Raw genomic sequence first — 56,182 nt, 5'->3', positions numbered from 1 at the left:
TATCCCCTGGGCTTGAACGGCATGTATCACGGGGGCATTCACTTTGACGCGGGTACGGGCGGCACGCTGAAGCAGGGCGATGGAGTCAGGGCCATTGCCGATGGCGAGGTGGTGGCCTACCGGCTGGATTCGGCGTATCCCGAACTGACCTATCCGACCACGCCACCGCGCTATGCGCTGTATTCGACAGGCTTTGTCCTGGTGCGTCACAGGCTGGTGCTGCCGCCAGAACCGAAGCCAGCCGGAACAACGTCTGGCGCGTCCGGGGCCTCGGTACCAGCCGCAGCCGCAACACCTGGTGGCGCGAGCGGCACGGATGCTCCGCAGACCTGGCAGCCGCCCGCTGACGAGGTACTGGAGTTCTATAGCCTTTACATGCACCAGCTTGACTGGAAGGGCTATCAGGACACCGCGCAGTCGGACGATGGCGGCACGCAGACCGCGCCACCGGTTCACCCGCTGCCTTTCTGGCAGGGTGACAGGCGTTACCGGGTCGGCGCGAAGGCAACGGATCGCCAGGCGCTGCCGCCGCAACTCAATACGCCGTTTCGCTTCGACATGGCGTCCGCCGTGGCCAGCGCGCCGACCCTGGCCGACGGTGCGCAGCTTGGGAGCATCGCGGCTGGTCCGTCGCCCGACAGCCTCGGCGCGCTCGCCCCGCAAGCCGACAGCAGGCTACGGTATGGTTTGCCGCACGACGCTCCAAGCGCGTCAGACGCGCCGCAGCGCGCGCAAGGCGTTCGTATTCTCGACCGGGCCAACGGGTCGGTAATCGGCTTGCTGCCGCGTGGCGGTGAACTCAGGGTCGTCGGCAACGTCACGAAAGGCTGGGCGCTGATCGCGACGATCACGAAAGGTACGCCGGTTGCCGCCATCGCTGGCGGGACACCGGACCCGCGCGCCATCACAGGCTGGGTGAATCTTGGTGAACTGGATGCGGTTGTTGATCCGAAGCCCCTGGATGCGGTAGTCGTGCTCGACAAGCCGTATCCCGTCAAGGCCGGTGATGTCGTCGGCTACCTCGGCGAGTACCAGAACTCCAGCGAGGCAAGCATCCTGCCGCCCAGGCTTACCCGCCCGCTGCTTCACGTCGAGGTCTTTACCGGAGCGCAGATCAACGACTTCATCAGCAAGAGCAAGGCACGGGCGACGAAGCTGCCGGACAGTGGGAAAACGCTGCTGGTGATCCAGCCGGGGGCGAAACTCGTCAAGCCTGCTGATGTGCAACGGAATACCGAACTGGCGGGGCTTACGCTGGCGCTTGTCAAGGGCGACAGGGGTGACCCTGGCAAGGGACGCTGGGCAAAGGTGCAGCCGACCCGCGTTGCCGCGCAGTCCGGCGCACACGGTCATGGCCACGGGCACGGCCATTCCCAGCAGGCAAGCGGCACGCCCGTAGGCAGTCCGTTTTGGGTCGAGCGCAGGTACGCGGGCAAGGTTGCGAGCGCAGTGGTGCAAGCATGGACGGATTTTCCGTTGCAGCTTGCCAATGTAAAGGACTCGGCAGTCGACTTCCAGCAAGTGCGCTCGCGCGCCCAGCTTGACCAGCTATCCGAAACGAGCAAGGCGACGGACGAACGGGGCGCGCAATGGTGGGAGATCGAAGCAGGCGATAGCGATGGCCGGACCATCATTGGCTGGGTGCGCGAGAAGGGCTGCCCGGATACACAATGGCAAAGCCCCTGGGCATGGCCGGGTTTCGATACGGTCGATACGACCGATATCCCGCTGATCGACATGTACCGCCGCAACCTGTTCGAAGCCAAACAGTTGTTCGACGGCGAGGAAAAGGAATTCAGCCCCGTAGCGGCGACGGTCAATGCCGGAGCATTCATCGGCAAGCTGGGGCGGGCGGCCAAACGTCAGGGTAACGGCAAGGGGAATGTGAAGCCCACTGACCTGCGCGCGGCGCTCATGACCTCCTGGCTTGCCGGGGCCATCTCGCGCCTGATCTTCCGCTACGAAAGCGAATGGGGCGGCGACATGGGCAAGTGGGGAGCCTTGTCGCGGTTGATGGGCAACGGAAAGATGGTCTGGCAGACCGAGCTGGAGCGCATCAGGATGCTGCAATGGTGGGACAGCGTGAAGGCTGTCAAGGGCTTTCCCGCCAGCGCGGACGTTTGGCATATTCACCCCATTGGGCTGGTGGGTAATTTTTTCAATTCGGGAAGCAGTCTTGATGAATTGATTCGAAAGATCGGAGATATTATCTCCGGCGGGGAAGGTGGCTACGAATCGTATAATTCCGGCACTAAGGACGTTCCAGGTGGAAGGGTTGGTTATTCGCCGAGACATCCGTTGCCAGGTACGGTTACCGGAAGAACGATTAACGAAATAATTGGTACTGAGTCCCTGTCTGGCACTGACCATAGCCGGCTCTTTGCAACTGGAAAATATCAAACGATCATTCCTACCCTGAACAAGGCAAAAGCTGCAATGAATCTGACTGGCGATGAAAAGTACGATGCTGATATGCAGGAGCGCGTCTTCAGAGAGTATCTGATAAACAAAGCCGGAGGGGGCGCGCTTGCAGCATTTGTGAAAAACGGCGCTGGTACAGTGGATGATGCGCAATATGCCGCGGCCAAAGAGTGGGCGTCAATTGCCGCGCCACATGGACGTGCAATTCAAGGTGGAAGAGTATCGGATGGAACGCAATCGTATTACGATTCTTCGGCTAATCGCGCTTATATGCCGTCAACAAATCAACTCCGGGATATATTGCTTTCCATAAAAAGTGGGAATTAATGATATATGAAAAAATTAAAGATACTCTGCATTATTCTAATGTTGCTATCTCCCGTCGCTAATGCCGGCGAGCGAAATTATTCGCAACAATTCGCGCGATGCAGTAAAGTGGCATCCAATGGTGATGCGCAAGCTGATTGCGTCACTGCGGAGATCGCGGCACAAAAGAATCGACTAAATAAGGCTTATGAGAATGTAGTGAAAAAACTCGCGCCCGAGGATAAAGTATATTTGGACAAGGTACAGCGCGAATGGATAACGTGGCGGGATGATAACTATAATTTTCTCGCCGAACACGTGTCAGGTTCCTTCGGTACTACGCGGGGAACGAGCCTCGATTTCATGTTGCGGTCTGTGTTCGATAGGGCAAGCGAACTTGAGATGATTTCAGATGAAATGGGCGGACACTAGATGTTATGGTTTTTAATCGTGGTCGGTTGCGTTAGCAGCTAATCAATAGTTCACGATTTGCGCCGCCCATGCCCTTATCATCGGGCGGCGCAGTTCCATCAAATCAGTTCTTTGACAAGCACATTCAACTTTGTTCGCGATGACGTTGGCGGTCGCGATGCGACAACGACTCCGATGTTCCGCCCTTAGCATGCCAGCACACGAAATGCGCCGCCCGGCTCCAACGCCGATACCTTTGAAATTCTCGATTGTGGCTTATAGGCAGAAAGGAGGAGGGTTCGCGTTGCGATTCAAGTGTCACGTGTAGGTCACTCGTCCGGGTTCGCGTTTTGCGCACGATCGCCGCTTGCACTGGCGCCGGTGGCGTCCGGCCGTCCGCGCGTGACGGACGAAACGGCTACGCGCTGCTGGATCCCAGCCTTGGTGAGCATATGCGCGCTGATGGGCGCGGTGAGAAACAGAAACGCAGGAATCAGCACTTCATGCAGACTCGCGAAATTATTGTGCGTGCTGAAGTACACGACCGAAGCGAGCACGACGCCGCCCACGCCCAGCGTGGTCGACTTGGTCGGCCCGTGCAGGCGCATATAGAAGTCGGGCAGGCGCGCGAGGCCTATTGCGCCGATCAGCGTAAACGCGCTGCCAAGCAGAAGCAGCACGCAGACAATCGCTTCGATGACGGTTTGCATAACGCACTCGCCCTAGTTCAGTTCGATGATGTCGCCGCGCTGCAGATATTTCGTGAACGCAACGGTCGCCACGAACCCCATCACCGCGATGAGCAGCGCGATTTCGAAGAAGACCGTCGAGCGCAGCATGATGCCGTAGACGACGATCAGCGCGATCGCGTTGATATTGAGCGTGTCGAGCGCGACGAGCCGGTCGGGCAGCGAAGGCCCGCGCACGAGCCGCACGAGCGTGAGCAGAAACGCGAGCCCGAGGATCGCGAACGACACCGGAATGACGATGGCTAGCATGCGAAGATCTCCATGAGCGGGGCTTCGTAACGGGACTTGATCAAGGCGACGAGCGCGGCTTCGTCTTCGAGATCGAGCACGTGCACGGTGAGGCGCGTGCGGTCGTCGGAGAGTTCGGCGCATAGCGTGCCGGGGCTCAGCGAGACGATGCTGATGAGCGCCGAAAGCGCGATTTCGTGGGTGCTGTCGAGCGGCACCTGGATGAAGGCAGGCCGAAGGCGTTTCGTTGGGCCGAGCACGAGCAGCGCGACTTCGAGATTCGCCACGAGGATGTCGTAGAGCACGTGCCCGAACAGGCGCACGAGCAGCCACGGTTTGCCGAAGCGCACGGGCGCGAGCCACAGCCCTTCGCCCACGGCGAAGGCAATGGCGGTGCCAAGCACGAAGCCGAGCAGCAGGTTGCCCGGCGACACATCGTTCATCAGCAATACCCAGCACACGAGCAGCACGACCGTGAGCCAGGGGTGCGGAAAGAGCCTCTTGAGCATGTCAGCTTCCTCCGCCCTGTGGCGTCTGCGACGCCTGCGCGGGCAGGATCGCGTGAACGTAGGCTTCGCGGTCGAGCAACTGCGCGGCGGTGGCGTCGAGATATTGCTTGAGCGGGCCCGCGAACAGCGTTGCGGCCACGACGCCCGTGAGCAGTAGCGCGCACGCGGCGAGCTTCGCGCGGGTGCCGCGCGGCGCGGCGGCGGGTGCGCCGTCGTAGGCGCGCGCGGCGGGAATCGCCCACAGCAGGCGCGTGCCTGTGCGGCTCAACGCGACGATCGAGAGCAGGCCCGCGATCAGCACGGCGGGCCAGAGCACGACAGCCTGCGAAAGCGGCGTGGCGGCGAGCACCATGGCCTTGCCGAGAAAGCCCGAGAGCGGCGGCAAGCCAACCGCGCCAACGGCCGCCGCGAGATAGAGCGTGCCAGCGAGGTTCGAGGGCCAGGGCGCGGGAGTCTTTTTCGGGTCCGCTGCCTTCGGAAGCGTTGCGACCGGCTCGCCATCCGCTTCGGGCGTGATGGCGGGTGCGGTAGCGTCGTCGAGCGATTCGAGCGAGGCGGGCTCGCGCTTTTCGGTTGCGGCGGCCACGACCGCGGATTCGGTTGATTCGGACTCCAGTGTATCGGCGAGCATGAACAGCGCGCCCGTGCACAGCGTCGTGCTGATGAGGTAGTACAGCAGCGCGCTCCACGCGAGCACGGTTTGCAGTGTGACGGCGGCAATCAGCAGGCCGACCGAGACCAGCACGAGAAAGCCGGTCGTGGTCTTGAGGCTCGAGACCGCGAGCGCGCCGAGTGCGCCGTAGATAATCGTCGCGATGGCGAGCCACCACGCCCATTGATGCAGGAACGCATCGAGCACGCCGCCCGCCGCGCCGAACACGAGCGCGTCGCAGCGAAGCATCGCGTAGATGCCCACCTTGGTCATGATCGCGAACAGCGCGGCCACTGGCCCGATTGCGCTGCGATACGCCTGCGGCAACCAGAACGACATCGGGAACACGGCCGCCTTGAGGCCAAACACGAGCATGAGCGTCGCGCCCGCGAACTGCGCGAGGGGCAGCGACGCGGCGTCCAGATGCGCGAGGCGCTCGCCCATGTCGGCCATGTTGAGCGTGCCTGTGAGGCCATAGAGCACGCCCAGCGCAATCAGGAAGAACGACGAGCCCACGAGGTTCAGCAGCATGTAGTGCAGGCCGTTGCGCACACGCCGGCGCCCGCCGCCATGCAGGAGCAGCGCGTATGAGGCGATCAGCAGCAGTTCGAAGAACACGAACAGGTTGAAGAGATCGCCCGCGAGAAAGGCGCCGTTCAAACCCATCAACTCGAACTGCACGAGCGCGCGATAGTAGCGCCCGCGCCGCGCATCGGCGCTCGTCGTACCGAGCAGGCAGCAGCACGCAAGCAGCGCGGTCAGCACGAGCATGAGCGCGCCGAGGCGGTCGATCTGCAGCACGATGCCGAACGGCGCGGGCCACGCGCCGAGCGCGTAGCTGGCAATCTGCCCCTGCGCCGCGAATTCGGCGAGCGCGACGGCTATGGGCAGCAACGCGAGTGTGGCGAGCACATTGATGGCGCGCTGCAAGCGCTTCGCGCGCAGCGGCAGCGCAACGATCGCGCCGGCGGCGAAAAGCGGAATCAGGATGGGGAGGATGAGAGCGTGGTTCATTCGCCGCGCGTCTCCAGGCCGTTGCGGTGCGGCTTGTCGCCGTCTACATGATCGGTGCCGTCGATCGCGAGCGCGCGCAGCGAGAGCACGACCGTGAAGGCCGTCATGGCGAATCCAATCACGATGGCGGTGAGCACGAGCGCCTGCGGCACGGGGTCGGCATATTGCGCGCCCGGCGCGATCACGGGCGGCTTGCCGGTGGAAAGACGGCCCATGCCGAGCAGGAACAGATTGATCGCATACGAGAACAGCGTGATGCCGAGGATCACCGGCAGCACGCGCGCGCGCAGCAACAGGTAGATGCCGCTGGCGCAGAGCACGCCGAGTGTGATGGCGAAGGCGGCTTCCATCAGCTTTTCTCCACGGATTGCATGTCTTTGTCGCGCACGCCGAGGTGCGAAACGATCGTGAGCGTCGTGCCGACCACTGCACCGAGCACGCCGAGGTCGAACAGCATGGCCGTGCTCAGTTCGATTTCGCCGATCAGCGGCACATGCAGATGGCCGAACGCGCTGGTGAGGAACGACTGGCCGAATACGATCGCGCCCACACCCGTTGCGGCCGCAACGAGAATGCCGAGGCCCGCGAGCGCGCGATAGTTGATGCGGATGCGCGACTCCGTCCACAGCACGCCGCTCGCCACGTATTGCAGCAGCAGCGCAATGGAGATCACGAGCGAAGCGATGAAACCGCCGCCGGGCAGACTGTGGCCGCGCAGAAAGATGAACACGGCGACGAGTATGGTGAGCGGCAGCATGAGGCGCGCGAGAATGGCGAGCAGCAGCGGATGCGACTGCGACGACCACGGCAAGCCGCCCGGCCCCGTGTCGGACGACTTCAGGCGCAGGCCGCGCAGCAGCGCCTTCACGGCGAGCCCTGCCACCACCAGCACACTGATCTCGACCATCGTGTCGAAGCCGCGGAAATCCACGAGGATCACGTTCACGACGTTGTGGCCGCCGCTGCCCGGCAGTGCGTTCGCGAGAAAGAACTGGCCGACGCCATCGATGGGCGCACGCGTCATCACCGCATACGCCACGCCGCCGATCAGCGCGCCGCCCGCAAGTGCGAGCACGGCGTTGCGAGCACGCGCGGAAGGTGGCTGTTCTGCAAGCTGCACGACCGGCAGAAAGTAGATGGCAAGCACGAGCAGCAGCACCGTGACCACTTCCACGGAGATCTGCGTGAGCGCGAGGTCCGGCGCGGAGAAACGCACGAACGCCAGCGTCACGAGCAACCCGCAAGTGCTCAGCATCACGAGCGCATAGAGCGTATTGGCGCGCACGAGCACGACGCCCACCGCCATCAACGCCATCAGCACGAGGCCGACGAGCGTCATCGTGTCGAGCGGCGCCGAGCGGTATGCGCCGTCGAGCGAGGGCAGTGCGAGCAGCGCGGCGCCTGGCACGATCAGCATGGCCGCGATCATCCACGAGAGATACGCTGGCAGCGAACGCGTTTCGAAGAGATTGACCACTACGGCAGCCGCTTTTTCGAGCTGCTGCACGAAACGGTCGAAGCCTTCGCTCGCATTCATTTCGGACAGCACCGAACGATGATGGCGGAACGCGTTACGGCGATAGAAGAACAGCAGGGCGCCGCCGGCGAACGACGCGCAACTCATCAAGAGCGGCAGATTGATGCCGTGCCACACACTCAGGCTGTACGTGGGCACGACCCCGCCTAGCGCGAACCACGCGGCGGATTCGAGCATCTTGCCGATGGTCTGCTCCGGCACGAGCCCCACGAGCAGACAGATCACGACGAGAATCTCGACGGGCAGCTTCATGAAGCGCGGCGGTTCGTGCGGCGGGTAGTGCGGAAGGTCGTGCGGCGTTTCGCCGTCGAAGAAGACGCCCCACACGAAGCGCAGCGAGTACGCCACCGAGAGTCCCGCGGCAATGAGGGCGAGCGCGGGAATGATCCAGTTGAAATCGCCGAGCAGTCCTTGCGCAAGCGTTTCGCCGAAGAACATCTCTTTCGAGAGGAAGCCGTTGAGCAGCGGCACGCCTGCCATGGCGAGCGAGGCTACGGCAGCTAGCACGGCGGTATGCGGCATGAAGCGGCGCAGGCCGCGCAGGCGGCCCAGGTCGCGTGTGCCCGTTTCATGGTCGATGATGCCCGCGGCCATGAAAAGCGAGGCCTTGAATACGGCGTGATTGAAGGTGTGAAAGAGCGCGGCAACGGTGGAGAGCTGCGTGTCGAGGCCGAACAGCAGCACGATGAGCCCGAGATGGCTGATGGTGGAATACGCGAGCAGCCCCTTGAGATCGCGTTGCACGAGCGCCATGGCCGCGCCGCCCGTGAGCGTGACGAGGCCGATCAGGCTCGTCACGTAGAAGAACCAGTCGGTGCCTTCGAGCACGGGGTAAAAGCGTGCGATGAGGAAGATGCCGGCCTTCACCATCGTCGCCGAATGCAGATACGCGGAAACGGGCGTAGGCGCCGACATCGCATGCGGGAGCCAGAAGTGGAACGGGAACTGCGCCGACTTCGTGCAGGCCGCGAAAAGAATGAGAAGGAGAATGGCGGGATACAGCGGATTGCGCTGCACCAGGCCCGCATGCGCGAGCACGACGTCGAGGTCGTAGCTGCCGCACACGTGGCCAAGCAGCAGCACCGCGGCCAGCAGCGCGAGGCCCCCCGCGCCCGTGATGGTGAGCGCCATGCGCGCGCCGCGGCGCGCTTCGGGGCGCGAAGGCCAGAAGCCGATCAACAGGAACGACACGATGCTCGTGAGCTCCCAGAAGATCACGAGCAGCAGCAGGTTGTCCGACAGCACGACGCCGAGCATTGCGCCCATGAAGAGCAGCAGCAGCGCGTAAAGGCGCGGCAGCGATTCGCTGCCGGCGAGGTAGTAGCGCGCGTAGACGAAAACGAGCAGGCCGATCGCGAGCACGAGCAGCGCGAACATGAACGAGAGGCCGTCCAGACGCAGGGCGAATGAGAGGCCGAGTTGCGGGATCCAGTCGGCCTGCCAGTACAGCACGCCATGGGTGGCCATGCCCACGCGTTCGCTGCCCAGCAGCCCGAGCCCTATGAGCGCTGCCGCGAAGGCGACCCAGGTGGCGGAGGCGGGCGAGTGACGCCGCGCGAACGCAACGAGCGCCGCGGCGACGAACGGTAAGACGACGAGCCACCCCATTGCCATTCGACACTCCCCGTGAATCCGACAGGGCGCCGAGTCGCCGCGCCGCAGTTCACGATCATAGCCGCAAACGGGGACGGAGTTCATTCATGTGGCATGAAGGCTGCCACGGCGTGTCATACGAAAGAAACGTGCGACAGGTCCTCTGGCTTGGGGGGGCTCGTCAATGCGTGTGCGTCGTCACATCGGCCAGACGAAGGTTTCGTGAGCGCGTGTCGTTTTGCCGATGTCCACCGTGCGTCGCTCCGTGTTGCCGCCATGGCTCGCGGTGACGACATAGCGGCCGTCCGGAATCGAAACGAGCATGAACGGGCCGCGCGTGCGGGTGGAAAGGAGCGGCGTGCCGTGCATGTCGGCGATCTTCACGGGCACGTTCGCGAGATACTCGTTGCCGCCCGCAGATTGCCGCGCGAATTCGAGCGAGAGCGGGTATTGATGCATGGCCGACTTGAACGCCGCCGACTGGTCGCTGCCGATGCCGCCGGAAAGATACGCAATATCGCCCTTGTGCTGGGCGGGCGGCAGGACGCCTGCCGTCGCGGTCGTGACGCTTGCATTGTCTGCTGCCGGGGTTGCCGCCCACGCGCCCGGCGCGCCGAACACCACGGCGAGCGCGAGCGCTGCGCCGATCCACGGAGTTGAGCGTGCTTTCATTTTCCACCTCCATCGATACGTTGACCGGATGCCTGCACGCGTCTCGCGTTGCCGCGTGCGGACGCGTGCCGGACGAATTGAGCCTAGGCAGTACGGCTTAAAAGTCCCTTAAAAGCAGAGCATTGTGCTCATTCATCGCTCGCAAAAAAAAAGGCCGTTGCCCGCACGCGGCGGGAAACGGCCTTCGTCACTTCATTACTGCACGTTGCAACTGCGGCTACGCCATCACTGCGGAATCATGCCGGTCAGCACATAAGCCTGAATCAGCGTCACGACACCAACGACCGCCGCGAAGAACAGGCTGTGACGCAACGTGAAGCGGAACAGCGACGACTCCTTGCCGACGAGACCGGTTGCCGCGCAGGCCACCGCGATCGACTGCGGCGAGATCATCTTGCCGCTCACGCCGCCCGAGGTGTTCGCCGCGACGAGCAGTGTGTCCGACACGTTGATCTGGTGCGCCGTGGTGTGCTGCAGCGAGCAGAACAGGGCGTTCGACGACGTATCGGAGCCCGTGAGAAACACGCCCAGCCAGCCAAGGAACGGCGAGAAGAACGGGAACGCGGCGCCGGTGCCCGCAAGCGCGAGAGCGAGCGTGGACGACATGCCCGAGTAGTTCGCGACGAACGCGAAGGCGAGCACGAGGCCGATCGACAGCACGGGGCGGCGCAGTTCGCCGAGCGTCTCGAAGAACGCGGCCACGGCGGCGCGCGGCTTCATGCGCAGGAGGATCGCAGAGAGGATTGCCGTGATCATGATCGCGGTGCCCACGGCGGAGAGCCAGTCGAGCTTGAACACGGCCTCATAGGGCTTGGGCGAGGCGACGATCGGCGCCGTGCGCACCACGAGCTGATCGAGGCCCGGCACGTGCAGGCTCAGAATCGTGCCCGCGAGCGGCCCCTTCGCTGCGAAGAGCGCCTTGAACGGCTTGACGCTCCACACGGTCACGATGGCCGTGAGCAGAATGAACGGCGACCACGCGCGCACGGTTTGCGCGATGCTGTACGGCGAGGCCTTGCGGCTCGAAGCCGCTGCGCGCGAACCACCTGCGCCGCCGCCGAAACCGCCCAGCGCGGCCGCACCGCCACTCACCTTCACGCTCGTGCCTTGCGTTGCCCGACGCGGCTGCCACACGTTGAGGAACGCGGCGAGCGCGACGAGGCTCACGAGCGCCGAGGTGATGTCCGGCAGTTCGGGCCCGATGTGGTTCGACGTGAAATACTGCGTCACAGCGAAGCTGCCGCCTGCCACGAGCGCGGCGGGCCACGTTTCCTTCACGCCGCGCTTGCCGTCCATGATGAAGACGAGCCAGAACGGCACGAAGAGCGAGAGCAGCGGCAACTGGCGGCCCGCCATCGCACCGATCAGGAACGGATCGATGCCCGTCACCTGGCCCGCGACGATGATGGGAATACCCATCGCGCCGAACGCGACCGGCGCGGTGTTGGCGATAAGGCACAGGCCCGCGGCGTAGAGCGGCTCGAAACCGAGGCCGACTAGCAGCGCCGAAGTGATCGCCACCGGTGCGCCGAAGCCCGCCGCGCCTTCGAGAAACGCGCCGAACGAGAAGCCGATCAGCAGCAGTTGCAGGCGCTGGTCATCGGTGATCGAGAGCACGGAGGCGCGGATGATTTCGAACTGCCCCGTCTTCACGACGATCTTGTAGAGGAACACCGCGGTGACGATGATCCACGCGATCGGCCAGATGCCGTAGGCAAAGCCGAAGCCCGCGGAAACGAGCGCCTGGCGCACGGGCATGCCGTACTCGAAGATCGCCACGGCGAGCGCGAGCAGCAGGGTGATCGCCGCCGCGACGTGGCCCTTCATGCGCAAGCCGGCGAGCGCGACGAAGAAGAACAGAATGGGAATGGCGGCCACGAGCGCGGATAGCCACAAACTGCCGAGCGGTGTGTAGATCTGGTACCAGGGTTGCACTACGGTCTCCTCCGATGATGCGGGTCGAAAATTTATGTGAGATCGCCAGGCTTGCTTTGAAATTTATTTCGCATGCCTGACGACTGAAACGCTATTGCGGCTGGTCGCGTTCGCGAAGCAGGTCGTGCAGGCTGCGCGGCGCGGGTTTGAGCGGCGTGCGATGCAGCGTCCAGCCCATTTGTTGCGAGGGCGCGAGGCCGCGCAGGCGCGTCACGGCCCAGCGCAGCGCGCGATATGCGCGCGGGTGCGCAAACGCGCCACTCCAGAAGCGCCAGATGAACTGCTCGCTCCTGCTGTGATTCGCGCCCTGGCCGCGCAGCGGGTGCGCGACGTTTTCCTCGGGATCGCGGTTCGCTTCGGTGCGCAGGCGCACGAGCAGTTGCGGAATCGGAATGCGCACCGGGCAGACTTCGCCGCACGCGCCGCACAGGCTCGAAGCCGTGGGCAACTCGGCGGTCGCGTCGAGCCCGAGCAGATGCGGCGAAATGATCTTGCCGATCGGCCCCGGGTACGTCGTGCCATAGGCATGTCCGCCGATGCGCGTGTACACCGGGCAGTGGTTCATGCACGCGCCGCAGCGGATGCATTGCAGCGTCGCGCGCAATTGCTCGTCGGCGTAGGCCTGGCTGCGGCCGTTGTCGAGCAGCACGAGGTGCACTTCGCGCGGGCCGTCTTTCTCGCCTTCGCGGCGCGGGCTGCTGATCAGGTTGAAATACGTCGTGATCGGCTGGCCCGTAGCCGAGCGCGTGAGCAGGCTCGAAAGCGGCACGATGTGCTCGAGCTTCGCCACCACCTTTTCCATGCCCATGATCGCGATATGCACGTCGGGCACCGTGGTGGAAAGGCGGCCGTTGCCTTCGTTTTCCACGAGCCAGAGCGTGCCCGTGTCGGCGGCGGCGAAATTCACGCCCGAGAGGCCGATCTGCGCATCCACGAAGGCGCGGCGCAGCGCGCGGCGGCCCGTTTGAATGAGCGTGTCCACGTCCTCCGTAAAGGGCGTATCGGGGATGTGCTCCTCGAACAGGTGGCCGATGTCGCCCTTCGTTTTGTGGATCGCGGGCATCACGATGTGCGAGGGCTTCTCGCCCGCGAGCTGCACGATGTACTCGCCCATGTCCGACTCGATGCAGTCGACGCCGCGTTCCGCGAGGTAATGGTTGAGCTCGATTTCCTCGCTCGCCATCGACTTGCCCTTGATCACGCGCGTGGCCGCGTGCTGCTGCGCGATGGCGTGGACGATGCGGTTCGCTTCGTCGGCGGTCTCGGCCCAATGCACCTGAATGCCGTTCGCGCGCAGCTTCGTTTCCAGATGCTCGAGCAGTTCGGGCAGGCGCGCGAGCGCGTGCTGGCGCACCGCTTCGCCGAGATCGCGCAGGGCTTCGAGTTCGTCCGCCTCGGGAAATTGCGCGGCGCGCTTGCCTTGCAGGAAGTCCATCGCGCCGCGAAAGCTCTTGCGCAACTGCGGGTCGTCGAGCGCCGTGCGTGCGCGTTGGCGGAATTCGGCAGTGGGGACGAAATGGAGCGTGTTTTCTTGAGACGTTTGCGTGGTCGTGCTCATTGGGCTGCTCCTTCCTGCGCGCACGTTTCGTCATCCCCATCAGTCACGACGACGACCCACAACGCGCGGGGGCCGTGCGCGCCGTAAGCGGTGGTCTGCTGGATATCCGAGGTCTTGGAGGGTCCTGAGATCATCACGAGATTGGTGGGCATGCCGTCGCGCCAGCGCTCCGCCGCCACGGCGGCGTGGAGGTCGGCGTGCAGTGTGCGCGCATGGATCAGCGCGACGTGCAGCGGCGGCACGAGTGAGACCGTGCGCGGCGCGTTCGCGTCGGGCACGACCACGAGCGTGCCGGTTGCCGCGAGGCCGGAGCGTGCGACCGTGAAGCCCGCGTCGACGGTGTCGAAGAGTTCGGCCTTCCAGTGCTCGATTGGCTGCGCGTAGCTGCGTGCCTGCACGGCGGCCGGAAGCGCTGCCTTGAGCGCCTGGCCTTCTGCGCAGGCGGTGTCGAGCAGCAGGCTGCGCACACCCGCCTCTGCGAGTCGCTCGGCGAGACCGGCGGCCCACGTTGCGGCGCTCGCGAGGATCACTTCGGCGTGCGCGGCTTCGAGCATGCGCTGGAACTGCGCGATGCGTTCGTTCAGCGCAAACGGCGCATGGGTGCGGCGTTCGGTGAAATGCGCATCGATACGCGCATCGAGCGCTTCAATCGCCGTGGCGGGCGCGGCTGGCGCATGGCCGCGCAGGCGTTGCAGCATGCGCGCACGCGCGCTCATCGAATCGACGCTCATGCGGCCTCCCCGCCGGTGCGGCGCCAGAGGAACGACGCGAGGTGCTCCACGGAGAGCGGCGCGCCCTTGTGCGCGGCAGCGTGGCCGATGTTGAGCAGACACCCGCAGTCGGCGGAAACGAGGCGCTCACAGCCTGTGGCGCAGGCGGAGGCGATCTTGTCGGCGACCATGGCGCCGGAGATGTCGGGGTGCTTGAGCGAGAACGTGCCGCCGAAGCCGCAGCATTCCGACTCGCGTTCGTGCTCGATACGCGTGACGCCCGGCAGCGCATCGACGACTTCGACGCCATGCACACGCGTGCCCATTTCTCGTCGCGCGCCGCATGAGGTGTGCAGTACGACGCGCTCTTCGGGTTCCGTTTGCGCGCCATACGCATTGAAGTCGACGTTGAGCACGCGCACGAGGAACTCCGTGAGTTCGTACACGCGTTCCGAGAGGTCCCCGGCACGCGCAGCGTTTGCGGCATCGTCGTCGAAGAGTGCCGGCCAGTGGTGGCGCATCATGCCCGCGCACGAGCCCGAAGGCACGATCACGGGCCACGGTTTTTCGAAGAGGCCAAGCTGCGCAAGCGCGACCTCGCGCGCCTGGCGCGGGTTGCCGCTGCTGTACGCGGGCTGGCCGCAGCAACTCTGGCTGCGCGGGAAATGGACCGTGAGGCCTTCGCGTTCGAGCAGCTTCACCGCGTCGAGGCCGGCTTGCGGCACGAACAGGTCGACGAGGCAGGTGGCGAACAGATAGACGTCGGTGGGGCGCTCGGTGGGGTATTGCCGTGGCTTCATGTCTCGCTCGGTGTCTATGCGCGCTTTGGCGATCCGCCCCCGCGGGCGGGGCCGCGGAGGTTGAAGACAAGCGCTGGTTTGGGCGCATAATTCCTGCTTCGGGCGAGCGGTTCAAACTGGTTGGACCACTCGCAGCAAATCAGAACGAAACTCGGGGATGGCACGGGTATGGCAATCGGGGACAGGGCAGGCTCGCGCGGGCGCGTGGAAACCGTGATGCGTCAGATGGAGACGTCGCTGCTCGACGGGACCTGGCGCGCGGGAGCGAAGCTGCCTTCCGAACGCGTGCTCGCGCTCGAGTACGACGTGGCGCGCAACACGGTGCGCGAGGCGATCCAGCGTCTGGCCGCGCGCGGCCTCGTGCAGAGCCGGCCGGGCGCGGGCGTGTTCGTCACCGACCAGCTGCGCACGGGCTTTGCGTCGCCGTGGGGGCAACTCGTGGCCGATCATCCGGCGTTGCGCGAAGACATCCTCGAATTTCGCCGTGTGCTCGAAGGCGCGACCGCGTATTTTGCGGCGCTGCGCGCCAGCGACGAGGACATCGCGCGCATCCGCGTGCTGATGCAGGAACTGGAGCGCACGCGCGAAGTGGACGACAAGGCCGCCGAGGCCGACACCGACGCGAAGCTGCACGAAGTGATCGCTCAGGCCTCTCACAATGCGATGTTCCTGCATCTGCACACGAGCGTGCTGGGGGTGCTGCGCGAGCACATCACGATCAACGGCACGGGGCTGCGCGTGCAGAACGAGGACGCGCCGGACCAGTTGCTTTTACAGCACCGCACGCTTTGCGACGCGATCGTCGCGCGCCGTCCCGAGGAGGCGCGCACGGCGATGCAGACGCACATCGACTTCGTGCGCACGCGGGTGGGCGAGGAGATCGGCTGGCCCGAAAGTGGTCCAACCAGTGACGACGCGCCGCGCGCCGCGCCAGCGGGTACGACACGGCGCAAAACCGCGCGCAAGGCGCCGGGCAGCGTCGAGAAAAAGCCAGCGACCCGCGCCAGGCGCGCAAACGCTGCTAAAGTCGGCTGAGCGGGCCGGCGGGCCTCATTCCGGGCCACACGCGGTGGCTAGCCGCACGAGCAGGAGGAACAGATGAACAATCGCGCCGCGCAAATCGTGGCGTTGAGCGCCGTGACGCTGACCGTCAGCGATATCGCGCGGTCGGTGCCGTTCTACGAGTCGCTCGGCTTCGTGCAGAAAGCCGGGCCCGCGGTGCCGGGCTTCGCATCGTTCGAACTGGGCGGCGCGGCCGGCGCGGTGGGAATTTGCTATCTGAACCTGCTGGAGGGGCCGCACGGCGCGGTGAACGGCTGGGGCCGCGTGATCCTCTACGTTGCGGACGTGGATGCGTTCTACGCCCACGCGCTCGCGGCGGGCGCTACGCCCGAATTCGCGCCGCGCGACGCGCCGTGGGGCGAGCGTTATTTCCATCTCGTCGATCCGGACGGCCACGAGCTGAGCTTCGCCCGGCCGCTCATCTGAGCCGCCGCAATGCATTTGAAATATTCGTGACACTCGCTGCGCCGATAGTGGCGCGAGTTGCCAGCCTATCGACCAAGGAGAGAGTCGCCATGAATGAATTGGACCGCACGATGGACGCCGAACAGCACGATGCGGAACAGCAGGAAGCCGAACTGCATCGTCGCCGGCGTCTGGATGAAGAGCTCATCGACGCCTACGACGAAGAGCTCGAAATGGAGGTCGACGACCGGCTGCAGGAAAGCGGCCTCCATATCAGCGACGAGGCGCGTGCGCTGCGCCGCGTCTATTTCCGCGAGCTGATCCGCCTGCAGGGCGAACTCGTCAAGCTGCAGGACTGGATCGTGAGCACGGGGCACCGGCTCGTCGTGATCTTCGAAGGGCGCGACGCGGCGGGCAAGGGCGGTGTCATCAAGCGCATCACGCAGCGCCTGAACCCGCGCATGTGCCGCGTGGCCGCGCTGCCCGCGCCGAACAACCGCGAGCGCACGCAGTGGTATTTCCAGCGCTACGTGCAGCATCTGCCGGCGGGCGGCGAAATGGTGCTGTTCGACCGCAGCTGGTACAACCGCGCGGGCGTGGAGCGCGTGATGAACTTCTGCACCGACGACGAATACGAAGAATTTTTCCGCTCGGTGCCCGAGTTCGAAAAGATGCTCGTGAGAAGCGGCATCCAGATCGTCAAGTACTGGTTCTCGATCACTGATGACGAGCAGGAAGTGCGTTTCCAGAGCCGCATCGACGATCCGCTCAAGCAGTGGAAGCTCTCGCCGATGGACCTCGAAAGCCGCCGCCGCTGGGAGGCGTACACGCACGTGAAGGAAGCGATGCTGCAGCGCTCGCATATTCCTGAGGCGCCGTGGTGGGTCGTGCAGGGCGTGGACAAGAAGCGCGCGCGCCTGAACTGCATTCACCATTTGCTGAGCCAGGTGCCGTATCACGAGATCGAGCACCCGCACGTCACGCTGCCGGCGCGTGTGCATCATCCCGACTACATTCGCCAGCCGGTGCCGGAGAACATGTTCATTCCGGACGTTTATTGAGGGGTTGGTTGCCTTTGAGCTGATCGAAGGCAACCGCGACGATTTCGGGATGCCCATGGCGTAGTAACATATTTGTTACTATAATAGCCATGGGATACCGGATCGATTTCTACAGTGCTCGTGTTGAGAGCAGCGTGCACGAACTGCCGAAGACTTTGCGTGCGCGCTTCTTCGCATTGGTTGACCGCATGGAAACGTACGGGCCAAATCTCGGTGAGCCGCATACCAAGGCGATGGGGGACGGCCTGTTCGAGATGCGCTTAAAGGGCGCCGAAGGTATCGCCAGAGTGTTTTACTGCGCGGTGATTGGACGGCGCATCGTCCTTCTTCACTGTATTGTGAAGAAGGACGCGAAGACACCGCTCGACGAACTGGACACGGCGCGCCGCAGGTTGAAGGAGGTGCGAAATGGCAACGTATAAGGAACTGCGCGAGCGTATGCTCGCCGATCCCGAGGTGCGTGCGGAATATGAAAGACTCAATCGGGAAGAATTTGCCTTGCTGGATCAGATGCTCGCGGCGCGCCGGGAAGCAGGCCTAAGCCAGGCGGATGTCGCCGAGCGCATGGGTACGAAAGCGCCGGCCGTTACGCGTCTCGAACGCGCGCTTGCCTCAGGCGAACATTCGCCTTCTATCGACACATTGCGCAAATACGCGCAGGCGTGTGGCAAGACGCTGAAAATTTCGTTCGTTTGAATCCGGACACTCAGTGCAAAAAAAGCCGCGCCCCCCTCAGGGGAGCGCGGCTTTTTCTTCGCCGATAAAGCTCAAAACAGGTGCTTGAACACCCAATAAAGCGCTCCCGCCAGCACGATCGAAGCGGGCAGCGTGAGCACCCATGCCATCACGAGGCTGCGCACGGTATTCCACTGCAGGCCCGAGCCGTTCGCGGCCATCGTGCCCGCCACGCCCGAGGAGAGCACGTGCGTGGTCGAGACCGGCAGGCCGTACACATCCGCCGCGCCGATCGTCACCATCGCCACGACCTCGGCGCAGCCGCCCTGGCCGTAGCTCAGGTGCTGCTTGCCGATGCGCTCGCCCACCGTCACCACGATGCGCTTCCAGCCCACCATCGTGCCGAGTCCCAGTGCGATCGCCACGGCCACCTTCACCCACGTCGGAATGAATTTCGTCGCGTGGTCGATCTGGCTGCGGAAGTTGTCGATCGACTTCTGGTCGTCGGCTGAGAAGGGCACGGCTTTCTGCTTGTCGAGCAGGCGGATCGCCTCGGAAATCACATACATGTTGTTGCGCACGTTATCGACGACCGATTGCGGCACCGCCGCGAGCGAGCCGTAGCCGTGCACCTGGTCGGCCACCTGGTTCGACAGCGCGGCGAGTGCGGGCACCGTCGTGTTCGACATCGTGCGGCTGCCGATGAAGCGCTCCACTTCGCCGCGCGGCTCGGCGGGCGCGGCTACGCCGTTCGTGTAGCGCTCGAGCGCGCGTGTGGCGTCGTGCGCGACGGCGACGAAGGTCTGCGTCTGCTCCGCCGTCACGGCGCGGTTCAGCGCGTAGGCCGTGGGCACCGTGCCGATCAGGATCAGCATGATGAGGCCCATGCCCTTCTGACCGTCGTTGGAGCCGTGCGCGAACGACACGCCCGTGCAGGTGAGAATGAGCAGCGAGCGGATCCAGAACGGCGGCGGCTCCTTGCCCTTCGGCTCCGAGTAGAGCGCGGGCACGCGCACGACGGCCTTGAGGATGAGCAGCAGGAGGCCAGCCAGCAAAAAGCCGACGATCGGCGAAAAGAGCAGCGACTTGCCCACGCCGAGCGCCTGGCTCCAGTCCACGCCGCTCGTGCCGTTGGTGCCGTGCATGAGCTGGTTCATGAGGCCCACGCCGATGATCGAGCCGATCAGCGTATGCGAACTGGACGAAGGCAGGCCGAAGTACCACGTACCCAGGTTCCAGATGATCGCGGCGATGAGCAGTGCGAACACCATCGCGAAGCCCGCGCTGCTGCCCACCTGCAGGATCAGCTCCACGGGCAGCAGCTGCAGGATGCCGAAAGCCACCGCGCCCGTGGACATGAGCACGCCGAGGAAATTCCAGGCGCCCGACCACATCACGGCGACGTTGGGCGAAAGCGAGTGCGTATAGATGACGGTCGCGACCGCATTCGCGGTATCGTGGAAGCCGTTCACGAACTCGAAGCCGAGCGCGATGATGAGCGCGATGCCGAGCAGGATCCACGGCATGGCCGAGCTTTCGCGCACCGGCGAGAGGTCGTCGGCGAGATGCATTCCCACGTACACGGCGCCTGCGGCGATGACGACGAGGAAGGCGAGCAGACTGACATTGCGCCCGCGCGCCGGGGCGGTGCCCGGTTGCGGTGACAGGGAAAATTCTGGCATGGCAGGCGGGCTCCTGGGGGAGGGAGTAGGCAGAGGTTTCGCCTTCGATCCTGAACCGGCCAGGTTTCGGTTTGATGACGGATCCGTGCCAGTCATGCTCGATGCATATCCGACAGATCGGCGCACCATCGGCGTGCGTCGTCAGTTAGAGGATTGCGCAGATGCCAAAACGGGTTCTTTCGCTGCGTCTTCTGGTGCACCGCTGGGCTATCGCGCGCGCGAAGGCGGCGACGCACCTGATCGGCAACTATCCCTTTTTCGCAGGGCTTTCCGGCACGCTCGTCGCGACGGCCATGGCGATCCTGACCTATGCGGCGCTCTATGAGGGCCGCGCCGAAGAGTTGCGCCACGCGCAGGAGAATTCGCGCAACCTCGTGCAGCTCATCAGCAACGACATTGCCCGCAACGTCGAGATTAACGATCTGTCGCTGCAGGCCGTGGTCATGGCGGCGCAGCAGCCGCAAACCTGGGAATTGCCCGAGGCGCTGCGCCAGCGCGTGCTGTTCGACCGGGCGACGACGGCGTCGAGGCTCGGTGGGGCTTATGTGATCGACGCCACAGGCCATGTGAAAGCGGCGCGCAGCAACGCCTTCGACGTCTCGACCGCCGGCGTTTCGTTCGCCGACCGCGACTACTTCATCGCGCAGCAGCGCGACCCGCAAGCGGGTCTCTTCTTCTCGAAGCCGTACCATTCACGCCTGCGCGGCGGCGTGCTCTCCATTGGGCTCACGCGCCGCATCAATGCACCCGACGGCACGTTCGCGGGCGTCGCGCTGCTCGGCGTGCGTCTCGACTACTTTCAGCACCTGCTGGAGCGCATCGATCTCGGGCGCGGCAGCCATCTCTTCATCTTGATGCGCGATGGCACGATGCTCGCCAGCCAGCCGCCTTCGCTGAGCCGCGCCGGATCGAACTATGCGGACCTGCCGAATTACACGTTCCTGTCCGGCCGGGCTGACGGCAGCTATACGCTGAAGTCGGCGTTCGACGGCGTGGAGCGCATCTACACGTTTGCGCGCGTGGCCAACTCGCCGTTCATCGTCGTCGTGGCGCCTGCCGTCGATGATGTGCTCGCCGGCTGGCGGCGGCGCAGCTATATCGCGCTCGTGATGACCACTGTGTTCGGCGGCGCGTGGGTCGTGGTGTCGTGGGTGCTCGCGTTCGCGCTGCGCGACAAGGTGGTGGCCGAGGGCGAACTCATGCGCCTCGCTGTGACCGACCCGCTCACGGGGCTCGCGAACCGCCGCGCGCTCGACAGCCGTCTCGCCGAGGAGTGGCATCGCGCGGTGCGCGAGCGCACGCCGCTTTCCGTGCTGTTTTTCGACATCGACCACTTCAAGCTCTTCAACGACACCTACGGCCATGCCGCCGGCGACGAGGTGCTGGCCTTCGTGGCCGGGCGAATCGCGTCAGGATCGCGGCGCGCAACCGATCTCGCCGCGCGCTTTGGCGGCGAAGAGTTCGCGGTGGTGCTGCCGGGCACGGCGCTCGACGCCGCGACGCGCATGGCGGAGAAGATCCGCAAGCGCATCGAGTCGGCCAATCTCACGCTAAGTGGTACGCACCATGGGCGCGTGACGGTGAGCGCGGGGTGTGCGAGCTGCAATCCGCCGGTGGGCGGCAGCGCGGCCAGGCTGCTGGCCGCCGCCGACCGCCTGCTGTATGAGGCCAAGGATGCGGGCCGCAATCAGGTCCGGTCGCAGCTATGGACGGGCGAAGGGGCGCAGCCGCTGGTGGATTCCGAAGCCGGAACCCGAGGCCGCGATGCGCCCGCAACCCGGGGCTGACGCGCGCCGGTTTTCATGCGGCGCGCGACGCCCCCCCATGCCGGTCAACGCGCGGATTTCGAAAGCCGGTGGCCGAGGCCGAGGTTCGAGACGATCTGCCAGGTGTAGACGCGCGAATAGTGCACGCCGAACTGCCTGCCGATCAGCTCGCGCACGCGGCTGTTGGTCCACGCATCGCTCGCAAAGCCGTGCTCTCGAGCGGAGCCGTGCAGGGCGCTCGCGATCCAGCCTAGCGCGGCCTGATCGAGCACCGAAGGACGGCCGCCCACGCTCATCTGCTGGAGCGCAGCAAGCCCGCCGTCCTCGACGATGGACTTGTAGCGCCTCACCGTCTGGGCGGAAAGGTGGAGTGAGTCGGCGACGCTATTCACGGTCGCGCCTTCCATCAACATCTGGCCGGCGGCCATTCTTCTCGCGACGCTCGGCAGGTTCTCGGTTCGGGTAAGCATGTGTTCACTCGTCGACGAAAGATTCCGGACACGCGGCATTGCGGATGTGCCGCTCCTGTAACCCTTCCTGCAAGCGGGTCTTGTCGCTTGCCATGGATCGCGCGCCGGTGCGGTGACGCGAGAGGCATGACGGACGGCGAAATCGACGCCCGGTGAAGGGCGCTTGTTGCGAAACGCCTCGGTGTTCCGCAGCGGATATTAATAATTGTTTTTGTAGGGAATGTGTATAGCTAGCGGAAAAATAGTCTGCTTGACTTGTGGATAATCCTGAACTAACGGGAAAAACAACCGGTTCGCATCGGTCAACAATGGGCGTTGCTATTTCGCGTCGATCCCGCAATGCGAAGTTTGCTCCCATTGCGGCAAGATAACCTGACTTATTTGCTCAAATATAGAAAAGCAACGCTATGCATTGTTTTGTATGACCAATTCAGTCTTCAGCGGATATTGAGTTGGAGCGGCTCTATCCATTATGAATTAAATGGCGTCGGACGCGCCGCATGATGTTTGTTATCGTTTTTTGCACCTGACAACGACTATGGTGCAATTTCAGGGAGTGATTTGATTTTTTTGGGCAGAATGTTTTTCGCAAACATTTCGAATCGATTCGAATGCGGATTGGATTCGAATGAACGAATGCAGAATGCCGGATTCGCCGCGCGGCGTATCGCGCAGCGAAACGGGTCCCTGAATCCTGTCGGGCCGCCCAATGCATCGCGCTTTACGTCACACGACGCGCGGCATAGGCGCCGGCCCGCTTTCTGGCCGCTGCGGATGAATCAAGAACTCGATGAAAAGGTAGGTCGTTTGTTGCGCCGCGCCGCGAGCCGGCGCTCGCTCGTGCCGTACGGCGCGTTTCATGCCCTGTTCGCGGGCGACGTGCCGCTACGGGTGCGTTACGAAAAGCTCGAGGCGGCCGCGGCCGCGTTGTGCGAGCCGGGGGAGGCCGACTATGCGTCGCTGCTCTCGACCGATTCCGGCCTGCCGGGCCCGGACTTCTATACGCGCTTCAAGCGCCTGCATGCCGAGCGCTACTACGCGACGCTTGGCGCGGATCGGCATCGCATGCTGCGGCTTGCCGAAAAGCGTCAGCTCGCGAACGAGGAGCGCGAGCGTGTGTATGCCCACTATCTGCGTTGTGCGGCCGAAGAGACTTGCATGAACAACGCTTGATGTGTGCGAGCGGTGCAATGCCGCTCTCTTGCCATTGATGATCCACAGAAGGAGTTCCCACATGTCCACGCGCTATCGTTCTACCGCGCCGCTCGTCGGCGCCCTACTCGTGCTTGCCCTCGGCGTGTCGCCGCACGTGCCGCTACGTGCGCAGACGGCGTCCGATGCCGCGCCTGAAAGCGCGCCTAACGCCCAGTTGCAGATCGGCGAGGTGCAGACCACGGCCACGGTCGTGAGCATCGACGCGGCCACCAATTCGGTCACGCTGCGCGGCGCGCGGCGCAACCTGGTGACGGTCGCGGTCGATCCCGCCGTCGGCGACGTGAGCAAGCTCAAGCCCGGCGATCATGTGAACATCCTCTACAAGGAGGCATTGCTGCTGCGCGCCGAAAAGGTGGCCACGAGAGGCATCCGCTCGCGCATCGACACGACCGCTACCATGCCCGCTTCCGGTGGCGTGGCGGCGACGGCGCATAGCGTTCAGGTGATTGCGACGGTGGAGAAGATCGACCGCAAGAGCCGCAAGGTCGCATTGCGTGGACCGAACCGCACGGTCGTCGTGGTGGCGCCGCCGGACGTGCCGCTCGAAAAGATCAAGGTGGGCGACAGCATTCGCGCCGACTACGTGGGCGCGACGGCCGTTCAGGTCACGCGCGGCGGTCAGAACCTGCAGTGACGCCGCAATGACGCATTAACGCCATGGCGGCGTGGCCTAGTCGACGCGATTGCGGTCGCGCACGAGGATCGAGACGTAGATCGCCGTGCAGACGATGATGACGGCCACGCCGGCGATCACCTTCTGGTGGTCGAAGTTGAGGAGACCGATCACCGCGATGGCAATGCCGGCGGCAGAGCCGAGCGTGCCCATTGCCGCCACGAAAATGCGCATCTTGCTCCAGACGCGATGGCGCCGCTCGGGACCTGCGCCTTCGATAAACCGATGCAGTCGATCAAACATGGCGGCTCTTCCGGGTTGGGTAGAAGTCGGTCATGCGGGCGCGAAAGTATGGCGGCCCGAACGAGATCAAGTATAGCCAGCCCATTATTACGCGTTCTTTCATTTGCCTGCGCGCTATCGCGCCGGAATTCCCGATCGTTTTTTTGTGCGCGTTTAAGTTTGTCTTAATTTTGGCTCGCCATGATGGAGCGGTCGGGTCGATTCGATAGTTCGATTCGCGGTTGTTCTTCACGTCCCCTGTTGGCCGCCGATTAGTTCGGCGGCCTTTTTTTTGTCCATTTTCGATGTTTGCTAGCGTCGAGCCTCGCGCATTCAAGTCTTATTTGTGATTCGTCGCGAGGGCGCCCGCGCTGTTTGCGCCGCCGAAGAGCTGCGTCAGATATTGCTGGTTCTTGTTCATCGTCGTCATGAGGTTATTGAGCGCGGTGAACTGGCGGCTGAATTGCGTGGTGAGTTCGGCTGAACGGACATCGAGCATCGTCGCCTGCTTCTTGATGTCCTCGAGCTCCTTGCTGATGGCGTCGGTACGCCGCTCGATGATGCCGCTCGACTTGACGTAGGGCGCGATGGCGTCGTTGAGATGGTCGGCCATGCCGCCGCTGCCGAACAGCGCGGCAATCGCGCGATTGTCGGGCCGCAGCGCGTTCGTGAATGCCTTGTCGTCGATTTCCAGCTTGCCGGTCTTGCTCAGCGTGATGCCGATCTCGCCGAGCGAATGACGTATGCCGTCGCTGCCTTTCGCGCCCGCCGAAAGGGCGGAGGGCAGCGACGCTGCGAGCGTGCGCGCGATGGAGTCGCCCAGCAGCGCGCCCGCATGCGCGCTGGTCGAATCGGTGCCGGGCGTGTAGGCCGTCAGCGTGCCCAGCGCGTCGATATAGCTGTTGTACGCCTTGGCGAAATTGCGGATGGCCGTGCCGGTCGCTTCGGTGTCGGGTGCGATGGTGAGCGTCTGCTTCGTGCCCGCCGCGGCGTTTTCGAGCTTGATCGTGATGTCGCTCACCACGCCCTCGAGCGTGTTGCTCGCGCTCGTGACGTGCGTGCCGTCGATGTGCAACTCGGCGTCGCTGGCCGCTTCGACCTCGCGCATCTGCGAGGAGGCGAGGCGCGTGTCGACCCCAGCGCCCGCCTGCACGTCGATCGTGTTGGCCGCGCCCGTCTTGTTGGCGCTCAGCACGAGGTGCTGTCCATCCGAGCCGGTGATGATCGACGCCGTGACGCCCGGATTGTCGCTCGCGCGATTGATCGCCGCGACGACATCCGTGAGCTTGTTGCTGCCCGCGGCGATCGTAAGGTGCATGGACTTGCCGCCCATCGAGATGTCGAGGCTGCCCTCGCCGAGCGTCGCGCCGGCGTCGAAATTTTCCGAGGCGAGCTTGTGCGCCGTTGCCAGATGATCGACTTCGATCGTGAAGCTGCCCGGCACCGCGTTCTTCCCGGCCACGGCGCTTAGGCCTTTGTCCTTCTCGCTGGTCGTGGCGGTGAAGCGATGCAGCGCGGCGCCGTCCTTGAACGGCTCGAGTGCGGTTTGCAGTGAGGCGAGCGCCGACTTCAGCGTGCCGAACGCGGAGAGCGTCGTGTTGCTGGCGGACTGCTTCGCGGTGAGCATGGCGCTCGGCCCCGCGATCTTCGCGTTGACGAGCGCCTTGACGAGCTGGTTGACGTCGAGCGAGGAGTTGGTCGCGCCGCTGATGATCGACTGGGCGGCGTCGCTCAGCGCGCTATTCGGGCTGGCGGTGGTGTTCGTGATCGTGCTTGCCATGAAAGAAGTCCGTTCGTTCTGGTGCGTCGAGTCGACGGAACGCGCGAATGCGCGGCCATGCTTTCATTACGGCAAGCTTTCATGAAACTTAATGAAAGAATTGAAAAGAATTTGAAAAGTTAGAGGCTTGCACGGGGGCGGCTGTGGGCCGCCCGCAGCCGGTCGCCCGCAGCCGGTCGCCCGCTTCAGACGTGCTCGGGGAAGCCCGCGCGGCCTTGCGTGAGGTCGGTCAGCGCGTTGCGCGCGGCGTCCACGGCGGTCGCGGGCAACTGGATCGTAAGGCGGACCGTCATCGTGTACTGGCTTTCCACGAGCGTGAACTGCTCCTGGTCGATCCAGTGGCGCACGCGAGTTTCTTCGGGATAGCCGAGCTCGACCGTGAGGCGCGCCTGCGCGATGCGCTCGACGCGCTCCGCCCCCTGCAAGGCGCTGGCGATGGCGTCGGTGTAGGCGCGCACGAGGCCGCCCGCGCCGAGCTTCACACCGCCGTAATAGCGCACCACGGCCGCGAGCACGCCGTCCAGGTCGTGATGACGAAGTACTTCGAGGATCGGGCGCCCGGCCGTGCCGGAGGGTTCGCCGTCGTCGGACATGCCGGACTGGCCGCCCGCGAGCAGCGCCCAGCAAACGTGCGTGGCGGCGGGATGCTCTTCGCGCAGACGGCGGATTTCAGCCATGGCGGCTTCGCGGTCGGCAACGGGAATGGCGTGCGCGATGAAGCGGCTCTTGCGGATCTCGAGTTCCGCGGTGACGGGATGGGCAAGCGTGAAAGTGGGCACAGGCGGGTGGGAACAGCAGGCGAAACCACAATGTTAGCCGATGCGCACGGGCCGGATTTCGACGTCCGTCCCCATATCTTGCCAGTTTATGTAATGGTTCTTTGCGCGAGATGCTAGTGACGCCCCGGCCTTCAGCCCGGATAATGCACGGCATGACGGATCTAGCTCTGGCTGGAGCGAATCCGAACTCCTCATTCGGTGATCCGTCATAGTCCTTTCTCTCGCGGCGCCGTTGCGGCAGACGCGATTCCCCCAAAGCACAGACGCCAAAAAAATCCCCGGTCGGACCGTGTCGCAACCGGGGGCACAAGGCTCGCCTGTTCTCAAGAGGCAATCCCACCTTACGTCCGCAAAATTGCGTCCGCAATCGGAAAATAAACCTGGTGCGTGTGCTGCTCGAAGCGCGCTAGTGTTCTCATGATTGCGCAAAAAAAATCCCGGCCATCTCTGGCCGGGCAATGAGAATACACCGTGCGCTCCGGGGAACGAAACGCCCGTCAACGTTACCCGCCGGGCGTGCGGCCGGCAACACTTCCGAATTACCTGCAATTACTGACGTATGCCTTTCTGGCTGCGCCTGGCGCGTAGCATGGCTGGCGCGGATGCACCGTGTGGCGGGCATTGCACTCACATTGATTCGCATGCCGAATTATATTTTTCGCAGGCATGCACGCATGGCGAAGTAAGGAGCCGAAATGCGCCGAGGCCGGTCTCCCCTGGGGAAGACCGGCCTCGGTGTGCCGCTTCAGGCGCCGCCTGCGAAGGCGGCCCTTCGATCACGCGTACGTCGTGCGGATCAGTAACGCGGCGGGGGCGGCGGACGATGGTCGTCGTCGCGGTAGCGCGGGGGACCCGGATCGTGCGGGTGATGGTGCATCCACTCGTCGTGCTCCCAATAACGGTGGCCGTCGTAGTAACGGTTGTCGTGCCAGCCGATCGACACGCGCGCGTCCACCGGCATCATGTGCGGTTGGCCGTATTGCGGCGCCGATTCGGCACGCAGCCCATACGGTGCGGATTGAGCGAAGGCGCTCGATGCGCCCATCAATGCGCCGCCGGCGATCAGTGCCGCGGCGATGGCGCGGGCGGGGGTCTTCCAGCTCTTCGTATTCATGAGTTACCTCCTCTTTGGTTGCGTCGTCAGTCACGCGGCATCGGGATGCCTTTGTGTTGCGACCACGGTTCAAAGCTTATCGGCCCGAAGCGGAGGAAAACGTGACCACTTGTAAGCTTTCGTTTCATACGATTCTTCATGCAAGAAAGGCCGATCTAACAGTCGGCCCTTGATGCAGAAAGGATTAAGCGCCGCATCTGACAATCGGGAACACGCGCTCGGGGGGCGGGTTGTCAACTGGCGTTACATTCGGGCGTCGCGAGCCGCCCGAATGCGTCACCTGTACCGGCCGACGAGCCCCGATGTCGTTCTTACCGAGGCGCTTTCGGCGCGGCTTGTGTGTCGGTTTGCGTGCCGGCCACATCGATCGCGCTTTGCGAACCTAGTTGCGCGCGCAACTCATATTTCTGGATCTTGCCCGTGGCCGTGCGCGGCAGTTCGCCGAATCGCACGGCGCGCGGCACCTTGAAGTGCGCGAGAAAGAGCCGGCAGTGCGCGATGATCTCCTCGGCCGTGGCGCTCGCACCGTGCCGCAGTTCGACGAATGCGCAAGGCACTTCGCCCCACTTCGCATCCGGCATCGCCACGACGGCGGCGAGCGCGACTGCCGGGTGGCGATACAGCGTGTCTTCCACCTCGATGCTCGAAATGTTCTCGCCGCCCGAGATGATGATGTCCTTGCTGCGGTCGGTAATGCGCACGTAGCCATCGGGCGTCATCACGCCGAGGTCGCCGGTGTGGAACCAGCCGCCGCGGAACGCCTCTTCGGTTGCGCGCTCGTTCTTCAAATAGCCCTTCATGCAGATGTTGCCGCGGAACATGATTTCGCCGAGCGTTTCGCCGTCGGCGGGCACGGGTTCCATCGTCTGCGCGTTGCGCACGCTCACGCCGCTTTGCAGGTGATAGCGCACGCCCTGGCGCGCGGCGAGGCGCGCCTGTTCCTCGTCGGGCAGCGTCTGCCAGCGCTCCTGCACCGCGCACACGGCGGCGGGGCCGTACACCTCGGTGAGACCATAGACATGCGTAAGCTCGATGCCGATCGTCTTCATCTTCGCGATCACGGCCGGCGCGGGCGGGGCGCCTGCGACCATCGTGCGCACCGTGTGCGCGATGCCCGCGCGATACTCGGCGGGGGCGTCGGCGAGCGCGCCCTGTACGATGGGCGCGCCGCAATAGTGCGTAACGCGCTCGCTGCGAATGAGGTCGAACACGAGCTTCGCGTCGAACTTGCGCAGACACACGTTTACGCCCGCGCGCGCGGCGACGGTCCACGCGAAGCACCAGCCGTTGCAGTGAAAGAGCGGCAGCGTCCAGAGGTACACGGCGTGCTTGGGCATGTCCCATTCGAGGATGTTGCTCACCGCGTTGAGGTACGCGCCGCGATGGTGATACACCACGCCTTTGGGGTCGCCCGTTGTGCCCGAGGTGTAGTTCAGCGCAATGGCGTCCCACTCGTTGTGCGGCGGCGCCCAGGCGAACTCGGGGTCTCCTTGTTCGAGGAACGCTTCGTAGTCGGTTGCGCGCGGGAAGAACTCGGGATCGGCGGCCGCGATGTCGGCCACGCTGATGATCTTGAGGTTGGGAAATTCGAGCGCCGCGCGTTGCGCGAGCGCCGCGAATTCGGTATCGACGATCAGCGCCTTCGCTTCGCCATGGCGCAGCATGAACAGCATGGTTGCGACATCGAGTCGCGTGTTGAGCGTATTGAGCACCGCGCCGAGCATGGGCACGCCGAAGTGCGCCTCGACCATCGCAGGGATGTTGGGCAGGAGCGCCGCCACCGTATCGCCGCGCCCGATGCCCGCCTGCGCGAGCGCGCTCGCGAGCCGCCGCGTGCGCGCATACGTTTCGCGCCAGCTGCGGCGAACATCGCCATGGACCACGGCGAGGCGGTCGCCATAGACTTCGGCCGCGCGGGCGATGAAATCGATCGGCGTGAGCGGCACATAATTGGCTTCGCGTTGCGCGAGACCCTCTTCGTACGGGTGCAACATGGCGGTGTCTCCGGTGTCGATCGCCGCTGCCGGCTCAAAGCCGTGCCGCGGTCTGTCGTTGGCTTGTAGGTATGATTCGCGCTACCGTAGCAGGGCCGCGCAGGCCAGTCTGTCGCCAGCGCGACAGAGCGGGCCGTGACGAACGATCCGCTTCAAAAGATCGACCCAAAGATTGACCTAACTCCAGGAAAGCGCGATGTCGCAATCCATTATGCCCCCGGATGGGACTCCGCCCGCCCCCGATTCATGGCGCGAAGGCGAGCGCATCGACGCCGCGAACATTGCGCGCCTCGCCGCCTTGTTCGAGCGCTGCGTGTGGTTTCGCGCGCTTGCGCCCGAACATCGCGAGTGGGTGCTGGCGTCCTCGCATGCGCAGGGCTATGCCGCGGGCGCAATCGTCGCCGCGCGCGAAGCGCCCTCGGACTGGTGGCTCGGCGTGAGTTCGGGCCTCGTGAAGCTGGCGATCTTCAATGCTTCGGGGCGCGGCTGCACGTTTTCGGGCGTGCCGCATGGCGGCTGGTTCGGCGAGGGGAGCGTCATCAAGCGCGAGCCGCGCAAGTACGACGTGATCGCGCTGCAGCCGTCGCTCGTCATGGCCGTCGCCACCGATACGTTCCACCGGCTCATGGATTGCAGCCTGCCGTTCAACCGCTTCGTGATCCATCAGCTCAACAACCGCATGGGCGAGTTCATCGCGCTGATCCAGAACAGCCGCTTGCTCGACGTGGATGCCCGCGTTGCGCAGTCGCTCGCGCAGATGTTCAATCCCGACCTCTACCCCGAGACGGGCCGTGCGCTCGACATCTCGCAGGAAGAGATCGGCATGCTGGCGGGCGCGTCGCGGCAGCGGATCAATCAGGCCTTGCAGACGCTCGAGCGCCAGGGGCTCGTCGCGCTCTCGTACAACCGCGTGGATGTGCTCGATCTCGACGGGCTGCGCGCATTTGGCCGCGACCAGATCTGAGGATCGCAGAAGTCCTTATCAATCTTGCGAGGAATAGAAGGCTCTCTCCCTCGCCAGCCCGTTTTTACGCGTGGCCGCGCTGCGTAGACTTGCCTCACTGAGTTCAAACGGAGAGGAAAGTGAAGAACGCAATGCTGCGTGCGGCGCTGGTTTCGATGATGGCGATCGTTCCGGCGGTGTCGTTTGCCCAGGTCACCAGCGCGCAAAACGGCCCGGTGACGCGCGCCCAGGTGCTGCAGGAACTGGTCGATCTGGAGTCGGTGGGGTACAACCCGGCTGCGGCGAACGATGCGACTTATCCGGACGACGTAGCGAGAGCCATGCGCCGCCTCGCCGAAAAACGCGCCAACGACGCGCGCCTGGCGCAGGAGCGCCAACCGCAAGAGCAGGTCGCGCAGTCGGGTTACGGCGATCCGCCCGTGCAGAACGGCGAAGCGGGCGCGCCTGCCGCCGTGCCGCGCAACGAGCCGCCGCCCGCGTATCGCCACCATTGATTGCGGCGCTAACCGCGCCCTGAGCCGACGTTGGCGCCGTTCGCCCCCTTGGCGCCTTCGGGCCCCGCCGCGACATCGGGCGGCACGCCGAGCAACTGCAGCGTGCCGGCCGTCACGCCCGAGAACACCGGCCCCGCGACCGTGCCGCCATAGAACGCCTTGCCCGCCGGATCGTCGATCATCACCGCGACGATCACGCGCGGCGCGCTCATCGGCGCCATGCCGACGAAGAGCGCGCGATAGCGGTTCTTCGCGTAGCCCGCGCCGATCTGCTTGCGCGCGGTGCCTGTCTTGCCGCCCACCCGGTAGCCATCCACGTTGGCGGCGCGCCCCGTGCCGCCGTCGCTCGTCGCCATTTCCAGCATGTTGCGCATGGCGGCGGCCGTGGCCGGCGTCGTGACCGCGCGCGCCTCCAACGCTGTCGAACTGCCCGCGCCGCCTGGCGCATCGTGCAGCAGCGTGACGGGATGCAGCGTGCCGTCGCCGGCGTAGGCCGTGTAGATCTGCGCCATCTGCAGGAGCGAAGTGGAAAGGCCGTAGCCGTACGCCATCGTCGCCTGTTCGATCGGGCGCCAGCGCGCCCACGGCCGCACGCGGCCAGGCGCCACGCCGGGGAACGTGACGCCGGGCTTCTGCCCGAGCCCGTACTCCTGATACTTGTCCCAGATTGTTTGCGCGGGAAGGTTCAGCGCGAGCTTGGCGAGCGCGATGTTGCTCGACTTCTGGATCGCTTCGGCCACGGTCATGCGGCCGTGATTCGAGGTGTCGTGGATCGTGGCGGGGCCGATGCGGTACGTGCCCGGCGAGGTGTCGATGATCGTGTTCGCGTTGACCCGGCGCAGGTCCATCGCGAGCGAAACGACCACGGGCTTGATGGTCGAGCCGGGCTCGAACGTGTCGACCACGGCGCGGTTGCGCAACTGCTTGCCCGTGAGCCGCGTGCGGTCGTTGGGGTCGAACGACGGCCAGTTCGCGAGCGCGAGGATCTCGCCGTTTTGCGCATCGAGCACGACGACGCTGCCCGCTTCCGCATGATTCTTCGCCACGGCGGCCTTGAGCTGCGTGTACGCGAGTTGCTGCACGCGGCGGTCGATGGTGAGCTGCACGGTGTCGCCGTTGCGCGGCTGCACGCGCTCGCTCGGCTCGGAAACGACGCGCCCGAGCCGGTCGCGGATCACCTCGCGCTGGCCAGGCGTGCCGCGCAGGCGCGCGTTTGCGGCAAGCTCCACGCCCTCCTGGCCGGCGTCTTCGATGTCGGTGAAGCCCACCACGTGCGCGGCCGATTCGCCTTCGGGGTAATAGCGCTTCGAGTCGGCGATCAGGGTGATGCCGCCCGTACCCATTTCGTCGATGTGCGCGGCGGTTTCGGCGTCCACCTGGCGCTTGAGCAGCACGAAGGAGCGGTCGCCGGCCACGCGCCGGTCCAGTTCCGCGAGCGGCATGTCGAGCAGACGCGCGAGCGGCGCGTGCGCGGCGGCGTCGAGCAGGCGCGGATTCGCCCAGACTTCGAAGGTCGCGAGGCTCACGGCCAGCAGCGCGCCGTTGCGATCGACGATGCGCCCGCGCATGGCGTCGAGTTCCAGCGTGCGCTGGTAGCGCTTTTGGCCCTGCTTCACGTAAAAGCCGTGATTGGCGATTTGAATCCAGAACGCGCGCCCGGCCAGCGCCGCGAAGGCCGCGAAGGTGATGAACACGACGAACTTCGAGCGCCACGCGGGCAGGCGCGGCGCGAGCATCGGGTGACGGGTCGCGGCCGCGTGCGGGTCGCGCGGCGGTTTCCTGGAACGGATCATCGGCAAGGCGGGGTGGCTTGACAGAATTATATTGTAAACATAATGTAATTTAATTGAAATGAAAGGTGCGCCCAGCCGCGAGGCAATTGGGCGCGCGTTGCGCGCTGTCATGCGGCGCGTGCGGTTCAGGGGGACGGGCGGGGCACCAAGCGAACCGGGCCGCGATTGCGGCCCGGCGGGAGAGAGACACCGGCGGCGAAGCAGCGCCGCGGTGCGAAGGCGAGGTTAAGCGTGCGCGGGCAAGCGGAAGCTCGCGATCGACTCGCGCAGGACCGTCACCTGATCCTTGAGCGAATGCGCGGCGGCGGCGGCCTCTTCCACGAGCGCCGCATTCTGCTGCGTCACCTGATCCATCTCGCCCACGGCGCGGTTGACCTGCTCGATGCCTGCGCTCTGCTCGCGCGACGCGTTGCTGATCTCTTCGAGGATCTCGTGCACGCGCCGCACCGACTGCACGATCTCGGTCATCGTCGAGCCCGCGTTGGTCACGAGATGCTGGCCTTCGGTCACGGTGCCGGTCGACTTTTCGATCAGCGCCTTGATCTCCTTGGCGGCGGTGGCGGAGCGCTGCGCGAGGCTGCGCACTTCGGCGGCCACCACGGCGAAGCCGCGGCCCTGTTCGCCCGCGCGCGCCGCTTCCACGGCCGCGTTCAAGGCGAGGATGTTGGTCTGGAACGCAATGCCGTCGATCACGCCGATGATGTCGCCGATCTGCTGCGAGCTCGTCGTGATGTCGCCCATGGTGCGCACCACGTCGTCGACCACGGCGCTGCCGCGCGTGGCGACATCGGCAGCCTGGCTCGCGAGCGACGCCGCATGCTGGGCGCTATCCGCGCTCTGGCGTACGTTCGCCGTCATCTGATCCATGCTCGACGCGGTCTGCACGAGCGCCGCCGCCTGTTCCTCGGTGCGCTGCGAGAGATCCGTGTTGCCCGCTGCGATCTCGTTTGCGCCCACGTTGATGTTTTCCGCGCCGCTGCGCACGCGCGAGACGGTTTGCACGAGCGCCGTCTGCATCGTTGCGAGCGCACGCATCAGGCTGCTCTCATTCGTGCCCTGAACCTGCAGGCGCAGGGTGAGGTCGCCCTCGGCGATGCGGTTGGCTGCGTCCACCGCGCCCTCCAGCTCGCCGCCGATGCTGCTGCGCACGCTGCGCACCACGAGCACCATCACGCTGCTGGCGGCGGCGCCCAGCAGGAAGGTCACGCCGAGCCAGCGCAGCAGGCTGCCGTAGAACTCGGCGCGCACGTCGTCCATGTACATGCCCGTCACGATCACCCAGTCCCACGGCACGAAGCGGTGGCCGAAGCTCAGCTTGGGAACCGGCTCGCTATGGCCGGGCTTGGCCCAGAGGTAGTCGAGGAAGCCGCCATTCGGGCCGCTCGCGGCGTTCACGAGCCCGGTGAACACGTGGGTGCCCGCCGGGTCGGTGAAGTCGCTGAGATTCTTGCCGTCGAGCTCGGGCTTGATCGGGTGCATCAGCATGACCGACTGCGAGTTGTTGATGCTCAGATAACCGTCGGTGCCGTAACGGATCGAGCCGATCACGGTGAGCGCCTGCTTCTGCGCTTCGGCTTCGGGCATGACGTTGCGCTGCGAGAGGCCGTAGTAGTAGTTCGCGATGCTCGTCGCTTCGTCAACGAGTGTCGTGAGCTGCGCGCGCCGTTCGCGGATCATCGACTCGCGGCTTTGCCAGGCGCCAAAGGCGACGATCAGCAGCAGGCCGATCCAGAGGATCGCGATCATCGAGCGGAGCTTTTTGTTGAGGGTCATGTTTTGCATGGTCGGTCGGGTATTTCACAGGGCTGGAGCGGTACGACTGGCGATACGTTGCCGCCAGAGTGTGTTTACGGCCTACGCAAACGTGCGCGAGACCCAGGGGGAACCCTGCTTAGGCAGCTTTTCTTCATACAAAACAAAGACCTTTGACATAGCGCATATGACGCCGCGCTGAAACACCCGCGAACGCGCCGATAAAAGCCACAAATTTCACTGTATTTCCATGATTTGCCACTCTTTGTGGTGATCGACTGCGGATAGGAATCATTTCCGATATAGTCGCGACTTTGCCCCCGGCCGGCCTGGCTTCGAGGCCTGCGATGACGCCGGGATGAAGGACCTTTCCCAACGATGCGACGCACACGGCGCAGCCCCGGCTGCCGCCCTCATGACGTCCACTGGAGTAACAAGAATGAACGCACGCGAACCCGCTCTGGTCCCCGCCGCTCTTGCCACATCGCGCAGCGCGCGGCTGCGCCAGATGCTGACCAGCAACGAACTCGAATTCCTGATGGAAGCGCACAACGGCCTTTCCGCACGCATTGCGCGCGAGGCGGGCTTCAAGGCGATCTGGGGCTCGGGCCTTTCGATCTCCGCGCAGTTCGGCGTGCGCGACAACAACGAGGCGAGCTGGACCCAGGTGGTCGACAACCTCGAGTTCATGGCCGACGCGAGCGACCTGCCCATCCTGCTCGACGGCGACACCGGCTACGGCAACTTCAACAACGTGCGCCGTCTCGTGCGCAAGCTGGAGCAGCGCGGCATCGCGGGCGTGTGTATCGAAGACAAGGTGTTCCCGAAGACCAACAGCTTCATCGGCGGCGAAGCGCAGCCGCTCGCCGATATCGACGAATTCTGCGGCAAGATCAAGGCGGGCAAGGACTCGCAGACCGACGAGCACTTCTCGATCGTCGCGCGTGTCGAGGCGCTGATCGCAGGCTGGGGCATGGACGAAGCGCTCAAGCGCGCCGAAGCCTATCGTCAGGCCGGCGCTGACGCGATCCTCATCCACAGCAAGCTTTCGAAAGCGGACGAGATCCTCACGTTCGCGCGCGAATGGGCGGGTCGCGGCCCGCTCGTGATCGTGCCGACCAAGTACTACAGCACGCCGACCGACGTCTTCCGCAAAGCGGGCATCAGCACGGTGATCTGGGCGAACCATCAGATCCGTGCCGCGGTTTCGGCCATGCAAGCCGTTACGAAGACGATTTACGAAACGCAGACGCTCGTCGACGTCGAAGACCGCATTGCTACGGTCAACGAAATTTTCCGCCTGCAGGACGCCGACGAATACTCGGAAGCCGAAGACCGCTACCTCTCCGCTACCTCGCGCGGCGCGGGCTCGGCGATCGTGCTGGCCGCGACCCGCGGCTCGGGCCTCGACGCCTACACGGAAGACAAGCCCAAGGTCATGCTGCCGGTTGCGGGCAAGCCGCTCCTGCGCTGGCTCGTCGATGCGTTCAAGAAGCAGTCGGTCAACGACATCACCGTGGTGGGCGGCTACAAGGCCGAAGCCATCGACACGGCGGGCATCAAGCTCGTGCGCAACGAACGTTACGCACAGACGAACGAACTCGCTTCGCTCGCGTGCGCGGTTGGCGCGCTCGACAACGACACGGTGATCTCGTACGGCGACCTCGTGTTCCGCAGCTATATCCTGCGCGATCTCGTGGAAAGCGAAGCGGACTTCAGCGTGGTGGTGGATTCGTCGCCTGAGTCGGAGAACAGCAGCACGCGCGACTTCGCATGGTGCTCGGCCGCCGACGATCGCGATCTGTTCGGCAACAAGGTGTTCCTCGAGCGCGTGGCGAGCGAGCCGGCCGCGAACGGCGCGGCTGCGCACGGCCGCTGGATCGGTCTCGTGAACGTGCGTGGCGCCGGCCGCGCGAAGCTCGCGAAGAAGCTCGCGCAACTGCAAACGCGCGCTGACTTCGACACGCTCGACATGCCCGCGCTGCTCAACGCGCTGATCGCGGACGGCGAGAAGATCGAAGTGCAATACGTGCACGGCCACTGGCGCGGCGTGAACGATCTCGAAGACTTCCGTCGCGCTGGCGACTTCGCTCATGCGCAAACGCCGCTGGGCGCGGAGGGCCAGGCATGATCGAAGCCGCACAGTTTGTCGAAGCGGCGCGCTCGCGCGGCTTCGAGTGGTACGCGGGCGTGCCGTGCTCGTACCTCACGCCGTTCATCAACTATGTGCTGCAAGACGACTCGCTGCACTACGTGAGCGCGGCCAACGAAGGCGACGCGGTCGCGGTGATCGCGGGCGTGGCGCTCGCGGGCAAGCGCGGCATCACGATGATGCAGAACTCGGGCCTCGGCAATGCCGTGAGCCCGCTCACCTCGCTTACGTGGACGTTCCGTCTGCCGCAACTGCTGATCGTGACATGGCGCGGCCAGCCGGGCGTGCCCGACGAGCCGCAGCACGCGCTGATGGGCCCGGTTACGCCGCAGATGCTGGAAACGATGGATATTCCGTGGGAGACGTTTCCCACCGAAGCCGACCAGATTGCGGCGGCGCTCGATCGCGCCATCAAACACATGGACGAAACGGGCCGCCCGTATGCGCTCGTCATGCAGAAGGGCAGCGTGGCGCCGTACGAACTCAAGGGCGGCGGCGCGATGCCCGCAAAGCACGCGCTGCCCATAGCGCAGACAAAGTGGACCGGACGGACTCCTGAGCAACTGCCAACGCGCCAGCAGGCGCTAGAGCGTGTGATCTCCGCGACGCCTGCCGAGTCGACGGTCGTCGTTGCCTCGACAGGTTTTTGCGGCCGTGAACTCTACGCATTGGACGACCGCTCGAACCAGCTCTACATGGTGGGCTCGATGGGCTGCGTTACGCCGTTCGCGCTCGGCCTCGCACTTGCGCGGCCCGACTTGAACGTGGTCGCGCTCGACGGTGACGGCGCCGCGCTCATGCGCATGGGCGTGTTCGCCACGCTCGGCGCCTATGGCCCGGCGAACCTCACGCACGTGCTGCTCGACAACGGCGCGCACGATTCGACCGGCGGCCAGGCCACCGTGTCGGGGCAGGTGTCGTTCGCGAACGTGGCAGCCGCGTGCGGTTACGCCGACGCCGCGGAAGGCGACGATCTCGCCACACTCGACAGCGTGCTCGCCGCCGCGCGCGAACGCGCGAAGGGCGCTTCGGGTGTCGAAGGCACACGCTTCGTACGACTGACGATTCGCCGCGGCACGCCCGATGGCCTGCCGCGCCCCACGATCACGCCGCCCGATGTGAAGACGCGTTTGATGCGCCACATCGGCGCGCTCGCTGAATAAGGAACTACCGATGCTGCTGCTCAATCCCGGCCCCGTCACGCTGACCGAACGCGTGCGCAAGAGCCTCCTCCAGGAAGACCTGTGCCATCGCGAAAGCGAGTTCTTCGACGTGCAGGAAGAGGCGCGCACGCGTCTGGTGGGCGTCTACGATCTCGACCCGGCGCAATGGCAGGCCGTGCTCATGACGGGTTCCGGTACGGCTGCCGTCGAAAGCATGATCGCTACGCTCATGCCCGCGAACGGCAAGCTGCTGATCGTCGAAAACGGCGTGTATGGCGAGCGCATCACTGCGATCGCGAAGCAGTACGGCATCGCGCATGAGGTCGTCAAACACGACTGGATGCAAGCGCCGGACCTCGCGCGCATTACGTCCGCGCTCGACGCCGACAAGTCGATCACGCACGTTGCGATCATCCATCACGAAACCACGACGGGGCGCCTGAACGATCTGCGCGCGCTGGGCGAAGCGTGCCGCGCGCGCGGTGTGCAAATGCTGGTGGACGGCGTGAGCAGCTTCGGTTCGGAAGCCATCGACTTCGGCGACGCGAGCATCGCGGCGGTGGCCGCGACGGCGAACAAGTGCCTGCACGGCGTGCCGGGCGCGGCCTTCGTGGTGGTGCGCCGCGCAGCGCTCGCGCAGGCTCACAGCCGCACGTACTACCTCGACCTCAAGCGCCTTGCCACGCTGCAGGATCAGCGCAACACGCCGTTCACGCCTTCCGTGCACGCGTATTACGCGCTCGTCGAGGCGCTGCGCGAACTCGCCGACGAAGGCGGCTGGCAGGCGCGTCACGCGCGCTACGCGGCGCTTTCGGAGCAGGTGCGCGCGGGGCTCGCCGCGCGCGGCATGGCGAGCGTGCTGCCGAAGGACGAATCGTCGGTGGTGCTGCGCGCGTTCCGCTTGCCTGCAGGCGTCGACTACCCGTTGCTGCATGACGCGCTCAAGGCGCGTGGCTTCGTGATCTATGCGGGGCAGGGCGGCTTGTCGGCGGAACTGTTCCGCATTTCGACGATGGGCGACATTCATGCCGCCGATGTCGAGCGCTTGCTGGCGGCGTTCGATGAAGTGACGCGCTAAGCGCGAGTACGACGGGCTTGCGTTTTCGCGCCCGTCCACGAAAAAGGCCTTGCAACGAGTGATCGTCGCAAGGCCTTATGTTTTATCAGGCGCGCTCGTGACAGCGGGTCAGTTCGCGGCGCGCTCGCGCGTGCCGATCGTGCTGGCCGCTTTCGTTGGCTTGCCCTGCTTCGCGGTCTTGCGCCGCGCGCGCGCTTTCTTGAGCCAGATGAGCACGCCGGTCACGCTGAGCATCGCCACGACAACGCCGGTAAAGCTGATGGCGATGCGTCCCGGCAACCCGGCGATGCGCCCCGAGTGCAGCGGAAACTGCGCCTGAATGAAGATGTCGCCTGCGCTGCCCTGGCCCGGAATCTGCCGGCCGACTACCTGGCCCGTGCGCGCGTTCATGATGAGCCAGGCATTGCCGAGGCCCGCGTCGCCGTGATCTTTGCCCGCCGCGTAGTAGCCCACGCCATACACGCCGGATGAAGGCAGCCCGAAGAGTCCGCCCGGCGGCGCCGCGATGCCTTCGCGGCGGCCCATGTCGGCGGCTTCGGCCACGATGCGCTCGCGCGCGGCCGTTGCTTCGGCAGGCGTGAGCGCCGGGCCCGGCGCGACGATGCGGAACGGGTCCGGCGCGAGCGTCGAGAACATCGACACCACGGGGCGCACGACCTGCGCGCCGAGGTTCATCGAAATGGACGTGACGGCCACCACGATCAGGAGCCCCCAGAGCCACACGCCGCCCGAGCGGTGCAGGTCGAACGTGAGCGCATAGCCGCCGCGCTTCACGCGAAAGGCGAGCGACTTGCGCCAGCTTTTCAGGTTCGGGAACGCAAGCACGATCGCGATGAAGCCGTCGAGAAGCCACACGATCCCCACCACGCCCATCGTCCAAACGCCGAAGTCGATGCCCATCTTCGTCGGCATGAACAGCGTGTAGTGGAGCTGATAGAGAAAGGGAATCAGATTCTGGCGCGCAAGCGATGCCTTGCCCCACATGCGCCGGCCTTGTTCTTCGCCCGTTACCGGGTCGAGCGCGACCTGGTTGAAGTCGAGTGCGTAAGGCGTCTGGCTTTTCGGATCGACGCGCGGCGCCACCTGCGCGATCCAGGTGTGGCCGGGCTCGACGGCAAGCGGCATGAAGGTCACGACCGCGTGCGGCTCTTCAGCCTCAAGGCGCTTCGCGAGTTCGAGCGCGGGCAGCGGCGTGCCCGGCGTCGCGCTACGGAAGAACGATGGATTGAGCAGCGCGTCGAGTTCGTGGTCCCACGCGATCACCGCGCCGGTGAGCCCCGCGAGGAACAGGAAGGCTGCGGTGCCAAGACCGAACCAGCGGTGCAGGCGCACCAGCAACGGTCTCATGCAAAACCTCGGCTCGCCGGCCGGCGCGCGGGGGCGAGCTCGATGACGATTGGGTTCACGGCGGGGCTCACGGCGATCTTGAAAAATACTGCAAATAGGAATCGTTTGCATTCTACGGATCGACCGTCGAAGGCGCAAGCTTTGCGAAAGGCGGAGATTTGGGGTCTGAAGAAGTGCGGCGTGCGCAGGAAGGGCCGCGGCGCTTGCGAACCGTCGTCGCGGGCGCCGCTATGGCCGTGAGACGCAATGCCCGGCTGCGGCGGCCGGGCGTGCCATCACACGGGGTCTTTGTCAGGCGGCCCCTCGGGTTGCTGCGGTTCGTCGTTGTGATGGCCCGGTGCCGGCGGGCTGAGCGGGTCGCGTTCGGGGTCCCGCGTCGGATCGGCGAGTGGATCGGGAAGCGGGTTCGTGTGCGAACAGATCATCGCGAGGTCCTCTTGCGCTAAAGCGTATGGACGCGCGTTCTGACTGGATGGTGCGCGTCAGCTTATAGCCTAGGCGATCGATTGCATGCTTGGCGCTCGCAATTGAACAATCGCTGCACGCGGGTGTGCGTCGGTGCGCGGGATTCAAAGCCCGTTGAGGTCGGCCGGCGTATCGACGTCGCGCAGAATGCCGGGGTCGTCGACCTCGATGCGCGTGAGCGGGTGCGAACTCAGCAGCGAGCGCGCGCCCGCGTCGCCATCGAGCGCGACGAGCGCCTCGCGATGCGGGTAGCCGAAGCCCACCGGATGCCCGCGCTGCCCGCGATAGAACGGCGCGACGAGCGGTGCCCCGCCGTCCAGCGCACGCGCCACGGCTTCGATCGATTCGACGGCAATGCAGGGCATGTCGGCCAGCGCGACGATCCAGCTTTCCGCTTCATGATCGGTTTCCACGCCGGCAGCCAGGCTCGCGCCCATGCCGCGCGCGGCGTCGGGCGCGAATACCACGTCACATCCCGCGTCGTTGAGCACATGGGCGAGCGTTTCCGCACCGGGGCGCACGACGGCGATGACTTTGGGTACGACGCGCAGCAGACGTTGCGCGGACTCGCGCGCGACGCACGTGCCTTCCGGGAGGGGAGCGAGGAGCTTGTTGCGCAGACCGTTGGGATCGAAGCGCGAACCGGTGCCGGCGGCGAGCAACACGCCGGTGGCGAAAGAAGCATAGGCCATGGGTGTGAACGCCCGCGAAGAGGGGGAGCAGTGATTGTGCGGCGCAAGCGCGCGTGAGGCAAGCCCCGCGCGCGGCATGTGCCTTGCTATGTGCTGCATTTGCCGATCGCTCATGCACTATGCGGGTGCAGGCGCTGCAATACGGCCCGCACAGTGCCGCGCCGTTTCAATCACGCAAGCGAATTCATCTGCGGAACGACCTTGTCGAGCGTGATCGGCAAATCGCGCACGCGCACGCCCGTGGCGTGATACACCGCGTTCGCAATGGCCGCCGGCACGCCCGTAATGCCGATCTCGCCGATGCCGCGCACGCCGAGCGGATTGAAGTGCAGATCGGGCTCGCCGACGAACAGCACATCCAGCTCGCCGATATCCGCGTTCACGGGCACGTGATATTCCGCGAGATTGTTGTTCGCAATGCGGCCCATGCGCGTGTCGAAGAGGCCTTCTTCGTGCAAGGCCGTACCCACGCCCCACACCATGCCGCCCATCAACTGGCTGCGCGCGGTCTTTTCGTTGAGCACGCGTCCCACGTCGTACGCACCGACGATGTGCGCCACACGTATCGTTCCGGTATCGGCATCGACGTGCACTTCGGCGAACACCGCGCCGAATGAGTGAAACGCATACTGCTGCTTTTCCGCGCCTGGCCTCGTCGCGATTTGCGCCTCGACCGGCTGGCCGCCCGCGCGAGCAATGACGGCGGCGGCCGGATCGCGGCGCGAGCTGTCGCTGCGGCTCACGACCCAGCCGTCCTGCACGGTCACGTCGTCGGCGGCGAGGCCGTAGACGGGCGAGCCGCGATCGGCGCGCGCGAGTGCGATGAGCTTGTCGCGCGCCGCTGTGCACGCGGCTTGCACGGCGGGCGAGACGCTGGCCGCCGACTGCGAGCCGCCCGAAACCGGCGCTTGCGGCAAAGTGGAGTCGCCTAGGGCAAAGCGGATGCGATTGGGCGGGAAGCCGAGCGCGTCGGCAGCGACCTGAGTCATCACCGTGTACGTGCCGGTGCCGATGTCCTGCGTGCCCGATGCAACCATCGCGTTGCCGTCGGGCAGGATGCGCGCCACGGCGGCGGCTTCGCTGCGATTCGCGGGGTACGTCGCGCTCGCCATGCCAAGGCCGACGAGCGTGCTGCCGTTGCGCATCGCGCGCGGCGTGGCGATGCGCCGCGACCAGTTGAAGCGCTGCGCGCCCGCCTCATAACATTGGCGCAGCGCCTTTGACGACCACGGCTTGCCGTCCTGCGGCTCGCTTTCGGCGTAGTTCTTCAGACGCAACGCAACCGGGTCCATCTTCAGTTGCCACGCGAGTTCGTCCATGGCCGATTCGAGCGCGAACGAACCCGTGGTTTCACCAGGCGCGCGCATGAAGGTCGGCGTGCCGACATTCAGGGGTACGACACGATGGCTCGTGCTGCAATTGGGCACCGCGTACATCATGCGCGTGACGAGGCCGCACATCTCTTGCCAGTCTTCGAACGTGGACGTGTGCGCGAGCGTGTCGTGGCGCAGGCCCGTGAGCGTGCCGTCCGTGCGCGCGGCAAGCGAGAGATGCTGCTCGGTGTGCGGGCGCGAGCCGACTGACCCGAACATCTGCGGACGCGCGAGCGCGAGGCGCACGGGGCGTCCCGTTTGCTTCGCGGCCATCGCGCACAGGCTCACATGCGACCACGACGACCCCTTGCAGCCGAAGCCGCCGCCGAGGAACGGCGAGATCACGCGCACATTGTCGGGTGCGATGCCGAATATGGCCGCTACGGCGTTGCGCGCGCCGCTCACGCCCTGGGTGGCGTCGTAGAGCGTGAGGTCGGGGCCGTCCCAGCGGGCCATCGTCGCGTGCGGCTCCATGGGGTTGTGGAACTGCGTGGGCGTGGTGTAGACGGCGTCGAGGTGCACCGCGCCTTCGTGCATGCCCGCTTCGACGTTGCCTCGCGTCGATTCGACCGGGCGGCCCATCGGGCTTGGCGGCGCGTGCGCGTCGGCCTTCGCACGATTGAAGTCGAGCGTGGCCTGGGTCGGCGCGTAGGCGATGTCGATGTGGCGTGCGGCGTCCGTCGCGTGTTCGAGCGTGTCGGCCACGACGACCGCGACGGGTTCGTTGCTGTAGCGCACGACGTTGTCCTGCAGCAGCGTGAGGTGCCGTCCCGCTGGCGGCTTGAGCGGCGAGCGCCCGCCGTTGGGCAGACGCATCGCGCTCTGGTACGTCATGACGAGCAGCACGCCGGGCATGGACTGCGCGCGGCTCGCGTCGATCGATGTGATGGTGCCGCTCGCAATCGTGCTCGTGACGAGCACGGCATGGGCGAGCCGCGTTTCGGGAAAATCGCTCGCGTAGAGCGCGCCACCCGTGACCTTGAGCATGCCGTCGATGCGGTCCATCGGTTGTCCGGTCAGCGTGCTCATGCGAAATCTCCGGTGTCTTTACCCTGTGTGCCAGCGGCGGCGAGCATCGTCGAGCGGATGATTGCGCGCTGCGCGAGGCCGACCTTGAAGGCGTTGCCACTCAGTGGCCTGGCCTGAGCGAGTTCAGCCGCGGCGGCCTCGCGTAGCGTCGACTCGCTGAGCGTTTTTCCTGCGAGATGCTGCTCAGCCACGCTCGCTCGCCAGGGCCGATGCGCGACGCCACCTAGCGCGATGCGCGCTGTGTGTATGCGGTGGCCGTCGAGTTGCAGCGCGCTCGCCACCGAAACGAGCGCGAATGCATAGCTCGCGCGGTCGCGCACCTTGAGGTAGTGCGCGTGCTCGCTGAACAACGGCGGCGGCAAGTCGACCGAGGTGATCAGTTCACCTGATTGAAGCGTCGTGTCGAGATCGGGCCGGTCGCCGGGCAAGCGATGAAATGTTGCGAACGGGATTGCGCGCGCGCCGCGCGGGCCGCTCACCTGCACGGTGGCGTCGAGTGCAGCGAGCGCGACGCTCATATCGGACGGATTCACGGCCACGCACTGCGCGCTCGCGCCGAGGATGGCGTGCATGCGGTTGAAGCCGCCAACCGCCGCGCAGCCGCTGCCGGGCGCGCGCTTGTTGCATTGGGTGAAGGCGGTGTCGTAGAAGTACGGACACCGCGTGCGTTGCATGAGATTGCCGCCCACGGTCGCCATGTTGCGCAGTTGCGGCGAAGCGCCGGCTAGCAACGCCTGCGAGAGCAGCGGATAACGCGTGCGCACGAGCGTGTGATTGGCCGCGTCGCTGTTGCGTACGAGCGCGCCGATGCGCAGACCGCCGTTGGGCAGCGCTTCGACTTGGTCGAGCGCTTCGATGCGCGTGATGTCGATGAGCGTCACCGGATGCGCGACGCCGCCTTTCATGAGATCGAGCAGATTCGTGCCGCCGCCGATGAAAACCGCACCGGGACGCTGCGCGGCGGCGATTGCGCCGCTCACGTCGGCGGCGCGCTGGTACGAAATGGCATCCATTTGCGTGCCTCCGTACTCAGGCGCCGGCCGTGTGCGCGTCGCGCACGGCGGCCACGATGTTGACATAGGCGCCGCAGCGGCAGATGTTGCCGCTCATGCGCTCGCGTATTTCGGCGTCGCTCAGTTGCGCGGGGCGTGTGCGCACGTCGGGCGTAGCGGCGCTTGCGGCGCCTGCCGCGAATTCGGAGAGGCATGCCGTTGCCGAACACAACTGGCCCGGCGTGCAGAAGCCGCACTGGAAAGCATCGCGCTCGATAAACGCGCGCTGCACGGGACTCAACGTGGCCGCGCCTGCGAGCCCTTCGACCGTGGTGATGCGCTGGCCTTCGTGCATCACCGCGAGCGTGAGGCAACTGTTGATGCGCCGTCCTTCCACGAGCACCGTGCATGCGCCGCACTGGCCGCGGTCGCAGCCCTTCTTCGTGCCGGTGAGGCCCGCGTAATCGCGCAACGCATCGAGCAGCGTGACACGCGGTTCGATATGCAACGCATATTCGCGGCCATTGATATCGAGCCGCACCGGTTGTGCGGGCGCGGGCGGCGGTGCTTCAGTTGCGGCGGTGGCGGGCGGCGCATTCTGTGCATGCAGATGAGGCGTTGCGCTCAACGCGGCGGCTGCCGCCGCCGATTGCAGGAAGCGGCGGCGAGTCAAGTCGGCGGGCGCGCGCGAGGGGGACGATTGGGAGGCGTCGTCGCAATCGCACGGCGCATCGAGGGGACGTTCGTTGGACATGGCGATCTGCGGACTCCAGGATGAAGACGGAACATAATCCGGGACTTCAGGCGCTGGCCGCGCGCGCTTACGCAGAGCTTCGTCGCGCGGCGGGGCGCCTCTTTCGTGAAGCAATTCCGATGCCGCGGCGGCTCGGCCGGGCATCGCAGAACTGCAAATTGCACTTCTCGAACACGAAAGTAAAGCGCTTACATGTGAATTTTTCGCTGCATATTGCTTGATGGCGCAACGCTGTCGCATGGCTGACGCCAGCCCGGCGCGAAGCTGGCGCAGTGGACAGAAATGCGATGCGGCAGGAGGGAAAAGCGTATTGAAAGATCCGCGCGGCGAGTTGCATCGCGCAACGCTACGCGCGATCCTCTTGAAGGTAACGATGCACGAAGGCGATCGCCATGCTGCCTTCGCCAACGGCCGAGGCCACGCGCTTGACCGGGCTCAGCCGCACGTCGCCGCAGGCAAAGATGCCGGGTACGCTCGATTCGAGCAGGTAGGGATCGCGTCTGTGCGACCAGCGCCCGGCTTTCACGGCATCGTCGCCGGTCAGCACGTAACCGCGTTTGTCGCAGGCGATCTCCGGCGGCAGCCAGCCCGTTTCCGCGTCTGCGCCAATGAACACGAACAGGCCGCCGCACTCGCGGCGGTTCACGCTTTCGCTGGCCGTATTGCGCACGTCGATGGCGTCGAGATGCGTCTCCCCATACACACCGGTCACTTCGGAATTCAGTTCGACGCGCACATTCTCCTTTGCCTTCAGTTGTTCGACGAGATAGCGCGACATCTTGTTCTCGAGCGAATCGCCGCGCACGATGAGCGTCACGGCGCGCGCATGATTCGCGAAGTACAGCGCGGCCTGTCCCGACGAATTGCCGCCGCCTATCAGATACACATCGAGTCCGTGCGTGCCGCTGGCCTCGCTGCGCGCCGCGCCGTAGTAGATGCCTTTGCCGATGAAGCGGTCGAAGCCTTCGATCGCGAGACGCCGCCACGTCACACCCGTCGCGAGAATGAGCGTGTGCGCGCGCACCACGTCGCCGCCGTCGAGATGGACTTCGCGCGCGGCCGTATCGACGCGCGCGACGGCGCGCGTGACGAGGATCTCGGCGCCGAGCCGCCTTGCCTGCTGCAAGGCGCGGCTCGCGAGTTCGTCGCCGGAAATGCCGCCGGGAAAGCCCAGATAATTTTCGATGCGCGACGAGGTGCCGGCCTGGCCGCCCGGCGCTTCACGCTCCACCACGATGGTACGGAGTCCTTCTGATGCGCCGTAGACCGCGGCGGCGAGCCCGGCGGGCCCGCCGCCGATGATCAGCGTGTCGTATTGCGCGAGGCGCGGTTTGGTTTGCAGGCCGAGGCGCTCCGCGAGATCGCGCGGAGCGGGGCGGCTCAGCAGCGTGCCATCGGCGAGGCGCAAGGCGGGGCAGTCCTGCTCCCCGGGGCAGGGGCCGCTCCAGCGCGTTTTGAGTTCGGGCGCGTCGGGCGTGATCCACTCGCAGCTGATCTGGTTGCGCGCGAGGAACTGGCGCAGATTCGCGCAAGTCGCGTCCCAGCGCGCGCCAACGAGGGTGACGCGCGTTTTCGGCGGCTCCGCCGAAAGGCCCTGCAAGCCGCCTATGCGTTCGCGCGCGAGTGCGCCCATGCGCGTGGCGACTTCGGAGGAAGCGGCGGCGAGCGCGTAATAGTGTTGCGCGTCCACGCGCATGACGCGCGAGGGAATGGCCGCGCGATACGCGCCTGGAAACGGCGAGCTGAGCGCGAGCGGCACCTCGCCGAAGATCGTGCCGGGCAAGCGCCATCCGAGCGTGCGCTCGACGCCGTCGAACAGCTTCACGACTTCCATCTTGCCGGCGAGCACTGCGTACAGCGCACGCTCGCCGCCTTCGTGCACGGCGTATTCACCGGGAGACAGATGCAAATCGGCGGAGGTTTGGGCGAGGCGCTCGAGTTCGGCTTCGGGGAGCGTGGAGAAAAGCGGGACCGCGCGGATTTCGTCTGGGGTGAGCATGGCTTCGCAAGGTAGCGGGCAAGCAGGAAACGACGATGGGACAGCGGCGCGGGAACGTGCTTTCGTGTTGCGGCGTGGCCGCTTTTTATACGTCTCATGCAGTATAGGCGGCGCGCGTGCCGACGTTGGCCGAATCGTTGGCCGATTCAATCGACTGACGAATAGCGCGCAAGTGTCAATCTAGAGGATCGCTAACCATGTCGCCTGGGGCTAGCGCAGAGTCAGCGCCGCCACGGCCTCGCGCAGCCAAACGAGCGCCGGGTCTGCGTGATTGCGCGGATGCCATGCGGCATGCATCGAAAAGCCGCGTGCCTCGAACGGCAGGTCGAACAGGTCCACGCTGTCCCGGTAGCGCGCGATGAGCCGATAAGGCAGCGTCGCCACGTAGTCCGTGCGCGCCAGCACCTCGGGCACGAGCGTGAAGTGCTGCACCGAGTGCGCAACGCGGCGGCGTCGGCCAAGCGCTTCGAGATGCTCGTCCATGAAGCCGAAAAAGCTCGCGCCGCTGGTCGAAACGAGCACGTGCTCCAGTGCGCAATAGCTGTCCAGGTCGAATGCCGCGGCGCCACGCGGATGCCCCTTGCGTTGCGCGACGACGAAGCGTTCGTCGTAGAGCTTTCGTGCCTTGAGCGTTGGCGGCACCTGCTGCGTGGAGCCGAGCAGCAAGTCGATTTCTCCGCGTTCGAAGCGTTCCGCGAGCGAACCGGATTCAATGGCGATGAACGCGAGCTGCAGCCCTGGGCCGGCGAGGCGCGGCCACTCGATCATCAGCGGCAGGCCGAGCACGGCCACGCACTGGTCGCTCGCGGCGACCACGAAGCGCCGCGTGCCCGTGAGCGGATCGAAGGCCGGCTCGCGGCGCACCACCGTTTCGAGCGTCTTGAGCGCCGCATGCAGCGGCTCCATCAATTCGAGTGCGCGCGCCGTGGGCGTCATGCCGCGGCCGTTGGCAGCGGGAATGAGCAACGGGTCGTCGAAAAGCTGGCGCAGCCGCGCGAGCTGCGCCGAAACGGCCGGCTGCGTGAGATTCAGCCGCGCGGCGGCGCGCGTCACGTTCGACTCGGCGAGCAGGGCGTCGAGCGACACGAGCAGGTTCAGGTCGATGCCGGAGAGATCAATCACGATGATAGGTGGAATGTCGGCGATTGATTTCAAGAATACGTCCGGCTCGCCTAGAGTTCAATCCGTCAGATGAACCGTGAAACCCCTTCCCCGAGGAGAAGTCATGAAAGCCTGGATGCTCGATCAACCCGGCCAGCCGCTCGCGCTGCGCGAAACGCCCCAACCCGAGCCGCGCCGCGGCGCGTTGCTGGTGGGCGTGGAGGCCGTGCCGCTCCTGAGCTACACGCGCCAGTACGTGCAGGGCAAGCTGCCCTATGGTTACCCGCAGGGGCCGTTTTCGCCGGGGACCAACGGCATCGGCCGGGTGCTTGCGGTGGGCAAAGGCGTGTACGCCTATCGCGTAGGCCAGCGGGTGGCGCTGAGCCCCTATTGGATCGCCGACGAGGCGGTGCGCGAACCGGCCCAAGCGTTGCTCGGGCTTACCGCGATCAGCCCTGACAGTGGACCGATGCTCGTCGATTTCCCGCACGGCACGCTGCGCGAAGTGGTCGAGTTTCCGGCCTCGACGGTGTTCCCGCTGGACGGCCTCGATCACGTGCCCTCGGCGCAGCTCGCGGCGCTCGGCAAGCTCGTGGTGCCGTTCGGCGGCCTGCGGCGCGGCCGGCTCGCGGCAGGCGAAACCGTGGTGGTAAACGGCGCGGCCGGCGCGTTCGGCTCGGTAGCCGTGCTCGATGCGCTCGCCCTCGGCGCGGGCCGTGTGGTGGCGCTAGGGCGGCGCGCGGCCGCGCTGGCGCCGCTCGCGCAGCTTGGCGGCGGCCGCGTCGTGCCCGTGGCGCTCAGCGGCGAGATGGCGCGCGACGTGGAGGCCATCCGCGCCGCCGCGAACGGCGGCGCGGATCTCGCCTTCGACATGGTGGGCCACGCCACCGACCCGGGCGCGACGCTCGCCGCGCTGCGCAGCCTGCGCCGCAACGGCCGCATGGTGCTGATGGGCAGCATGGAGGTGGATTTGCCGATCAAGTATGGCGAGATGCTCATCAACTGCTGGGAGCTGATGGGCCACTTCATGTACAGCGGCGCTGACTATCGCGCGCTGATTGCGCTCGTGCAGTCGGGCCAGTTGCCGCTCGATGCGATCGAAGTGGAGCGCCATGCGTTCGATGCGCTGGAGAGCGCGATCGACGCGGCGGAAAAGGCGCAAGGTCTGACGTGCGTTGCGGTGTGCGCGTCGTAAAGCGCGGCGATCGCCTAGAAACCAATCGGCCCGCAAGCGCGATTGACGCTTGCGGGCCGATTTCGTTGCGAGTGCAACGAGTTTTAGTCGATGCCGTGGAACACGGCGTCGTCCGGGCCGAGGTAGGCGGGCGGACGCCACACCGCGTCGCGCATCGAATGCTGCACGAGATTCTCCACGCCCAGCAGCACCGCGAAGATCGCCATGCGCACCGGGATGCCGTTGTCGGTCTGGCGAAAGATCGCGAGGCGCGGATCGTGGTTCAGATCGGTCGAGAGATCGTTCGCGCCGGGGCGGCTGTCGCGTGGCAGCGGGTGCATCACGAGAGTTTCAGCGCTGCAGCACTCGTCCATCAGCGCCTGGTTGATCTGGAATTCGGGCGTGTAGCCTTCGAACGACTCGTCGGCGAAGCGCTCCTTCTGGATGCGCGTGGCGTACACCACGTCCGCGCCGCGCAGACCCGCGCGCAGGTCGTGCGTCTGCTCGACCACGTGGCCGTTGGTGGAGATCTTGTCGACGATGTATGCCGGCATTTCGAGCTGCGGCGGCGAGATGAGCGTGAACTTGATGCCGCGATACAGCGCGAGCAGCTTCACGAGCGAGTGCACCGTGCGGCCGTACTTGAGGTCGCCCACTAGCGCGATGTGCGCGCCGTCGACGATCTTGCCAAGGCGCGAGAACTCGCGCTGGATCGTGTAGAGATCGAGCAGCGCCTGGCTCGGATGCTCGCCGGGACCGTCGCCGCCATTGATCACGGGAATGTTCACGGCGCGCGCAAATTCCGCCACCGAGCCTTGATCAGGATGCCGAATCACCATCGCATCCACGTAGCCGGCCATCACGCGGCTCGTGTCGTAGATCGATTCGCCCTTGGCCATCGAGGAAAACGTGAAGCCGGTCGTGTCGCACACCGAACCGCCCAGGCGGCAGAACGCCGAGCCGAAGCTCACTCGCGTACGCGTGCTGGCTTCGAAGAACAGGTTGCCGAGCACCGCGCCTTCGAGCACGCGCGAGATTTTCCGGCGGCGCGCAATGGGCTGCATGATGTCGGCCACGCGGAACAACGCTTCGACGGAGTCGCGCGAGAACTGGTCCACGGAAAGCAGTTGCGGCTTGCCTTCGAACTGCATCTGGCTGGCGAGCGAACGCGAATCTACGCTTTGCGTATAGTCTTCGCGCGGCTCGCCGTTGCCGACGATTTCCGAAACGAAGCGCTCGACGATCTCCGGCATGGCGCGCGATTCCTGCGACTCCTCGGGCAGCAGCCATGTGTCGAGCGCACGACGCGACACGCCGATGCGGCTCGCAAATGCGTCGCGGGTCATATTCAGACGCCGCATGGCGTCACGGAGGAAGGCTTGTTGCGGAACGCTCATGCTGGCACCCGTGATTTCTGGTTAATGTACGCGGTGCGTATATTAGTTCGGCGGCGCGAGAAGTCAAGTTCTTTTGTCGGAAGTGTGCTCGAGGGGCGCTTGCGCACGGCTGCGACAACACAACGCAGCTAGCGGGAAGCGCGCGCACTGCCGGGGATTTCGCCCATTCAGGAAGGCTCTATCGCGCGCAGGACCGTGCGACAACGCGTCATGGATGCGGCGCGGCACCGCCGTTGCGCCTGCCGCGCGGGCGAATAAATTGAGATCGCCCTTTTTGCGACGCCACGATAATCGGCGGTTTGAATTTTTACAGGCCGGCGCCCGCCGGTCAGTGCAGCCGACGATGTCCGCTTTCCCTTCTCCCTTGCGCTCCCGCCGTGCGAGCGTGCGCCCCGCACGGTGCTCACGGAGCCGGCCATGAAACTGCCGTGGTCCAGTTCCGCCGGCGACCTGACCAGGGGCGACGTCCGCATCGTCACGCACGCGGCGGCGCGCCGCGCTGCGATCGCATCGGCATGCGTGGCGGCCGTGCTGGCGCTCGCCGGTGGCGTGGCGATCGGCCATTTTTCGCGCGCGCCCGCCGTTTCCGGTCCGGCCGGCGCGAATCAGCATCACTACGTGGTCGGAGAAATCGGGCGCATGGACGCCTCCATCGCGTTGCTCGATCCGCGCATCGAGCGGCTCACGGCGGAACTCGCGCAATTGCGCCAGTTCGACCAGCGGCTGCGCGCACAACCGGCCCGCGGCGCTGTGGCGGTGCCCGCGCCCGCGCGCTCGGGCGATGAAGGCAACGACAGCGACGGCGAGGGCGGGCCCGCGCTCGCGCCGCGACGCTGCGTGGAAGCGTCCGCCGCGCGCGCGAACGCCAAGGCCGTCAACGGCGCCATCGACTGCATGGCCGCGACGCTTTCCGCGCTCGAGCAGGCCACCGCCGAGCACGAGGCGGCGTGGGACGCGTTCCCAGGGCGCCGCCCGCTCGAAGGCGGCCGCAACGGTTCGCCGTTCGGCAATCGCATCGATCCGTTCACGCAGCGCCTGAGCTTTCATCCGGGCATGGACCTCGTTGCGCCGACCGGCACGCCCATCCTCGCCGCGGCGGGCGGCCGCGTGATCTTCGCGGGGCCGAAAGCAGGCTATGGCAATGCGGTCGAGATCGACCATGGCAACGGCTTCGTCACGCGTTACGGCCATGCGTCGAAGATCGATGTGCACGCAGGCCAGATCGTGCTGCCGCAGGAACATATCGCCGACGTGGGCTCGACCGGCCGCTCGACCGGCCCGCATCTGCACTTCGAAGTGCTCGTGCACGGGCAGCCCGTCAATCCCGCCGACTATCTCGCACTCTTCGCGACACCCGCCAATGGCTGATCCGCGACGCACCCAGCGCACGCATACGAATGCCGATCGCGCTTACGAACTGCAGCCGGTGCGCTCGCTTGCGTGGCGCGTGGGTGGCGCGACGCTATGGGCCGTGCTCGCCGCGACGGCCGGCGCCGGTATTACGGCGTGGCTGCTCAAGCCGCACAGCGCGCCGAGCTGTCCCGTGGTTGCGCCCGACGCCCTGAGCCGCGAGCTCAGCGACACGCAATTGCGGCTCGAACAGGAGCGCGCGGCGCGCGCCACGCTGCAAACCGTGGCGCAAGGCGCGCAGGCCACCATCGCGAAGCTGCAGGCCGAACTCGTGTTCCTGCGAAACCATGGCGCCGGTTCGCGCTGAGCCTCGAAGCGCGCCGCATCTCTTCATCGACATTCACACCACACGGTAGCTTTCCATGTTCAGCAGCAAGAAAAAGCCGCAATCCGGCATCGAGCAAACCAAGCTGGCGACGCTGATCGCGCAGGACATCACAATCACGGGCGACCTCGAATACGCGGACGGGCTGCGTCTCGACGGCCGCGTGCACGGCAACGTCTCCAGCAAGCAAGGCGCGAAAACGCTGCTCGTGCTGAGCGAGCGCGGCGCGATCGAGGGCAACGTGCACGGCTACGACATCGTGGTGAACGGGCGTATTCAGGGCGACGTGATCGCCGATCACTTCGTCGAATTGCAGGCGAACGCGCACGTGGTCGGCAACATCTACTACCAGCAACTGCAGATGGACTGCGGGGCCTCGGTGGACGGCAAGCTCACCAGGCGCGACCCAGGCGTTGCGCCGAGCCTGCTGCTCGATGCGCCCGAACTCGAGGTGCTGCCGCGTGAGTGAGCGCTGCATGCAGCCTGCTGGCGCGCGCCCGCAAATGCGTGATCTCGGTTACACTGCGCGACATGCCACGTCACCCCTTCCGTCACGATCTGCAGAATGTCACCGCCGCCACGCGCGCGGTGTCGTCGCTCGCGCAGGCCGCTTCGGTGTGGGTGAAAGCCAAAGCCAAAAAACAGCCGCTCATCTGACCGGAGTCTGCTGTTCCGTCAGATGTGCGATGGAACAGCCAGTCGAAGGCGCCCCGCCTTCCGCCTCACTCCCGGCTTGCTTCCCTCCTGCGCACCGCTGAACGGACCTTCCATACGGTCGAGTTCAAGGGAAAGTCATGTCTGAGTTTTCGGGTATCTGGATTCCGCTCATCACGCCGTTCAACGCCGGCGCAGTCGATCATGCCGCGCTCGATTCGCTCGTGCGCCACTACGTCGAGGCCGGCGTGGCCGGCTTCGTTGCGCTCGGCACGACCGGCGAGCCCGCCGCGCTGAGCGACGAAGAAGCCGACGACGTGCTCGCCACCGTGCTGGCGTCTGCGGGAGGCCTGCCGGTCGTGGCGGGCGTGAGCGGCAATCACACGGCGGCGGTGTGCGAGCGCATTGCGGCGCTCAACGAGCGGCCCATTGCGGGCGTGCTGGCGGCTGCGCCTTACTACATCCGTCCTTCGCAGGCGGGGGTGATCGGCCACTTCGCGGCACTCGCCGATGCGAGCCGCAGGCCTCTGCTCATTTACGACATTCCTGCGCGCACGGGCGTGCACATCGAACTGCCGAGCCTGCTCGAACTCGCCGCGCACGAGCGCATCGTCGCGGTGAAGGACTGCGGCGGCTCGCTCGACAAGACGCTCGCACTGATCCTCGACGGCCGTTTGCAGGTGCTCTGCGGCGAGGACATAGAGATGTTCGGTGCGATGTGCGCGGGCGCGAGCGGGGCGATTGCGGCGTCGGCGCATTGGCGGCCGGAGCGTTTCGTGGGGATGGCGCGCGCGTTGCAGGAAGGGCGTCTCGCCGATGCGCGCGCGATCTGGCACACGCTCGTGCCGCTCGTGCGCGCGGCGTTCGCGGAGCCGAATCCGGGCCCGGTGAAGGCGGGGCTGGCCGCGTGCGGGCTGATCAGCAATGAACTGCGCGCGCCGATGACGCGTGTAAGCGGTGAACTCGAGGAGGCGCTGGCGCGGCTCGTGGTTTGACGTTGCCCGTGCAGGGCAGGGCGTGGCGCGGCGAGGCGCCGGGGGATGACGTGCGGCGTGTGCCGCCGCGAGCGCGCCGCACGAAAGCGGCGCTTCTAGCGCGCCACGCGGGCGTTCACGGCGCTGGATGCGCGACGGCGGCGCGTGCGCGGGCGTTCAACTGCGGCGGGTTCGCCGTTCAGCAGAATGCGGCGGCCTGGCACGTGTTGCGCAACGAGGCGGGCGATGTCGAGCGCCGTGCTTTCGGCGGGCACGACCTGGCGGCGGGCGCTGTCGTCGAGCGGCGTCGTCCATTCGACGAGCCGGTAGGCGCGGCCCCACGGATGCTGGAGCGGCGTGGAGACCCGGCACGACGCGACCGTCGAGGCCGCGCCATCTCGCAGCAGGGACTGCAGGTGCACTAGCACATCGTCTTCAACCATGACCTCGCTCCTTCCCAGGCTTGCCGCATAAAAAAACGCCGCCGATGTTCCGGCGGCTCAACAGGGGTTGAGCCTATGGTTGCAGCAAAGAATTAAACCAACCTTAAGAGGGCGGCATGGGCGATGTTTGCCCGAGTGAGCCAATAGATGTGACGGAGCGGGCCCAGTGTGGGCGTGCGTCGCTTCAGAAAGACGGGGCGGGTGGAGCAGCCGGCCCGGTTCGGCCGGCGCAAAGACAAGCTGACAGGCCGCGATTAGTGCGGCTTCGAGCCATTTTGCCGCAGCGTCGCCCGCGTCTTGCGCGCGGCGAACAGCGGCACATAGTCCTGGATGCGCGCTTGCGCTCGATATTCGTTGAGCGTGTCGGCGTAGATGCGCGCGACCGTTTCCTCCGGCGTGTTGGTTTCTTCGGCGATGGTATGGACGATCTCGGCAGCATCGGCGGTCTTCGGCATGACTTGGCTCCGGTCAGCGAGGAGGGGTTGGCGGGCAGGGTTTGAATTCAAGGATATCCCGGCGCGGGATACCAATTGAATCCGCCTATCGAGCAAAATCGCCGCGGCTCAGTAGAAAGCGTGACCTTGTCTGAAGTTTGACGCCCGTTCGTGCGAGCCCCGTGTTTTCAGGGCTTCCAGCGAAAAGCGGCCACGGCGAGGCAGAATGC

50 protein-coding genes and 2 pseudogenes (1 of these 52 cut by a window edge) are annotated in these 56,182 nt (G+C 65.5%); 21 read left to right on the top strand and 31 right to left on the bottom strand.

Annotated elements, in window-relative coordinates; genetic code table 11:
* Together VSR72_RS33110 and VSR72_RS33105 are read left to right on the top strand one after the other, a co-directional pair.
* A protein-coding gene (locus tag VSR72_RS33110; protein ID WP_342956474.1) for a muramidase crosses the window boundary here: on the top strand, positions 1-2,748 show its 3' portion. 165 nt of this gene lie to the left of the window's left edge; only the last 2,748 of its 2,913 coding nucleotides appear in the window; the start codon falls outside the window, past its left edge; it ends in the stop codon at positions 2,746-2,748.
* Between the two features lie 6 nt (positions 2,749-2,754).
* Complete coding sequence (locus tag VSR72_RS33105) at positions 2,755-3,159, top strand: lysozyme inhibitor LprI family protein (RefSeq protein WP_342956473.1); 405 nt, start codon at positions 2,755-2,757, stop codon at positions 3,157-3,159.
* A 308-nt stretch (positions 3,160-3,467) separates the two neighbouring features.
* On the opposite strand, the gene VSR72_RS33100 is transcribed toward VSR72_RS33105, so the two are convergent.
* From VSR72_RS33100 to VSR72_RS33050, 11 genes are all read right to left on the bottom strand, one after another.
* Positions 3,468-3,848, bottom strand: coding sequence for a Na+/H+ antiporter subunit G (locus VSR72_RS33100; RefSeq protein ID WP_342956472.1), 381 nt, complete (start codon positions 3,846-3,848; stop codon positions 3,468-3,470).
* Positions 3,849-3,860: 12 nt separating this feature from the next.
* The gene (locus tag VSR72_RS33095; RefSeq protein WP_069261755.1) at positions 3,861-4,136 is read right to left on the bottom strand and encodes a K+/H+ antiporter subunit F; all 276 of its coding nucleotides are present in this window, start codon (positions 4,134-4,136) and stop codon (positions 3,861-3,863) included.
* A complete protein-coding gene (locus tag VSR72_RS33090; RefSeq protein WP_342956471.1) occupies positions 4,130-4,624 on the bottom strand; it encodes a Na+/H+ antiporter subunit E in 495 nt (164 codons plus the stop codon). Before VSR72_RS33090 ends, VSR72_RS33095 begins: the two co-directional genes overlap by 7 nt.
* Position 4,625: 1 nt before the next feature.
* Positions 4,626-6,290: a monovalent cation/H+ antiporter subunit D gene (locus tag VSR72_RS33085; protein WP_342956470.1), complete on the bottom strand. Its 1,665-nt coding sequence runs from the start codon at positions 6,288-6,290 to the stop codon at positions 4,626-4,628.
* Positions 6,287-6,640 carry a Na+/H+ antiporter subunit C gene (locus VSR72_RS33080; RefSeq protein ID WP_342956469.1) on the bottom strand — a complete coding sequence of 118 codons (354 nt, stop codon included), beginning with the start codon at positions 6,638-6,640 and terminating at the stop codon, positions 6,287-6,289. Before VSR72_RS33080 ends, VSR72_RS33085 begins: the two co-directional genes overlap by 4 nt.
* The gene (locus tag VSR72_RS33075; RefSeq protein WP_342956468.1) at positions 6,640-9,441 is read right to left on the bottom strand and encodes a monovalent cation/H+ antiporter subunit A; all 2,802 of its coding nucleotides are present in this window, start codon (positions 9,439-9,441) and stop codon (positions 6,640-6,642) included. Before VSR72_RS33075 ends, VSR72_RS33080 begins: the two co-directional genes overlap by 1 nt.
* A 177-nt stretch (positions 9,442-9,618) precedes the next feature.
* A complete protein-coding gene (locus VSR72_RS33070; RefSeq protein ID WP_342956467.1) occupies positions 9,619-10,092 on the bottom strand; it encodes a carboxypeptidase regulatory-like domain-containing protein in 474 nt (157 codons plus the stop codon).
* A 225-nt stretch (positions 10,093-10,317) separates the two neighbouring features.
* Complete coding sequence (locus tag VSR72_RS33065) at positions 10,318-12,027, bottom strand: lactate permease LctP family transporter (protein ID WP_342956466.1); 1,710 nt, start codon at positions 12,025-12,027, stop codon at positions 10,318-10,320.
* Positions 12,028-12,118: 91 nt separating this feature from the next.
* Positions 12,119-13,585: a LutB/LldF family L-lactate oxidation iron-sulfur protein gene (locus VSR72_RS33060; protein ID WP_342956465.1), complete on the bottom strand. Its 1,467-nt coding sequence runs from the start codon at positions 13,583-13,585 to the stop codon at positions 12,119-12,121.
* Positions 13,582-14,301 (bottom strand): LUD domain-containing protein, encoded by a 720-nt coding sequence (locus tag VSR72_RS33055; RefSeq protein ID WP_342956541.1) that lies wholly within the window; start codon positions 14,299-14,301, stop codon positions 13,582-13,584. The genes VSR72_RS33060 and VSR72_RS33055 overlap by 4 nt, the downstream gene beginning before the upstream one ends.
* A gap of 11 nt (positions 14,302-14,312) precedes the next feature.
* Positions 14,313-15,095: a (Fe-S)-binding protein gene (locus VSR72_RS33050; RefSeq protein ID WP_342956464.1), complete on the bottom strand. Its 783-nt coding sequence runs from the start codon at positions 15,093-15,095 to the stop codon at positions 14,313-14,315.
* Between the two features lie 168 nt (positions 15,096-15,263).
* Between VSR72_RS33050 and VSR72_RS33045 the strand changes: the two are divergent.
* The 5 genes and pseudogenes from VSR72_RS33045 to VSR72_RS33025 form a co-directional block, all read left to right on the top strand.
* Positions 15,264-15,965: pseudogene (locus VSR72_RS33045) on the top strand (FCD domain-containing protein); the annotation flags it as partial.
* A 228-nt stretch (positions 15,966-16,193) separates the two neighbouring features.
* Positions 16,194-16,583 (top strand): VOC family protein, encoded by a 390-nt coding sequence (locus tag VSR72_RS33040; RefSeq protein WP_342956463.1) that lies wholly within the window; start codon positions 16,194-16,196, stop codon positions 16,581-16,583.
* A 110-nt stretch (positions 16,584-16,693) separates the two neighbouring features.
* Positions 16,694-17,623: a polyphosphate kinase 2 gene (gene ppk2 / locus VSR72_RS33035; RefSeq protein ID WP_342956540.1), complete on the top strand. Its 930-nt coding sequence runs from the start codon at positions 16,694-16,696 to the stop codon at positions 17,621-17,623.
* 134 nt (positions 17,624-17,757) lie between these two features.
* The gene (locus tag VSR72_RS33030; RefSeq protein ID WP_342956462.1) at positions 17,758-18,045 is read left to right on the top strand and encodes a type II toxin-antitoxin system RelE/ParE family toxin; all 288 of its coding nucleotides are present in this window, start codon (positions 17,758-17,760) and stop codon (positions 18,043-18,045) included.
* Positions 18,032-18,319 carry a helix-turn-helix transcriptional regulator gene (locus VSR72_RS33025; RefSeq protein WP_342956461.1) on the top strand — a complete coding sequence of 96 codons (288 nt, stop codon included), beginning with the start codon at positions 18,032-18,034 and terminating at the stop codon, positions 18,317-18,319. Before VSR72_RS33030 ends, VSR72_RS33025 begins: the two co-directional genes overlap by 14 nt.
* Positions 18,320-18,390: 71 nt before the next feature.
* Here the strand turns inward: VSR72_RS33025 and VSR72_RS33020 are convergent, their stop codons facing one another.
* Entirely contained in the window at positions 18,391-19,980 is a 1,590-nt protein-coding gene (locus VSR72_RS33020) for an inorganic phosphate transporter (protein ID WP_342956460.1), read from the bottom strand.
* A gap of 161 nt (positions 19,981-20,141) precedes the next feature.
* Between VSR72_RS33020 and VSR72_RS33015 the strand changes: the two genes are divergently transcribed.
* Positions 20,142-21,767 (top strand): sensor domain-containing diguanylate cyclase, encoded by a 1,626-nt coding sequence (locus VSR72_RS33015; protein ID WP_342956459.1) that lies wholly within the window; start codon positions 20,142-20,144, stop codon positions 21,765-21,767.
* Between the two features lie 44 nt (positions 21,768-21,811).
* On the opposite strand, the gene VSR72_RS33010 is transcribed toward VSR72_RS33015, so the two are convergent.
* Positions 21,812-22,216, bottom strand: coding sequence for a helix-turn-helix domain-containing protein (locus VSR72_RS33010; RefSeq protein ID WP_028202557.1), 405 nt, complete (start codon positions 22,214-22,216; stop codon positions 21,812-21,814).
* 774 nt (positions 22,217-22,990) lie between these two features.
* Between VSR72_RS33010 and VSR72_RS33005 the strand changes: the two genes are divergently transcribed.
* Positions 22,991-23,389: a hypothetical protein gene (locus tag VSR72_RS33005; RefSeq protein WP_342956458.1), complete on the top strand. Its 399-nt coding sequence runs from the start codon at positions 22,991-22,993 to the stop codon at positions 23,387-23,389.
* A gap of 61 nt (positions 23,390-23,450) precedes the next feature.
* Entirely contained in the window at positions 23,451-24,065 is a 615-nt protein-coding gene (locus VSR72_RS33000) for a hypothetical protein (protein WP_342956457.1), read from the top strand.
* A 36-nt stretch (positions 24,066-24,101) separates the two neighbouring features.
* Here VSR72_RS33000 and VSR72_RS32995 read toward each other — a convergent pair whose 3' ends face one another.
* The 5 genes from VSR72_RS32995 to VSR72_RS32975 all read right to left on the bottom strand — a co-directional run bounded on the left by VSR72_RS32995 (position 24,102) and on the right by VSR72_RS32975 (position 29,993).
* Entirely contained in the window at positions 24,102-24,347 is a 246-nt protein-coding gene (locus tag VSR72_RS32995; protein ID WP_342956456.1) for a DUF2964 family protein, read from the bottom strand.
* A gap of 319 nt (positions 24,348-24,666) precedes the next feature.
* A complete protein-coding gene (gene fliD, locus VSR72_RS32990; protein ID WP_342956455.1) occupies positions 24,667-26,106 on the bottom strand; it encodes a flagellar filament capping protein FliD in 1,440 nt (479 codons plus the stop codon).
* Between the two features lie 185 nt (positions 26,107-26,291).
* A complete protein-coding gene (locus VSR72_RS32985) occupies positions 26,292-26,885 on the bottom strand; it encodes a YigZ family protein (protein ID WP_342956454.1) in 594 nt (197 codons plus the stop codon).
* 796 nt (positions 26,886-27,681) lie between these two features.
* A complete protein-coding gene (locus VSR72_RS32980; protein ID WP_342956453.1) occupies positions 27,682-27,999 on the bottom strand; it encodes a hypothetical protein in 318 nt (105 codons plus the stop codon).
* A gap of 311 nt (positions 28,000-28,310) precedes the next feature.
* On the bottom strand, positions 28,311-29,993 hold the full coding sequence (locus tag VSR72_RS32975; protein WP_342956452.1) for an acyl-CoA synthetase: 1,683 nt from the start codon (positions 29,991-29,993) through the stop codon (positions 28,311-28,313).
* A 211-nt stretch (positions 29,994-30,204) separates the two neighbouring features.
* Here VSR72_RS32975 and VSR72_RS32970 point away from each other — a divergent pair, with 211 nt between their 5' ends.
* Both VSR72_RS32970 and VSR72_RS32965 read left to right on the top strand, forming a co-directional pair.
* On the top strand, positions 30,205-30,957 hold the full coding sequence (locus tag VSR72_RS32970; protein WP_342956539.1) for a Crp/Fnr family transcriptional regulator: 753 nt from the start codon (positions 30,205-30,207) through the stop codon (positions 30,955-30,957).
* Positions 30,958-31,076: 119 nt separating this feature from the next.
* Positions 31,077-31,451, top strand: coding sequence for a DUF4148 domain-containing protein (locus VSR72_RS32965; RefSeq protein WP_342956451.1), 375 nt, complete (start codon positions 31,077-31,079; stop codon positions 31,449-31,451).
* 8 nt (positions 31,452-31,459) lie between these two features.
* Here the strand turns inward: VSR72_RS32965 and VSR72_RS32960 are convergent, their stop codons facing one another.
* Together VSR72_RS32960 and VSR72_RS32955 are read right to left on the bottom strand one after the other, a co-directional pair.
* Complete coding sequence (locus VSR72_RS32960; protein ID WP_342956450.1) at positions 31,460-33,244, bottom strand: penicillin-binding protein 2; 1,785 nt, start codon at positions 33,242-33,244, stop codon at positions 31,460-31,462.
* Between the two features lie 225 nt (positions 33,245-33,469).
* Positions 33,470-35,017 (bottom strand): methyl-accepting chemotaxis protein, encoded by a 1,548-nt coding sequence (locus VSR72_RS32955; RefSeq protein ID WP_342956449.1) that lies wholly within the window; start codon positions 35,015-35,017, stop codon positions 33,470-33,472.
* Positions 35,018-35,435: 418 nt separating this feature from the next.
* Here VSR72_RS32955 and aepX point away from each other — a divergent pair, with 418 nt between their 5' ends.
* The 3 genes from aepX to VSR72_RS32940 are packed head-to-tail and all read left to right on the top strand — an operon-like array spanning position 35,436 to position 39,389.
* The gene (gene aepX, locus VSR72_RS32950; RefSeq protein WP_342956448.1) at positions 35,436-37,127 is read left to right on the top strand and encodes a phosphoenolpyruvate mutase; all 1,692 of its coding nucleotides are present in this window, start codon (positions 35,436-35,438) and stop codon (positions 37,125-37,127) included.
* Entirely contained in the window at positions 37,124-38,311 is a 1,188-nt protein-coding gene (gene aepY / locus VSR72_RS32945; RefSeq protein WP_342956447.1) for a phosphonopyruvate decarboxylase, read from the top strand. Before aepX ends, aepY begins: the two co-directional genes overlap by 4 nt.
* Before the next feature lie 10 nt (positions 38,312-38,321).
* Entirely contained in the window at positions 38,322-39,389 is a 1,068-nt protein-coding gene (locus VSR72_RS32940; RefSeq protein WP_342956446.1) for a 2-aminoethylphosphonate aminotransferase, read from the top strand.
* 108 nt (positions 39,390-39,497) lie between these two features.
* On the opposite strand, the gene VSR72_RS32935 is transcribed toward VSR72_RS32940, so the two are convergent.
* From VSR72_RS32935 to VSR72_RS32900, 8 genes are all read right to left on the bottom strand, one after another.
* Positions 39,498-40,736: a PepSY-associated TM helix domain-containing protein gene (locus tag VSR72_RS32935; protein ID WP_342956445.1), complete on the bottom strand. Its 1,239-nt coding sequence runs from the start codon at positions 40,734-40,736 to the stop codon at positions 39,498-39,500.
* A 275-nt stretch (positions 40,737-41,011) separates the two neighbouring features.
* Positions 41,012-41,161, bottom strand: a complete 150-nt coding sequence (locus VSR72_RS32930) for a hypothetical protein (RefSeq protein WP_167337693.1) — start codon at positions 41,159-41,161, stop codon at positions 41,012-41,014.
* Positions 41,162-41,305: 144 nt separating this feature from the next.
* Positions 41,306-41,893, bottom strand: a complete 588-nt coding sequence (locus tag VSR72_RS32925; protein ID WP_342956444.1) for a nucleotidyltransferase family protein — start codon at positions 41,891-41,893, stop codon at positions 41,306-41,308.
* A gap of 170 nt (positions 41,894-42,063) precedes the next feature.
* A complete protein-coding gene (locus VSR72_RS32920) occupies positions 42,064-44,295 on the bottom strand; it encodes a xanthine dehydrogenase family protein molybdopterin-binding subunit (protein WP_342956443.1) in 2,232 nt (743 codons plus the stop codon).
* A complete protein-coding gene (locus VSR72_RS32915; RefSeq protein WP_342956442.1) occupies positions 44,292-45,308 on the bottom strand; it encodes a xanthine dehydrogenase family protein subunit M in 1,017 nt (338 codons plus the stop codon). The genes VSR72_RS32920 and VSR72_RS32915 overlap by 4 nt, the downstream gene beginning before the upstream one ends.
* Before the next feature lie 16 nt (positions 45,309-45,324).
* Entirely contained in the window at positions 45,325-46,041 is a 717-nt protein-coding gene (locus VSR72_RS32910; RefSeq protein ID WP_342956441.1) for a 2Fe-2S iron-sulfur cluster-binding protein, read from the bottom strand.
* 346 nt (positions 46,042-46,387) lie between these two features.
* Positions 46,388-48,040 carry an FAD-dependent oxidoreductase gene (locus tag VSR72_RS32905; protein ID WP_342956440.1) on the bottom strand — a complete coding sequence of 551 codons (1,653 nt, stop codon included), beginning with the start codon at positions 48,038-48,040 and terminating at the stop codon, positions 46,388-46,390.
* A 210-nt stretch (positions 48,041-48,250) separates the two neighbouring features.
* A complete protein-coding gene (locus VSR72_RS32900) occupies positions 48,251-49,195 on the bottom strand; it encodes a LysR family transcriptional regulator (protein WP_342956439.1) in 945 nt (314 codons plus the stop codon).
* A 70-nt stretch (positions 49,196-49,265) separates the two neighbouring features.
* On the opposite strand from VSR72_RS32900, the gene VSR72_RS32895 reads away from it, so the two are divergent.
* The gene (locus VSR72_RS32895; protein ID WP_342956438.1) at positions 49,266-50,336 is read left to right on the top strand and encodes a zinc-binding dehydrogenase; all 1,071 of its coding nucleotides are present in this window, start codon (positions 49,266-49,268) and stop codon (positions 50,334-50,336) included.
* An 83-nt stretch (positions 50,337-50,419) separates the two neighbouring features.
* Here VSR72_RS32895 and VSR72_RS32890 read toward each other — a convergent pair whose 3' ends face one another.
* Positions 50,420-51,712: an aspartate carbamoyltransferase gene (locus tag VSR72_RS32890; RefSeq protein WP_342956437.1), complete on the bottom strand. Its 1,293-nt coding sequence runs from the start codon at positions 51,710-51,712 to the stop codon at positions 50,420-50,422.
* Positions 51,713-52,129: 417 nt separating this feature from the next.
* Here VSR72_RS32890 and VSR72_RS32885 point away from each other — a divergent pair, with 417 nt between their 5' ends.
* From VSR72_RS32885 to dapA, 5 genes are all read left to right on the top strand, one after another.
* Complete coding sequence (locus VSR72_RS32885) at positions 52,130-53,080, top strand: M23 family metallopeptidase (RefSeq protein WP_342956436.1); 951 nt, start codon at positions 52,130-52,132, stop codon at positions 53,078-53,080.
* Positions 53,073-53,429: a hypothetical protein gene (locus VSR72_RS32880; RefSeq protein WP_342956435.1), complete on the top strand. Its 357-nt coding sequence runs from the start codon at positions 53,073-53,075 to the stop codon at positions 53,427-53,429. The genes VSR72_RS32885 and VSR72_RS32880 overlap by 8 nt, the downstream gene beginning before the upstream one ends.
* A gap of 55 nt (positions 53,430-53,484) precedes the next feature.
* Complete coding sequence (locus VSR72_RS32875; protein ID WP_342956434.1) at positions 53,485-53,916, top strand: polymer-forming cytoskeletal protein; 432 nt, start codon at positions 53,485-53,487, stop codon at positions 53,914-53,916.
* Positions 53,917-53,978: 62 nt separating this feature from the next.
* Positions 53,979-54,104 carry a hypothetical protein gene (locus VSR72_RS32870; RefSeq protein ID WP_342956433.1) on the top strand — a complete coding sequence of 42 codons (126 nt, stop codon included), beginning with the start codon at positions 53,979-53,981 and terminating at the stop codon, positions 54,102-54,104.
* 137 nt (positions 54,105-54,241) lie between these two features.
* A complete protein-coding gene (dapA, locus tag VSR72_RS32865; RefSeq protein WP_342956432.1) occupies positions 54,242-55,096 on the top strand; it encodes a 4-hydroxy-tetrahydrodipicolinate synthase in 855 nt (284 codons plus the stop codon).
* Between the two features lie 191 nt (positions 55,097-55,287).
* Here dapA and VSR72_RS32860 read toward each other — a convergent pair.
* Both VSR72_RS32860 and VSR72_RS32855 read right to left on the bottom strand, forming a co-directional pair.
* Positions 55,288-55,518 (bottom strand): annotated as a pseudogene (locus VSR72_RS32860) (DUF2866 domain-containing protein); the annotation flags it as partial.
* A gap of 254 nt (positions 55,519-55,772) precedes the next feature.
* Entirely contained in the window at positions 55,773-55,973 is a 201-nt protein-coding gene (locus VSR72_RS32855) for a DUF3562 domain-containing protein (protein WP_342956431.1), read from the bottom strand.
* Between the last annotated feature and the right edge of the window lie 209 nt (positions 55,974-56,182).

It is taken from the genome of Paraburkholderia sp. JHI869 (assembly GCF_038900775.1).
Classification (GTDB): Bacteria; Pseudomonadota; Gammaproteobacteria; order Burkholderiales; family Burkholderiaceae; genus Paraburkholderia.
The sequence above is the reverse complement of the archived record's forward strand: the minus strand, read 5'-3'. Positions and strand labels throughout refer to the sequence as shown.

Excerpts from the sequence above, each read along its gene's own strand:
- VSR72_RS33070 (WP_342956467.1), bottom strand. The coding sequence starts at position 10,092 with ATGAAAGCACGCTCAACTCCGTGGATCGGCGCAGCGCTCGCGCTCGCC.
- VSR72_RS32960 (WP_342956450.1), bottom strand. The coding sequence starts at position 33,244 with ATGATCCGTTCCAGGAAACCGCCGCGCGACCCGCACGCGGCCGCGACC.
- VSR72_RS32890 (WP_342956437.1), bottom strand. The coding sequence starts at position 51,712 with ATGAGCGTTCCGCAACAAGCCTTCCTCCGTGACGCCATGCGGCGTCTG.
- aepY (WP_342956447.1), top strand. The coding sequence starts at position 37,124 with ATGATCGAAGCCGCACAGTTTGTCGAAGCGGCGCGCTCGCGCGGCTTC.
- VSR72_RS33025 (WP_342956461.1), top strand. The coding sequence starts at position 18,032 with ATGGCAACGTATAAGGAACTGCGCGAGCGTATGCTCGCCGATCCCGAG.
- VSR72_RS33100 (WP_342956472.1), bottom strand. The coding sequence starts at position 3,848 with ATGCAAACCGTCATCGAAGCGATTGTCTGCGTGCTGCTTCTGCTTGGC.
- dapA (WP_342956432.1), top strand. The coding sequence starts at position 54,242 with ATGTCTGAGTTTTCGGGTATCTGGATTCCGCTCATCACGCCGTTCAAC.
- VSR72_RS33080 (WP_342956469.1), bottom strand. The coding sequence starts at position 6,640 with ATGGAAGCCGCCTTCGCCATCACACTCGGCGTGCTCTGCGCCAGCGGC.
- VSR72_RS32935 (WP_342956445.1), bottom strand. The coding sequence starts at position 40,736 with ATGAGACCGTTGCTGGTGCGCCTGCACCGCTGGTTCGGTCTTGGCACC.
- VSR72_RS33020 (WP_342956460.1), bottom strand. The coding sequence starts at position 19,980 with ATGCCAGAATTTTCCCTGTCACCGCAACCGGGCACCGCCCCGGCGCGC.
- VSR72_RS32880 (WP_342956435.1), top strand. The coding sequence starts at position 53,073 with ATGGCTGATCCGCGACGCACCCAGCGCACGCATACGAATGCCGATCGC.
- VSR72_RS32870 (WP_342956433.1), top strand. The coding sequence starts at position 53,979 with ATGCCACGTCACCCCTTCCGTCACGATCTGCAGAATGTCACCGCCGCC.
- VSR72_RS32915 (WP_342956442.1), bottom strand. The coding sequence starts at position 45,308 with ATGGATGCCATTTCGTACCAGCGCGCCGCCGACGTGAGCGGCGCAATC.
- VSR72_RS32855 (WP_342956431.1), bottom strand. The coding sequence starts at position 55,973 with ATGCCGAAGACCGCCGATGCTGCCGAGATCGTCCATACCATCGCCGAA.
- fliD (WP_342956455.1), bottom strand. The coding sequence starts at position 26,106 with ATGGCAAGCACGATCACGAACACCACCGCCAGCCCGAATAGCGCGCTG.
- VSR72_RS33015 (WP_342956459.1), top strand. The coding sequence starts at position 20,142 with ATGCCAAAACGGGTTCTTTCGCTGCGTCTTCTGGTGCACCGCTGGGCT.
- VSR72_RS32995 (WP_342956456.1), bottom strand. The coding sequence starts at position 24,347 with ATGTTTGATCGACTGCATCGGTTTATCGAAGGCGCAGGTCCCGAGCGG.
- VSR72_RS33005 (WP_342956458.1), top strand. The coding sequence starts at position 22,991 with ATGAATCAAGAACTCGATGAAAAGGTAGGTCGTTTGTTGCGCCGCGCC.
- VSR72_RS32930 (WP_167337693.1), bottom strand. The coding sequence starts at position 41,161 with ATGATCTGTTCGCACACGAACCCGCTTCCCGATCCACTCGCCGATCCG.
- VSR72_RS32920 (WP_342956443.1), bottom strand. The coding sequence starts at position 44,295 with ATGAGCACGCTGACCGGACAACCGATGGACCGCATCGACGGCATGCTC.
- VSR72_RS33095 (WP_069261755.1), bottom strand. The coding sequence starts at position 4,136 with ATGCTAGCCATCGTCATTCCGGTGTCGTTCGCGATCCTCGGGCTCGCG.
- VSR72_RS33090 (WP_342956471.1), bottom strand. The coding sequence starts at position 4,624 with ATGCTCAAGAGGCTCTTTCCGCACCCCTGGCTCACGGTCGTGCTGCTC.
- VSR72_RS32970 (WP_342956539.1), top strand. The coding sequence starts at position 30,205 with ATGCCCCCGGATGGGACTCCGCCCGCCCCCGATTCATGGCGCGAAGGC.
- VSR72_RS33060 (WP_342956465.1), bottom strand. The coding sequence starts at position 13,585 with ATGAGCACGACCACGCAAACGTCTCAAGAAAACACGCTCCATTTCGTC.
- VSR72_RS33000 (WP_342956457.1), top strand. The coding sequence starts at position 23,451 with ATGTCCACGCGCTATCGTTCTACCGCGCCGCTCGTCGGCGCCCTACTC.
- VSR72_RS32975 (WP_342956452.1), bottom strand. The coding sequence starts at position 29,993 with ATGTTGCACCCGTACGAAGAGGGTCTCGCGCAACGCGAAGCCAATTAT.
- VSR72_RS33055 (WP_342956541.1), bottom strand. The coding sequence starts at position 14,301 with ATGAGCGCGCGTGCGCGCATGCTGCAACGCCTGCGCGGCCATGCGCCA.
- VSR72_RS33010 (WP_028202557.1), bottom strand. The coding sequence starts at position 22,216 with ATGCTTACCCGAACCGAGAACCTGCCGAGCGTCGCGAGAAGAATGGCC.
- VSR72_RS33040 (WP_342956463.1), top strand. The coding sequence starts at position 16,194 with ATGAACAATCGCGCCGCGCAAATCGTGGCGTTGAGCGCCGTGACGCTG.
- VSR72_RS32895 (WP_342956438.1), top strand. The coding sequence starts at position 49,266 with ATGAAAGCCTGGATGCTCGATCAACCCGGCCAGCCGCTCGCGCTGCGC.
- ppk2 (WP_342956540.1), top strand. The coding sequence starts at position 16,694 with ATGGACGCCGAACAGCACGATGCGGAACAGCAGGAAGCCGAACTGCAT.
- VSR72_RS32980 (WP_342956453.1), bottom strand. The coding sequence starts at position 27,999 with ATGAATACGAAGAGCTGGAAGACCCCCGCCCGCGCCATCGCCGCGGCA.
- VSR72_RS33085 (WP_342956470.1), bottom strand. The coding sequence starts at position 6,290 with ATGAACCACGCTCTCATCCTCCCCATCCTGATTCCGCTTTTCGCCGCC.
- VSR72_RS32885 (WP_342956436.1), top strand. The coding sequence starts at position 52,130 with ATGAAACTGCCGTGGTCCAGTTCCGCCGGCGACCTGACCAGGGGCGAC.
- VSR72_RS32875 (WP_342956434.1), top strand. The coding sequence starts at position 53,485 with ATGTTCAGCAGCAAGAAAAAGCCGCAATCCGGCATCGAGCAAACCAAG.
- VSR72_RS33050 (WP_342956464.1), bottom strand. The coding sequence starts at position 15,095 with ATGAAGCCACGGCAATACCCCACCGAGCGCCCCACCGACGTCTATCTG.
- VSR72_RS32925 (WP_342956444.1), bottom strand. The coding sequence starts at position 41,893 with ATGGCCTATGCTTCTTTCGCCACCGGCGTGTTGCTCGCCGCCGGCACC.
- VSR72_RS32955 (WP_342956449.1), bottom strand. The coding sequence starts at position 35,017 with ATGACCCTCAACAAAAAGCTCCGCTCGATGATCGCGATCCTCTGGATC.
- aepX (WP_342956448.1), top strand. The coding sequence starts at position 35,436 with ATGAACGCACGCGAACCCGCTCTGGTCCCCGCCGCTCTTGCCACATCG.
- VSR72_RS33075 (WP_342956468.1), bottom strand. The coding sequence starts at position 9,441 with ATGGCAATGGGGTGGCTCGTCGTCTTACCGTTCGTCGCCGCGGCGCTC.
- VSR72_RS32910 (WP_342956441.1), bottom strand. The coding sequence starts at position 46,041 with ATGTCCAACGAACGTCCCCTCGATGCGCCGTGCGATTGCGACGACGCC.
- VSR72_RS32940 (WP_342956446.1), top strand. The coding sequence starts at position 38,322 with ATGCTGCTGCTCAATCCCGGCCCCGTCACGCTGACCGAACGCGTGCGC.
- VSR72_RS33105 (WP_342956473.1), top strand. The coding sequence starts at position 2,755 with ATGAAAAAATTAAAGATACTCTGCATTATTCTAATGTTGCTATCTCCC.
- VSR72_RS32905 (WP_342956440.1), bottom strand. The coding sequence starts at position 48,040 with ATGCTCACCCCAGACGAAATCCGCGCGGTCCCGCTTTTCTCCACGCTC.